Here is a 57,671-nt window from a genome sequence, read left to right as displayed (position 1 = left end):
AGATAACGCGTGTGATAAAGCTGTAAGAAACGCGCGCGGAAATCCGGCACATCAATTTTAATAGGGCACTGCGTGGAACAGGCTTTACAGGCCAGACAGCCCGACATCGCCTCTTTCACTTCGTGTGAGAAATCATATTCGCCCTTACGTGCGTGCCAGCTGTTGCGGGTACGCTCAATCAATGAACGCAGGCTGGCGCGTTTGCCCGGCAGTTCTTTCTCCAGCAATAACGGATCGACGCCACGATCGGCCAACAAACGCAGCCATTCACGCACCAGCGTGGCGCGCCCCTTCGGCGAATGAATACGATCGTTGGTTACCTTCATTGACGGGCACATCGGGCTTTTGGCATCGAAGTTAAAACATAACCCGTTGCCATTACACTCCATCGCCCCGCGCCAGGAGGATCGCACAGCAATCGGGATTTGCCTGTCAAAGGTGCCGCGTTTCACCGCATCCACTTTCATCATCGGCGCATCCACGCCTTCCGGCGGGCAGATTTTCCCAGGATTTAAACGGTTAAGCGGGTCGAACGCTGCTTTGATTTTACGCAGCTCACCGTATAGCGCATTACCAAAGAAAGCCGGGCTGTACTCCGCGCGGAAGCCTTTCCCGTGCTCGCCCCACAGCAGACCGCCGTATTTCGCCGTGAGCGCCACGACATCGTCGGAGATCTGCTTCATTAAGATCTCCTGCTGCGGATCGCACATATCCAGCGCCGGGCGCACGTGCAGCACACCCGCATCGACATGACCAAACATACCGTAGCTCAGACCGTGGCTGTCGAGTAACGCGCGAAATTCAACGATGTAATCCGCGAGATGTTCCGGCGGCACGCAGGTATCTTCGGCAAACGGAATCGGCTTCGCCGCGCCTTTCGCATTGCCCAATAGGCCAACCGCCTTTTTACGCATCGCGTAGATGCGCTCGATGCCGTCAAGCTCATTGCAGCGCTGCCAGCCAATCACCCCGCCTTCCTGATTCGCGATCAGTGCGTCCAGACGCTGGCATAACGATGTGACCTGCTCTTCAATCAGCGCGTCATCGTCACCGGCGAATTCGACAATATTCAGGCCGAGCATCTCTTTATCGGGCACATCGGTGATCAATTCGCTGACCGAATGCCAGACAATGTCTTCTCGCGCCAGATTCAGGACTTTAGAATCAACCGTTTCCACCGACAGCGCGCGGGCTTCCACCATAAACGGCGCATTGCGCAGCGCAGAGTTGAACGAGTCGTACTTAATGTTCACCAAACGACGCACCTTCGGAAGCGGGGTGATATCCAGCCGCGCTTCGGTGATAAATGCCAGCGTACCTTCTGAGCCGGTGAGAATGCGGGTTAAGTCAAACTCGGTCATCTCGTCGTTGAAGACGTGGCGCAGATCGTAGCCGGTCAGGAAACGGTTGAGTTTTGGAAACTTATCGATGATGAGCTGACGATTAGCGCGACAGCCTTCAAATACCGTGCGATAAATTCGCCCGGAGGTGGACTGCTCTTTAGCCAGCGTTTCCGCCAGCGCCACCGGCACGGGCTGGGTATCCAGAATATCGCCGCCCAGTAGAACAGCGCGTACGCCTAAGACGTGATCGGACGTTTTGCCATACACCAGCGAGCCCTGTCCGGAGGCATCGGTGTTGATCATGCCGCCAAGCGTCGCCCGGTTACTTGTGGAGAGTTCCGGCGCGAAGAAATAGCCGTACGGTTTGAGATATTGATTCAGTTGATCTTTGATAACCCCGGCTTCGACCCGCACCCAACCCTCTTCGGGGTTGATTTCAATGATGCGATTCATATAGCGGGACATATCAATGATGATGCCCTGGTTCAGCGCCTGCCCGTTGGTACCGGTGCCGCCGCCGCGCGGGGTGAAGATAAGCGACTGAAAACACTCTTCCGCCGCCAGACGAGCCAGCAGGGCCACATCTGCCGTTGAACGCGGGAATACCACCGCATCCGGTAATAGCTGATACACGCTGTTATCGGTTGCCATCGTTAGCCGGTCGGCATAACGGGTGGCAGTATCGCCAGTAAAACCTTGTTGCTCCAGTGCTTGCAAATAATTCAGCACCAGTTGAACGACGCCCGGTGCCTGAGAAATCTGTGGGATCATGACGCTTGACCCTGTCTGAATAGTTAGTGTTGTTATACACGCGCAGCGTCGCCATGGGCGGTTAGCGCATGTTTAATCGTTTGCGTAGTGCATTCAACGTTGTATCACATTTTTTTCTTATGCGCCCGGTAGATTTAAGTGCAAAATCGGCCGCCTAAGTGGATTGATATTATTATCAATAACAGGGTTTACGCCGCGCCAGCGTTCTTGCGCACAGAAGAAGGTAAATTTGATATATGAGTACGCTTCAACGTCCTCGCGATATACCGCAAATATTGCTATCGGTGCTGTTTTTGGCCCTGATGATCATCGCTTGTCTATGGATTATTCAGCCGTTTATTCTGGGCTTTGCCTGGGCGGCCACGATCGTCATTGCCACCTGGCCGGTACTGCTTCGGTTGCAACGCATACTTTTTGGCCGCCGGAGTTTAGCGGTTCTGGTGATGACACTGCTGCTATTTTTACTGTTCGTGATCCCGATTGCCCTGCTGGTTAACAGTGTTGTTGACGGCAGCGCGCCGCTCATCCATGACATTACCTCTGGCACGCTGGAACTGCCGGACTTTGCGTGGCTTAACAGCATTCCTTTTGTTGGCGCGAAGCTCTATCAGGGCTGGCACAGCCTGTTGGATATGGGCGGTAGCGCTATTATGGCAAAAGTCCGCCCCTATATCGGCACCACCACCACGTGGTTTGTCGGCCAGGCGGCGCATATTGGCCGCTTCCTGCTGCACTGCGGATTAATGTTACTGTTCAGCGCGCTGCTCTACTGGCAGGGTGAAAAAGTCGCCTTTGGTATTCGCTACTTCGCGACCCGTCTGGCGTCAAAACGTGGCGATGCCGCCGTACTTCTGGCCGGTCAGGCGATTCGCGCCGTCGCGCTGGGCGTGGTGGTGACTGCGTTAACACAGGCAATTCTCGGCGGTATCGGCCTCGCCATCACCGGCGTACCGTATGCCACGCTGCTAACAGTCGTGATGATTTTTTCCTGCCTGGTGCAACTTGGGCCGCTCATCGTACTAATACCGTCAATCATCTGGCTCTACTGGACCGGCGATACCACCTGGGGCACCGTACTGCTGGTGTGGAGCTGCGTAGTGGGCACCATGGATAACTTTATCCGTCCGGTGCTGATTCGCATGGGTGCCGATCTGCCGATGATTCTGATTCTGTCCGGCGTTATCGGTGGTCTGGTGGCATTCGGCATGATTGGGCTGTTTATTGGCCCGGTAGTGCTGGCGGTCTCCTGGCGTCTGTTTGACGCCTGGATGCATGAAGTGCCCCCTCCGACGACCGACCCGGATCAGGTGCTGGAAGAGTTGCAGCAGTTTGATATGAGTATTGAGAAAAAAGAGTAATCCCCCGCCTCGCCCCACTTAAGCATTTCTTATCAATAAAGGGTAGTAATGTTAATGGATGCCATCAAATGATGGCATCCTTACCTGCCTTAACTAAAAATCATTCACACTATTTTAACTATTGAGACGAATCCGATCGACGTGAAAATGTCGCATGCCTACTATTAGGACACGGTTATAAATCAACAGCTTGATTTATAAGCATGGAAATCCCCTGAGTGAAACAATGAATTGCTGTGTGTAGTCTTTGCCCATCTCCCACGATGGGCTTTTTTTTATCACTTCACATCGCACCAACTCATCATGCGCCAGTTTTCGGGCAGAACCCGCGTTTCGCCTGTGACATTTACCGTCACCCGCCCCTGAATATCCGCCGACGAACGACCAATCTGGAACTCAAACTCACCGGGCTCCACGATGCGTTGCCCCTGATGGCTGGTGAAATTGAGCATATCCACCGGTATCGCAAAGGTGAGCGTGGCCGACTCGCCTGGCGCCAGATCCACTCGCTGGAACGCTTTCAGTTCCTGGAGCGGTCTGACCATCGAGGCAATGTTGTCGCGTACATACACCTGCACTACATCGCTGCCGCTGCGCTCGCCGCTGTTTTTTACTGTGACGCTAAGCGTCACGTCGCCGTGAATATCCACATTTTCGCTTTGCAGCGTCGGCGTGCCATAATCGAACGTCGTCCAGCTCAGGCCATACCCAAACGGATACAGCGCGCCAAAATGAAAAGCGAACGGCGTGCCGCCGCTTTTCAGCTTATGGTTGTAGTAAAACGGCATCGCCCCGGCACTTTTCGGCACGCTCACCACCAGCCTGCCCTGCGGTTCCGCGCGGCCGGTCAGCACATCAGCAATCGCCCAACCGCCCTCCTGACCCGGTGCCCATGCCAGCATAAACGCCGCCACCTTCGACTCCAGCCCTTGCAGGTTGTAGGGGCGTCCGCCCGTCATCACCACAATCACCGGTTTCCCGGTTGCCACCAGCGCTTCCAGCAACTGTTGCTGCACGCCCGGCAGATGTAAACTATCGGTGTCTGACCCCTCGCCCACAGTTCCGCTCTGGAACAGCCCGGCAAGATCGCCCACGCAGGCAATCACCACCTCACTTTCCCGCGCCGCGTTTACCGCATCGTCAATCAGCGAGATATCGAGGGAGACCGGGGATGATTGCATTGGCTTACCTGAACTGTCCCCCGGGAATACCGGCGCACCAGCCAGGCGTTCTTTGATGATGTGACAACCTTTGGCGTAGCGAATGTTGTCCTCGCCCAGATAACTGCGCAGCGCTGCCAACGGTGTGGTGACCTGCGCCGTGTTATCCACCATATCACTGATTATCAAATGTACCGGGAAACTGTAGCCGCTCAACAACGCCAGCGGATCGTCCGCCGTCGGGCCTACGATCGCCACGCGCGGTTTTCCTGTCAGCGGCAAAATGTTTCGGTTTTCCAGCAACGTAATCGATTGAGTGGCAACGTCTCTGGCCGCCTGACGCGCGGCGGGAGACTGGAGGGAAATGGCGCTTTCGTCGGTATACGGATGTTCAAACAGCCCCAGACGGAATTTTACGGTGAGCAACCGCGCGACGATTTCATCAATTTTCGCCATGCTGATAAGCCCGCGTTCCAGCGCTTGCGCCAGATGACGAGCGCAATCATCTTTTGGCAGCTCAACATCCAGCCCGGCATTAAAGGCCAGTGCCGCCGAGTGCGCGGCATCTTCACTGACGCCATGGTGCTGATGCAGGAGGCTAACGCCGCCGTAATCCGCCACCACAATGCCATCGAACCCCCAGCGTTCTCGCAGCAGCGTGGTCAGCAGGAATGCATCGCTGTGCCCCGGTTGATTATCAATATCGTGATACGCAGGCATCACCGAACCGGCATTCGCCAGTTTCACCGCCATTTCAAAAGGCAACAGGAAAGTGTCATTGAGTTCGCGAAAACCCAAATGTACTGGTGCATGGTTACGCGCGCCTTCGCTAAATGAGTGACCAACGTAATGCTTAAGCGTCGCCAGCACGTCGCGTTTCGCCCCCTGAAGCCCGTCAACGTACGCGCAGGCCATGACGCCCACCAGCCACGGATCTTCGCCAAAGGTTTCTTCGGTACGCCCCCAGCGCACATCACGCGAGACATCCAGCACCGGCGCCAGCCCCTGTTTACAGCCCGTTGTTCGCGCTTCTTCGCCAATCTGTTGTGCGGCGCGCCTGACCAGTTCAGGATCCCATGTGGACGCGTAATTCAGCGAGGAGGGAAATAAGGTTGCGTCTTTGCACAACAGGCCCACCAGGCACTCTTCATGGAACAGCGCCGGAATGCCAAGACGCGTCTCTTCCATCAACATTTTTTGCAGGCGGTTAGCCGCCCGCACGCCGGTTCTCGCATCCACAATGTGTGTACCCAGCGGGCGCGTGATTTGACCGACGCCCAACATTAAACGCTCGCCCAGGGATGCCTGCTCGCTAACACCGGAAAATTCATCGCTCAAATCGCTTCTTTCCCGGTGCTGGCCGTCCTCAGACAACACCAGCCAGTAGGCATGCATCTGGGCAAATTTCTCTTCGGGCGTCATTCGCGCCAGCAGATCGGCAACGCGCGCGTTCACAGGATGCTGAGGGTCTTTATAAATGGGGGTCATCGCCTTCTCCTGAACAGGTTGAGTAAAACCAGTATTCAGAAGCGCTATCGCGACAACAATTGTCTAAATTCGCAGAAGATTTACGTTTTTTGGTTTTTTCGCAGGAGTGTGATCGGTCGCAAGTTAAGGAGGGTCTGATAGGGAAGAAATAAGAAAGCCCCCGGCGTTGATTTCACCGGGGGCTTATTTAAAAGATTACTTGTTTAATTCTGCCAGGCTCAACCAAGTTTGTACTACCGTATCCGGGTTCAGGGAGAGGCTATCGATACCCTCTTCCATCAGCCAGGCGGCGAAGTCTTCATGGTCAGACGGCCCCTGCCCGCAGATACCCACGTATTTACCCTGTTTCTTCGCGGCACGAATAGCCATCGACAGCAGCGCTTTGACCGCGTCATTACGCTCGTCAAACAGTTCAGAGACCACGCCGGAGTCGCGGTCAAGGCCCAGCGCCAGCTGTGTCATGTCGTTAGAGCCAATGGAGAAGCCATCGAAATGTTCGAGGAACTGTTCGGCTAACAGAGCGTTAGACGGGATCTCGCACATCATGATGATTTTCAATCCGTTTTCACCACGTTTCAGCCCCTGACGCGCCAGTTCGTCTACCACGGCTTTCGCCTGTTCAACGGTGCGCACGAACGGAATCATGATTTCAACGTTAGTGAGCCCCATATCGTTACGCACGCGTTTCACCGCGTCACATTCCAGCGCGAAGCAGTCTCGGAAGCTTTCGGAAACATAACGGCCAGCGCCACGGAAGCCCAGCATGGGGTTCTCTTCATCCGGTTCATAACGTTCACCACCGACGAGGTTAGCGTACTCGTTCGATTTAAAATCGGACAGACGCACAATCACGCGTTTCGGGTAGAATGCCGCGCCGAGCGTCGCGATCCCTTCCGTCAGGCGCCCCACATAAAACTCTTTTGGTGAGTCGAAGCCCTTCATCATCTCGCGGATTTCGTTTTGTAACGCGGGTTCCTGATCATCAAACTCCAGCAACGCACGTGGGTGAACGCCAATCATACGGTTGATGATAAATTCCAGGCGCGCCAGACCTACGCCCTCATTCGGCAGGCAGGCGAAATCAAATGCGCGATCCGGGTTGCCGACGTTCATCATAATCTTCAGCGGCATGTCCGGCATGGTGTCAACGCTGGAGCTTTTAACGCTAAAGTCGAGCAGGTCAGCGTAAACGTAACCGGTGTCCCCTTCCGCACAGGAAACGGTGACTTTCTCGTCATCTTTCATGCGTTCAGTCGCGTCGCCGCAGCCCACTACTGCCGGAATGCCCAGTTCGCGCGCGATGATCGCCGCGTGGCAGGTACGCCCGCCACGGTTAGTGACAATCGCCGCCGCTTTCTTCATGATCGGTTCCCAGTCCGGATCGGTCATGTCGGTCACCAGCACGTCGCCGGGTTCAATGCGGTTCATCTCACTGATGTCATGAATAACTTTTACCGGGCCCGCACCAATGCGATGACCGATAGCACGGCCTTCAGCAATGATTTTACCCTGTGAATGCAGCGTGTAACGCTCCATCACCTGGCCGCGAGAACGCACGGTTTCCGGACGCGCCTGAACGATAAACAGCTTACCGGTATGACCATCTTTGGCCCACTCGATATCCATCGGGCGGCCGTAGTGTTTTTCAATCTGGACAGCCTGTTTAGCCAGTTCCTGCACTTCCTCGTTGGTCAGTGAGAAGATATCGCGCTGCGCCTGCGGCACATCTTCAATTTTAACCTGTTTGCCATGCTCCTGAGTTGGCGCGTAGACCATACGGATTTTTTTGGAACCCATGGTACGGCGCACGATCGACGGGCGATTAGCCGCCAGGGTCGGTTTGTGGACATAAAATTCGTCCGGGTTCACCGCCCCCTGCACCACCATTTCACCCAGCCCCCAGGCCGAGGTGATAAACACCACCTGGTCGAAGCCAGATTCGGTGTCGATGGAGAACATCACGCCGGAAGACGCGAGATCGGAACGCACCATTCGCTGAACGCCCGCCGAGAGCGCAACGCCACGATGGTCGTAACCCTGGTGGACACGGTAGGAAATCGCGCGGTCGTTAAACAGCGAGGCGAAAACGTGTTTGACCGCAACCAGTACCGCGTCGTAGCCCTGGACGTTGAGGAAGGTTTCCTGCTGACCCGCGAAGGAAGCATCCGGCATATCTTCCGCTGTCGCCGAGGAGCGCACAGCAAAGGACGCATCGGCGTCATCCGCTGAGAGCTGGTTGTAGGCGTCACGGATAGCGGTTTCCAGTTCGCTCTGGAAAGGTGTGTCGATGATCCACTGGCGGATCTGCGCACCGGCTTTCGCCAGGGCGGTGACATCATCAATATCGGTTTGATCCAACAGTTGATAAATGCGCTGATTCACGCCGCTTTGGTCGAGAAATTGATTAAATGCATCGGCAGTGGTAGCAAATCCGTTGGGTACCGAAACACCCAGATCGGACAGGTTAGTAATCATTTCACCCAGGGAGGCATTTTTGCCCCCAACTCTGTCTACATCATTCATGCCGAGTTGGTTATACCAAAGCACCAGCGGTGACGAGCCATTGTTGGACATCGAGACAATCCTTTTTTGATTAAAAAAGCAGTGATTAAGAAACAACTGACTACTCAAATTATCCTGGCATATTTAAACAATTTAAAAAAACGGTGAATCGTTCAAGCAAATTAATTTTTTCTTTTTTAAGACAGATCCCCGTATTGCGTTAAGTCGCTGATTCTTTGGGAGAGTCGTTATAAAATGGGCTATGTTATGCATATTTTGAAAAATGAACCGGACTTTTCATAAAAAATAAAAATAGCGTTCCATTTTCAGATATCAGACAAATGCGGTGGGGTTTTCTGCGAATTTAATTTATGCTTTCAGACAATTAACCTCACTTTTCTGGATTGTTAAAATGGAAAATGCAGTCGACAGGCAGGTTTTTTATATTTCTGATGGCACGGCGATTACCGCTGAGGTGCTGGGCCACGCAGTGATGTCGCAGTTCCCGGTGGTCATCAACAGTATTACCCTGCCGTTTATTGAAAGTGAAAGCCGCGCCCGGGCGGTGAAAGATCAGATCGACGCGATTTATCAGCAAACCGGCGTACGCCCGCTGGTTTTCTACTCCATTGTTATCCCGGAAATCCGCGAGATCATTTTGCAGTGTGAAGGATTTTGTCAGGATATTGTGCAGGCGCTGGTTGCCCCGCTTCAGGAAGAACTCAAGCTCGATCCGACGCCAGTTGCCCATCGTACCCACGGGCTGAATCCGGGAAACCTGTTGAAATACGATGCGCGTATTGCGGCAATTGACTACACCCTGGCGCATGATGATGGTATTTCCCTGCGCAATCTCGATCAGGCGCAGGTTATTTTGCTCGGTGTGTCTCGTTGCGGAAAAACCCCAACCAGCCTCTATCTGGCGATGCAGTTCGGCATTCGCGCCGCCAACTATCCGTTCATCGCTGATGATATGGATAATCTGATCCTTCCTGCATCGCTCAAACCGTTGCAGCATAAGCTGTTCGGCCTGACGATTAATCCTGAACGCCTGGCGGCGATTCGCGAGGAGCGTCGGGAAAACAGCCGCTACGCCTCAATGCGCCAGTGTCGAATGGAAGTGGCGGAAGTTGAAGCATTGTATCGTAAGAATCAAATCCCCTGGATTAACAGTACCAATTACTCCGTTGAGGAAATTGCTACCAAAATCATGGACATTATGGGATTAAGTCGCAGAATGTACTAACGCACTAGTACAATGCAGAAAATTTGTTTATCATAACGCCGTGATTGAATGCACATCACGCCCCGCTCTTGAAATCAGCCGGGATTGGTTTATCGTGATGTGCATCACTTCCCGGCGTTTTGTCTGGTGAAGAAACAAATTTCTGAGAAACTCATGAATAAGACCGATGAATTGCGTACAGCTCGTATTGAGAGCCTCGTTACGCCTGCTGAACTTGCTCAGCGTTACCCCGTCTCCCCGGATGTTGCCGCCAGCGTCACCGCTTCTCGTCAGCGGATTGAAAAGATCCTTAACGGTGAAGATCGTCGCTTGCTGGTGATTGTCGGGCCCTGCTCTATACACGATCTTGATGCGGCGATGGATTACGCGCGTCGTCTGCAAACCCTGCGCGAAAAGCATCAGGGCCAACTTGAAATCGTGATGCGCACCTATTTCGAAAAACCACGTACCGTTGTCGGCTGGAAAGGATTAATTTCTGACCCTGACCTGAACGGCAGCTACCGGGTTAATCACGGCATTGAGCTCGCACGTAAGCTGCTGTTACAGGTGAATACTCTCGGCGTGCCGACTGCGACTGAATTTCTGGATATGGTGACCGGTCAGTTTATCGCCGACTTGATTAGCTGGGGCGCAATTGGCGCACGAACCACCGAGAGCCAAATCCATCGCGAGATGGCTTCGGCGCTTTCCTGCCCCGTTGGCTTCAAGAATGGCACAGACGGGAATACCCGCATTGCTGTCGATGCTATCCGTGCTGCACGTGCCAGCCATATGTTCCTGTCGCCGGATAAAAACGGCCAGATGACCATCTACCAGACCAGCGGGAACCCTTACGGGCACATCATCATGCGCGGCGGTAAAAAACCGAACTACCATGCCGATGATATCGCTGCGGCCTGCGATACGCTCCATCAGTTTGATTTACCAGAACATCTGGTGGTTGATTTCAGCCACGGCAACTGCCAGAAGCAACATCGCCGTCAGCTGGATGTCTGCGATGATATCTGCCAGCAAATCCGCAACGGGTCGACCGCTATTGCCGGTATTATGGCAGAAAGCTTCCTGCGCGAGGGCGCGCAGAAGATTGTCGCCGACCAGCCGCTTACCTACGGACAGTCGATCACCGATCCGTGCCTGAGCTGGGAAGATACCGAAGTGCTGCTGGAAAAACTGGCCGCCGCCGTCGCGACTCGCCTTTAGTCCTCTCCTCCCTGTCGTACTCACGATGGGGAGTGTCTTATCTCCTCCCAATCCCTCTTTTCACAAAAAACGGTTGCACACGCTTACTCATTATTGATAATACTTATCATTGTTGTTTTTATTACTATTTTACTTTTTATGACGCTTATGGATGATAACGCAGATCAAATTTCCGTTAAGGACAATACGCCCCGCCCGCAGAATCATGACCGCCGGGTAAACAGCGAGGTGTTGTTAGGTGAAGAGGGGCGCGTGGTGATAGAACATGAGGGTCAGGAGTATCTGCTGCGTCAGACTCAGGCCGGAAAGCTGATATTGACGAAGTAAGCGGCACAGCATTGCCTGATGCGCTTCGCTTATCAGGCCTACGTCCTGGTGCATGTGTAGGCCGGGCAAGCGCAGCGCATCCGGCATGTTGTTTAGCTGGAACAGCTCACTTCAAGCCGTTTACCCCAATCAGGCGGACGCTGAGCATAATCATCGTCACGATCGCCCCACGGATTTCTCAGAGCGTTATGCAGCCGACGGAGTTCCTGATAATCGCCCTTCTCCGCTGTTTCTATGGCCCGTTGCGCCAGCCAGTTACGTAAAACAAACGCCGGATTCGCCTGCTTCATCGCCTGCCGGCGTGTCGCATCGTCAATGCCTTCCGGTTGTATACGCGCCCGATACTGAGCAAACCAGCTATCAAAGGCGGCTCGGTCGATAAACTCGTCGCGTAACGGGGACGCGGCGCTTAACTGTTCCGTTTCGCTCAACATACGGAAGGTACGCGTATAATCACTGCCCTCTCGCGCCATGAGTGCAAACAACCCGTTAAGGAGATCGTTATCGCCCACCTCTTCAGTAAATAGCCCGAGCTTCTGACGCATACGCGTGCCATATTCGGTAAACAACGCAAGCTGATAGCCATCAAGCGCCTCATTTAGCGTGTCGACATCCATAAAAGCCGAGAGCGACTGCGCCAGACGTTGCAGGTTCCATAATCCCACTGCTGGCTGATTCTCAAAGCTATAACGCCCCTGGTAATCTGAATGATTACAAATAAAGCCAGGCTGATAGTCATCGAGGAAGCCAAATGGGCCGTAATCAATCGTCAAGCCCAGGATCGACATATTATCGGTATTCATTACGCCGTGGGCGAAACCGACGGTTTGCCAGCGGGCGATCATCTGCCCGGTGCGTTTCACCACATCACGGAACCAGAGTGCGTAGCGATCCGCCTCCTGGTGAAGTTGCGGCCAGTGATGACGAATGACAAAATCGGCCAGTTGCTTAACCTTGTCCATTTCACGACGATAGTAGAAATGCTCAAAGTGTCCGAAACGAACGTGACTTTGCGCGATACGCACGAGCATCGCGCCCTGTTCAACGGTTTCACGCTGGATAGGGGTATCGCTGGTGACAATGGAGAGCGCACGCGTGGAGGGAATGCCGAGATAATGCATCGCTTCCGAAGCCAGACTCTCGCGTATGGTTGAGCGCAACACGGCACGGCCATCGCCCATACGCGAATACGGAGTAAGGCCAGCGCCTTTCAGATGCCAGTCAACGGACGAGCCGTCAGGCAACTGCTGTTCACCCAGCAGAATGCCGCGTCCATCGCCCAGTTGCCCCGCCCAGACGCCAAACTGATGGCCGCTGTACACCTGCGCCAGCGGTTTCATGCCGGGGAGCAATTCTTCTCCGCCCCACACGCCAGCGCCACGTTCAGGCGCAAAGAGGGATGGCTCAATACCGAGTTCATCGGCAAGCGCTGTGTTATGCCATATCAGACGGGCGTTCTTTAGCGGCGTCGGATTGAGTTCGCTGTAAAAATCTGGCAGCTCATCGCGCCAGCGGGTAGTAAAAGACAGGGTCATAGATCCTCCTGCCTGTAGTGTAGGGGTTAATGCCCGTTTAAACACCCGGCAATCTTCAGGGTTATCCCTGCACCAGCGTCAGCAATGAGGATTCCGGGACGGCGGGCCATAGCTCCCCCATCATGCCGCTAAATCCAAAAGGTAATACCCGCTCACGTGCCGATTCCGTATTAATTCCCGCAATCATAATGCTTTGACAATAAGGCTGAATTTGCGTGGTAATGGCACGAATAAAGGGCTCGAAAGAAGCGGAATCCAATTGACGCTGAACAAAGTGGCGGTCGATAACAATGCGCTGAAACAATCCAGCAAATACAGCCCGCGTTGAGGCTTCACCGGAACCAAAGTTTGCTAACGCCAGAGGGAAACATTTCGCCAGAAGCGTGAGTGGATGAGTATCATCCGGTTGGTTAAGACCAGGAAAACGTTCACTCACCACCAGTTCAACAAAGGGGTAACGTGAAAGCTCAGCCGCCAGGATAGCATCCTTGAGTAAAGTATCAACAATAGCAGGTGTGACAGAAAGCCACGCGGTCACCTGATGTTGAATAAAAAAGAGTTGGCAGGTATTAAGCAGAGCGAGCTTTTCGCGAAAAAGTACTAACTCCTCATCGGGCGTTAGTTTCGGCAGGATGAGATTCGTCGGGATGCGTACAGAATTTTCTACACCAATAAAATGTGCAACGACTTTTAAACCAATCAGTTTACCTTTGGCATTTCGGGCAGGTAAAAATAACAGCTCTGAACGCCAGGCACGGTCAAGGGTTACAATCATTGCGACAGCCCTTCTCGATAAGTCATTTCAAGGGTCCTGAAGTCACAAAACAATAAACGTGGGTCGATTGATTCTAGTCGGATTGCTTTCATTTTCCGTTTTATTTTCGCATTCCTTCGCTGGAATGTAATGATTGTAATCGAAAAGCATAGATTAATACAATCTATGACCAGTTAACCCTCATGTTGTTAACAAAAACAATAATGAGTTGTAATCTTTTTTAAAATAGCTTTAGTTTAAATACACTGAAGGGGCATCGCGCCCCTTCGTCATTTCTACATTAAATTCGTCTGGCCTGCCAAAACTTCTTGCGCCAGTAGACGTTGTCCAGCGATGATCGCGTGACGCCCTGGCTGGTCGATGCGTGAATAAACTGATTATCCGTGTCATAGATTCCCACGTGCAGGCCACTGTCCCCTGAGCCGGTTTTGAAGAACACCAGATCGCCTGGAAGAAGATCGTCTTTATCAATCTCAGTGCCAATCTTAGCCTGTTGACGCGTTTCACGCGGTAACTGCATTTCGAATTTATCGCGAAACGTGGTTAAGACAAATCCGGAACAATCAATTCCACGACGATTCATCCCACCGTAGCGATAGGGTGTACCGTGCCAGTTGCGCAACTGATCGTTTAAGTTAGCAATTACGGTTATCGAATCCGATAATCTTGGATTGGGTGGCGGCGCATGATGACTACATCCCACCAAAAATAAAGCCGTTATGAAAATAATCAAGAATCGCATATCCGGCGAATCCTCACTTTTTTTAATTTCCCGATAATTTAGCCCGGTTACTTATTCCCTGGCAAGTCAGCAATGAGACTTAATGTTTCGCTGGCACCCGTATTTCGTTTTCCCGGACAGACTTAACCGGCAACCAGCATCTGGTGGCCGGCAATCTCCAGTCGCTGGAATGAAATATTATAGGCGCTAAAAAGTGAATTGGGCGTTAACACATCTTCCGTTGCCCCGCTGGCGATTAATTGCCCTTTGCATAACAGCCATACGCGATCGGCATGACGTAACGTATGGTTGAGATCGTGGCTACTCATCACTATCGCAATATCGCGAGCGCGCAACGCGTCCAGTACACTATCCAGCGCGGCCTGCTGTGCAACATCGAGGCTGTTCATGGGTTCATCCAGTAGCAGAAGCTGACCATGAGGATTGCCTGAGGGATGAATCTGCAGGATCACCGCCGCCAGCCGTACACGTTGCCACTCACCACCGGAGAGCTGATTGACGTAACGGCCCAGTTTATCCACCAGGCCTAACGCTTCCGTCACCTGTGCGCACAGTGTATGTTCGGTTTTATCATGCTGATGCAAAAGAAGGAAATGCCAGACAGGCATGGCGAATGGCGGTGCCTGATGCTGAGAGAGATACGCGCGCCTATGCGCCAGTTCCCGCGAGGCCCATTCACTTAACGGTTTTCCATTTAGCGTAACGACGCCCTTTCCGAAACTCAATCCCGCCATGCGGGTGAGTAGCGTGCTCTTCCCCGCACCATTTGGCCCCACGAGATGAATTATCTCGCCAGCGTGCACCTCCGCGCTAAACCGCGTTAAACGCGTTCCTTCGCAGACCTCTTGCAGTTGCATCAGCATTGTCATCACAGAGCCAGTGCTTTTTTAATCGCATTAATCAGAATCGGATCTTCCGGTGTCATATCCGGCGAGAAACGTGCGATGACGTGACCATCACGACCAACAAGGAATTTTTCAAAATTCCACAGTATGTCTCCAGGCTCGGCGGGCGCACGTCCTTTGTTGACCATTTTTTCGTAAAATTCGCTGCCCTCCGGCGCAATCGCTTTTGGCGCGGCACGCGTTAGGGTCTGATAGAGCGGATGACGCCCGCCGCCATTAACATCGATTTTGCTAAACATGGGGAATGTCACGCCATAGGTGGTGCGGCAGAATGTTTTAATGTCCTCTTCACTTCCCGGCTCCTGCCCCAGGAACTGGTTGCAGGGGAATCCCAGTACCGCAAAGCCTTCATCTTCAAGAGACGTTTGCAGACTTTCCAGCTGTTCATACTGCGGCGTTAACCCGCATTTCGATGCCACATTCACGATTAACAAAACGTTGCCTTTGAAACGTTCCAGTGTCGTTTTTTCACCATCAATCGTTGTAACCTCAATGTTCAGAATCGAGTTTCCCATAATATCCTCATTAGATTAGGTACTGAGCCTCAACGCCCGGTTCGCAATAATAGCCAGATAAACACGGGCGCTCCCGTGGTTGCCGTCACAACACCGATAGGAAGTTCTGCCGCCTGAAGCGCCAGACGCGCAATGATATCCGCCACCAGTAGCGTGCTTGCCCCCGCCAGTGCGCAGGCGGGCAACAGCACCCGGTGATCGGTCAGGCCACACAATCGCAGCATATGTGGCACCACAAGACCGACAAAGCCGATTGCACCCGCCAGCGCCACACTGACGCCAACCAGCCAACCGGTGGCGATCACCAACAGCTTACGCCACAGCCAGAGGGGGACACCAAGCTGCCGGGCAGACGTTTCACCCAGCGCCAGTAAATTTAACGGCTGCGATTGCAGGCAAATCCACACGATAACCGGAATCAGCCCCAGCATCAGCCAACTTTGTTGCCAGTCAACGCCACCAAAGCCACCCATCATCCAGTACATAAGCTGGCGCAAATCAAAAGACGTCGAGAAGTAAACGGCCCAGGTCATTAGCGCGCTGCAGATAATACCCAACGCCACACCGGCTAAGAGTAGCTTACTGGTGGAAAGATGCCGTCTGGCAAAACGCATCAGTATAAAGGTGATAAGCAATGCCCCGAGGATAGCCGACAGACCGAGCGCCCAGCCAGGCAGCATTCCCTGCCCTAACATGACCGCGGCAATCAGCCCGACACCGGCACCATTAGAAACCCCCAGCAGGCCAGGCTCCGCCAGCGGATTTTCAAACAGCGCCTGCATTACCGCGCCAGACAACGCCAGCGCGGCGCCGACCAGCAGAACTGCAACGGTGCGCGGCAGGCGAATTTGCCAGATAAAGAGCTTTCCGGTAGCGCTAAACCAGTTGCCTGGGGCGATCCACTGGTCTCCGGCACACAGGCTGATCGTCAGCGCTATAAGCAGCGTGAGCGCCAGTACCCTGAGCCAGCGCCAATTGCGCCGCTGCTGAAGATGTACGTAGTCCAGCATAGTATTCCATGTGCCAGCAAGAGAGGTGTTTGATTTTACGGTGGTTCCACGCGCGGGAAAAGAAAAAAGGCCGCATAGCGGCCTTTTTGGTTAGTGCAAATTACTCTTCTTTGGGCGTCGCGTTTTCGACACGGCTTTTTAACTTCTGACCGGGTCTGAAGGTCACCACGCGCCGGGCTGTAATGGGAATATCTTCGCCCGTTTTCGGGTTACGACCCGGGCGTTGATTTTTGTCTCGCAGGTCAAAATTACCAAAACCGGAAAGTTTAACCTGTTCGCCATTTTCCAGAGCACGACGGATCTCTTCAAAAAACAGCTCAACCAGCTCTTTGGCATCCCGCTTGCTAAGCCCAAGCTTATCAAACAGATATTCTGACATTTCAGCTTTTGTAAGCGCCATAGGTTCAATCCCTCAATGATGCCTGGAATCGCTCTTTTAATGCCTCTACACACTTGGCAACGGTAGTGGCAATATCCTCTTCTTCAAGTGTACGGCTGGTATCCTGAAGGATCAGGCTGATAGCGAGGCTCTTATACCCCTCCGCAACACCCTTACCACGGTACACGTCAAATAAGTTTACGCCAACTATCTGATTTACGCCAACTTTCTTACATTCGGCCAAAATATCCGCTGCCGGTACGTTTTCTGCCACCACAACCGCGATATCACGACGGTTTGCCGGGAAGCGAGAAATCTCCTGTGCCTGAGGAACCACGCGGTCTGCGAGCTTGTTCCACTCCAGTTCGAACACCAGTGTGCGACCGTTGAGATCCAGTTTACGTTCCAGTTCCGGGTGAACAACCCCAATGAAACCAATACGTTCACCTTTCAGATAAATCGCCGCGGACTGGCCCGGATGCAGTGCCGGATTAGCTTCAGCTTTAAACTGAATATCAGACAGTTTACCGGTTAAATCGAGAACAGCTTCGAGATCGCCTTTTAAATCATAGAAATCAACGGTCTCTTTTGCCAGGTTCCAGTGCTCTTCGTAGCGGTTGCCACAAATCACGCCGCCCAGCATGACGTCCTGACGAATACCCAGCGGTGCCTGGGTGTCCGGCACAAAGCGCAGACCGGTTTCAAAGATGCGCACGCGGTTCTGCTGACGGTTCTGGTTATAGACCACGGTGGTCAGCAGGCCGCTCCAGAGAGAAAGACGCATCGCAGACATTTCGCTGGAGATAGGGCTTGGCAGAATCAGCGCTTCTTCGCCCGGGTGAATCAGTTGCTGCACTTTCGGATCGACGAAGCTATAAGTAATCACTTCCTGGTAGCCTTTGTCATTCAGCATCGTTTTCACGCGCTTAAGCGACAGATTAGCTTCTTTATGGCTCCCCATCACCAGACCGGCCTGCACTGGCTCGTTCGGGATGTTGTCATAACCAAACAGACGCGCAACTTCTTCTACCAGGTCTTCTTCAATCTCCATGTCAAAACGCCAGCTCGGTGCAACAGCCTGCCATTGGTCGTTACCGACGGTCACTTCACAGCCCAGACGCTGGAGAATGTCGGTCACCACGTCATCAGCAATATGGTGACCAATCAGGCGATCCAGCTTAGTGCGACGCAGGGTGATGCTCGCACGTTTCGGCAGCGTGGATTCGTTGGTGACATCGATAACCGGGCCTGCTTCGCCGCCGCAGATATCCATCAGCAGGCGGGTGGCGCGCTCCAGGGCTTTGTACTGCAGCGCCGGATCGACACCACGCTCATAGCGGTGAGAGGCGTCCGTGTGCAGGCCATGACGACGCGCGCGACCCGTGATAGACAGCGGGTTGAAGAATGCGCACTCCAGCAGAACGTTTTGCGTTTCGCCATTCACGCCAGAGTGTTCACCACCAAAGATGCCGCCCATTGCCAGCGCTTTGTGATGGTCAGCAATGACCAGGGTATCGGATTTCAGTTTCGCTTCGCTACCGTCAAGCAGAACCAGCGTTTCGCCCTCTTTCGCCATGCGCACGACGATACCGCCTTCGATACGATCTTTATCGAATGCGTGCATCGGTTGGCCCAGTTCGAGCAGCACGTAGTTGGTGACGTCAACTACCGCGTCAATGGAGCGAATACCGCAGCGACGCAGTTTTTCTTTCATCCACAGCGGGGTTGGCGCTTTAACGTTGATGCCTTTCACTACGCGTCCCAGATAGCGCGGACAGGCATCGGCAGCTTCAACGGTGATAGGCAGCGTGTCGTTGATAGTGGCAGCAACCGGCGTGATTTCAGGCTCGACCAGCGGCAGTTTATTCAGCACGGCCACGTCACGAGCAACACCGATGATACCCAGGCAGTCGGCGCGGTTCGGCGTCACGCTGATTTCGATAGTGTTGTCATCAAGTTTCAGGTATTCACGGATATCGGTGCCGATTGGCGCATCTGCTGGCAGTTCAATAATGCCGCTATGGTCGTCGGAAATACCCAGCTCGGAGAAAGAGCACAGCATCCCTTCAGACGGTTCACCGCGCAGTTTTGCGGCTTTAATTTTGAAGTCGCCCGGCAGTACGGCACCGATGGTGGCTACCGCCACGCGCAGGCCCTGACGGCAGTTTGGCGCGCCACAGACAATATCAAGCAGGCGCTCACCGCCAACATTCACTTTTGTTACGCGCAGTTTGTCAGCGTTCGGGTGCTGACCACACTCAACCACTTCACCAACAACCACACCGTTGAAGGTGCCCGCAACAGGCTCAACACCGTCAACTTCCAGGCCAGCCATGGTAATTTGTCCGGACAGCGCTTCGCTATCGATGGCCGGGTTAACCCATTCGCGTAACCACAGTTCACTGAATTTCATTGTTTTGCCCTGCCCTTATTTAAACTGTTTGAGGAAACGCAGATCGTTTTCGAAGAATGCACGTAAATCGGTGACGCCGTAACGCAACATGGTCAGACGTTCCATCCCCATACCGAAGGCGAAACCTGAGTATACTTCCGGGTCAATACCGACATTGCGCAGCACGTTCGGGTGAACCATACCGCAGCCCAGCACTTCCAGCCATTTACCATTTTTCCCCATCACGTCAACTTCCGCAGACGGTTCGGTGAATGGGAAATAGGACGGACGGAAACGAATCTGCAGATCTTCTTCAAAGAAGTTACGCAGGAAGTCATGCAGCGTACCTTTCAGATTGGTAAAGCTGATATTTTTATCAACGATCAGACCTTCCATCTGATGGAACATCGGGGTATGCGTTTGGTCGTAGTCGTTACGATATACGCGACCCGGCGCAATGATACGGATTGGCGGCTCCTGATCCTTCATGGTACGGATCTGTACGCCGGAGGTTTGGGTGCGCAGCAAACGCGTGGCATCAAACCAGAAAGTGTCGTGGTCAGCACGTGCCGGGTGATGTCCTGGAATATTCAGTGCATCGAAGTTGTGATAATCATCTTCGATTTCCGGGCCGGTCGCCACGGTAAAGCCGAGCTCACCGAAGAAACTTTCAATACGGTCGATAGTACGGGTAACCGGATGCAGACCACCGTTTTCAATACGACGCCCCGGCAGGGAGATGTCGATGGTTTCGGCAGCCAGACGGGCGTTCAGCACCGCACTTTCCAGCTCAGCTTTGCGGGCGTTCATCGCCTGCTGAACCTGCTCCTTTGCTTCGTTAATGACCGCACCTGCTGCCGGGCGCTCTTCTGGCGGCAGATCACGCAGTGTTGTCATCTGAAGGGTCAGATGCCCTTTTTTGCCAAGGTACTCGACGCGAACGTTATCTAACGTGGCGACATCCGAGGCCTGGTTAATGGCTGCCTTCGCACTGGCAACCAGCTCTGCGAGATGTGACATGGTTTTCCTCATTGTGTCGGTGAAGACACTGGTTCGTTGGACTTAATTTTTGTGCTGTACAAACGAAAAAAGCCTCCACTGGGGAGGCTTTCAGGCGCTGTTTTTCGTTTCTTTTTTCACGCGCTAGCCTCCTGGTTTCAGGTGCTAAAGTAAAAAAAGAAGCGGAAAATAGCAGCATTCATGCTTGCGTTACCTTAAGGGTAAAATTTGTAAGACGTTTATTGAAAGGCCTGCCACAATAAAAGTCAATGTTTTGATAGCGTTGAAACGAAAAGAGGGAGACAAGCTCCCTCTTTCAACTGGCTTATGCCAGAGCTGCTTTCGCTTTTTCAACCAGAGCGGTGAACGCTACTTTGTCGAATACGGCGATATCAGCCAGGATCTTACGGTCGATTTCAACAGAGGCTTTTTTCAGGCCGTTGATGAATTTGCTGTAAGAAATACCGTTCTGACGTGCTGCAGCGTTGATACGTGCAATCCACAGTTGACGGAACTGACGCTTACGTTGACGACGGTCACGGTAAGCGTACTGACCTGCTTTGATAACAGCCTGGAAGGCAACGCGGTATACGCGAGAACGCGCACCGTAGTAGCCTTTAGCTTGTTTCAAAATTTTCTTGTGACGTGCACGTGCAATTACACCACGTTTTACGCGAGCCATATGTGCTCTCCTGTATCTATTCTAATTAAAAAGTTAAAAAAACGTTAACGGCTTATGCGTACGGCAGGCACGCGATGACCAGGCCCAGATCGCCTTTGGAAACCATGGCTTTCGGACGCAGGTGACGTTTACGCTTGGTAGCTTTTTTGGTCAGAATGTGACGCAGGTTAGCGTGCTTATGCTTAAAACCACCTTTACCGGTTTTTTTGAAGCGCTTAGCAGCACCGCGTACGGTCTTAATTTTTGGCATTTTAATAACTTCCACTTCGCATTGTTAATAAACGAAACAAAGGCGAATCACCCTGTGAGCCGAGGCCCACAGGAATGATTACTTGATGGCCTTACTGTTTCTTCTTAGGAGCGAGCACCATGATCATCTGGCGGCCTTCGATCTTCGTCGGGAAGGATTCGACCACTGCCAGTTCACTCAGATCGTCACGGACGCGCGTCAGCACTTCCATACCAATCTGTTGGTGGGCCATCTCACGACCGCGGAAACGCAGCGTGATCTTGGCCTTATCGCCATCTTCCAGAAAGCGAATCAGGCTGCGGAGTTTTACCTGATAATCGCCATCGTCGGTACCAGGACGGAATTTAATTTCCTTAACCTGGATAACTTTTTGCTTTTTCTTCTGTTCCTTAGAAGACTTACTCTTTTCATAAAGGAACTTGCCGTAGTCCATGATACGACAAACTGGCGGTTCGGCGTTAGGGCTGATTTCAACTAAATCTACTCCAGCTTCTTCAGCTTTTTCGATTGCTTCTCTCAGACTCACAATTCCCAGCGCTTCGCCTTCCAGACCTGTTAAGCGAACTTCCTGGGCGCGAATCTCGCCATTGATACGATTCGGACGTGCCGTTTGAACTCGTTTTCCGCCTTTAATACCTTATTCCTCCAGTTGTTGAAGACTGCGGCTGCGAATCTCTTGTTGCAGCTTCTCGATCACTTCATTTACGTCCAGGCTGCCCAGGTCTTTACCGCGGCGGGTGCGAACGGCGACTTTGCCTGCTTCCACCTCTTTATCACCACAGACCAACATATAAGGGACACGACGTAAAGTGTGCTCGCGGATTTTAAAGCCAATCTTCTCATTTCTCAAGTCTGCTTTTACTCGAATGCCTGCATTTTGTAGTTTACGGGTCAATTCGTTAACATATTCAGACTGAGAATCAGTAATATTCATGACCACCACCTGCACTGGCGCAAGCCAGGTTGGGAAGAAGCCAGCGAACTCTTCGGTCAGGATACCAATAAAGCGTTCCATCGACCCCAGAATTGCACGGTGAATCATTACCGGAACCTTGCGCTCGTTGTCTTCGACTACATAAGAGGCGCTCAGACGAGACGGCAAGGAGAAGTCCAGCTGGACAGTACCGCACTGCCATGCACGATCGAGGCAGTCATACAGGGTAAATTCAATTTTCGGACCGTAGAATGCGCCTTCACCCAGTTGATACTCAAACGGGATATTGTTTTCTTCCAGCGCTACCGCTAAGTCCGCCTCAGCACGATCCCACATTTCGTCGCTACCGATACGTTTTTCCGGGCGAGTGGAGAGTTTGACGACGATTTTCTCGAAGCCAAAGGTGCTGTACATATCGTAGACCATACGAATACACGCGTTCACTTCATCGCGAATTTGCTCTTCAGTACAGAAGATATGCGCATCATCTTGGGTGAATCCACGTACACGCATCAGGCCATGCAGCGCGCCTGACGGCTCGTTACGGTGGCAGCTACCGAATTCCGCCATACGCAGCGGCAGATCGCGGTAGGATTTCAGACCCTGGTTAAAGATCTGAACGTGGCCTGGGCAGTTCATTGGTTTGATGCAGTATTCACGGTTCTCTGAAGAGGTGGTGAACATTGCGTCTTTGTAGTTATCCCAGTGACCGGTTTTTTCCCACAGCACGCGGTCCATCATGAACGGACCTTTAACTTCCTGGTACTGGTACTCTTTCAGTTTCGAACGCACGAACACTTCCAGCTCACGGAAGATAGTCCAGCCGTCGTTGTGCCAGAAGACCATACCCGGCGCTTCTTCCTGCATATGATACAGGTCGAGCTGCTTACCGATTTTACGGTGATCGCGTTTTGCCGCTTCTTCCAGGCGTTGCAGATACGCATTCAGCGCTTTTTTATCTGCCCACGCGGTACCGTAGATACGCTGCAACATTTTATTGTCGCTGTCGCCACGCCAGTACGCGCCTGCGGTTTTCATCAGTTTGAAGTGATGGCAGAAACGCATGTTCGGCACGTGCGGACCGCGGCACATGTCGACATATTCTTCGTGATGATACAAGCCAGGCTTGTCATCATGCGCGATGTTTTCATCAAGGATGGAAACTTTGTAGACTTCACCTCGTTTCACGAAAGTCTCGCGGGCTTCATGCCAGCTGACTTTCTTCTTGATAACATCGTAGTTTTTCTCGGCGAGCTCGTGCATACGTTTCTCGAGCGCGTCGATGTCTTCCTGGGTCAGGGTATGGTCAAGATCAACGTCATAGTAGAAGCCGTTGTCGATAACCGGACCGATTGCCATTTTTGTGTTCGGCCAGAGCTGTTTAATCGCGTGACCGAGCAGGTGTGCGCAGGAGTGACGAATGATCTCCAGCCCTTCTTCATCTTTCGCGGTAATCAAAGAAAGGGTTGCATCGTTTTCAATCACATCAGACGCATCGACCAGTTCACCATTAACGCGACCGGCGATAGTGGCTTTTGCCAGCCCTGGACCGATATCCAGAGCCACATCCATTGGGCTTACTGCGTGGTCGTAATGGCGTTGGCTGCCATCAGGAAGAGTAATTACAGGCATGTTATGTCCTTATTTGCAGTGGTGCCCCACACGAAAGAGCACATACAAAACAATATAATGAAATTTATCAACAAGTTATGGACTGATTCCCGCTTCACTCTGCGAAATATGAGGCATCGATACGAGGTACAGAGGCCACCTACATCCGCTTGTTGATAACACCGTTAGCTAGTTTACACATCATTGTTACCCGATTAAAGCCGCAATTCCCCTTCACCGCTTCTAATGCTGCTTTTCCCTCCAACAACAAACCGGAGAGCCACGAAAAGTTTGCAGGAAGCGAAAAGATTTTGGTCAGGAGAATGACGCGTGATAGGAAGGGAAAAATAAACAAAAAGTGCTATCGATTAACATTCTAATCGTTGTAGCAATGTTGTCGGTGTGAGGATAGGAAATAGAAAAATTAACAGACCTGCCATTTTTGTAGGCAATTCTGACAATTAACGGCCAATCAGCTAAAACTCAAAAATAGAAAAACCGGTACATCTTTACCCGGCTTTTTCTGACCACCAAACAATAAGTAATTCTTATTAATAAGGCGTGATGCTATCAGGACCACTCGCCTGCGACCAGGGTATGCACATTAAAGGCATCATCCATGGAATGACCAGTGGATTGAGAGCCAGGCGCGATGTTTGAGCCCGCTTCAACGTCATGTGCGGAGGTAATTCCGACGTGCTGAGTAACAGGAGTACTGGCAGAAGGCGTTGCAGGTTCAGCGGCAAAAACACCGAATGAAAGTGCAGACAGCACAGCTGCTGCCGTTGCGATTTTAATATTTTTCATAATGGTTATTCTCTGGTTTGATTAGCACTTTTGAATCCGGGCGTCATTTTTCGCCCTTGATAATAGTGTAGATCCAGATCACACTTTTGACCAGCCCCATTATTTAGCTTTTCGTGTCAAATTAGGTAAAAATATATCAACAAGATTAATTGTGGAGATATTATGGAGAAATATTCTTTTTATTAAATTTAAAACGTTGTTGAGAATTTAATAATACAAGTTGGCGTTATTTATGGCAAACAGGCCGGGGTTATTCCGGCCTGATTAAAATTACATTTTATAACCGAGCGAAAGCGTGGTCCGTCGATCGGTATGTTCCGGCGCCGTCGCTGGCGGCTCCGAGTTCCAGGTGACGTTGTAAGCCACCTTAAGGCCGAAATGCTCATTGATTGCGACGTTCAGGGCGCTTTCAGAGTTCACAGTAGTATCGTCTGAACCAAACACCGAAACCCCCTGCGAGAATTTCGCCGTATCGGTCATCTGCCAGGCATAAGTGCCTGAAGCATAACCTAAAGCCTGGGTTTCTGTTTCGTCATTGGTGTACTTGTCATAACGAACGCCTGGACCAAATTCAAAACGGAAACTGTGCACCGGGCCATTGAGGAACTGACGACCATAACCGGCAGTGAATACGTCACGCTCGCGGTAACCGTTGTAACGATCGGTCAACCAGCTTGCCTGACCAAATAGATAGTCAGCATCCGTCACGTTATAACGGCTACGCCCGCCTACCGCATATTTTTCAGAAGATCGCTCATCATTAGAAGAGGTATTGCTGGCATTTCCCCACAGAGACCAGGCGGTTGTATTCCCATACCAGGTCATGGTGGAATCCGCAGTCAGTGAAGAACTCTTGGTGTTACCAGACTGAGCCAGGTAGCCCGCATTAACAGTGCCTTCAAAAGGCTTCTTCGCGGAGGAAGGGTCATCCATGACAGTAAAAACGGAATCATCGGCAGCTGCATACATTGACGCAAACACGCCACCCAGCAGCATCACAGCCGCGGGTACTGTCTTCAAAAGCTTCATTTATTAAGAGTCCGTACAACAAAAAAAGAGACCTTAACGGTCCCGGAATCTTTCGCGAGGATCAACGACAGGCGGTCCATTGAAAGGTAACAAATTATAAAAAGCGCCGCATAACATAGCAATGAATTCTTCTTTCATTTTTTGAATAAGAACGTTCTCAAAACGCGCTTTATTTCATATAGATACAGGTAGGTAAAGCTTTCCATTTTATTGAAAATTATAGTGTTGTAACTTTCACTCTCCCCTTTTCAGTGCCAGACTTACATACTGGCTGAGACAAGTCTGGCTTTACGGTCATAAAGGGAGGTAATAATAATGGTTAAAATTTATACGCTCACATTCGCTCCTTCACTCGACAGCGCCACGCAGACGCCGCAAATTTATCCAGAAGGGAAACTACGTTGTAGCTCACCTGTATTTGAGCCCGGCGGTGGTGGTATCAACGTCGCCCGCGCGATTACTTTTTTAGGCGGAAAAGCGACGGCCATTTTTCCCGTAGGCGGCGCGACGGGGGAACACCTCGCCGCCCTGCTAACCGAAGAACATGTCCCGGTTGAATGTGTTGAGGCGCGGGAGTGGACGCGCCAGAATCTCCATGTTCACGTGAACACCAGTGGGGAGCAATACCGCTTCGTGATGCCTGGTGCAACGCTACATGAAGATGAGATCCGTAAGCTCGAAGAGAAAGTCACCCAAATTGAAGCCGGTTCACTTCTCGTGATAAGCGGCAGTCTTCCCCCCGGCGTTAGCCTTGAACGCTTTGTCGCACTGATTAAGTCAGCACAACAACATGGCGTGCGTTGTGTCGTGGATAGCTCCGGCGATGCGCTGGCTGCCGCACTGGATATCGGCAACATTGAGTTAGTCAAACCGAATCAGAAAGAGCTTAGCGCATTAGTGCAACGCGATTTAATTCAGCCAAATGATGTCCGTAAAGCAGCCGAAGAGATCATTCACAGTGGAAAAGCCGCACGCGTGGTCGTGTCACTCGGCGCTCAGGGCGCACTTGCCGTGGATGCGAAAAATTGCGTTCAGGTCGTGCCGCCGCCGATTAAAAGCCAGAGCACCGTTGGCGCGGGTGACAGCATGGTTGGTGCGATGGTGTTGAAACTGGCCGAAAATGCCGGGCTTGAGGAGATGGTGCGTTACGGCGTCGCCGCCGGGAGCGCGGCCACCATTAATCAGGGCACGCGTCTGTGCTCACACGAGAACACGCAGCAAATCTTCGATTACTTGTCGCAGAATAAATAATGATATCCGGCCCGGAATCTCCGCCCGGGTCGCGAAATCACGCCAATCGACTATGCTAAAAAAATTCTTGTATTAACAATGAGGTGAATTATGAGCGGTGAAATCACCCGTTACGTTGTGACGATTAAATTTCAGGAAGAGACGCTGACTGAGCTTAATGAACTCAATAATCATCTGACACGCGCCGGATTTACTCTGACGCTCACGGATGATGACGGAAAAGTCCATGAACTGGGTACCAATACATTCGGCCTGGTTAGCCCGCAAAATAGTCAGGAAATTAAGACGTTAGTTGGTGGGCTTGCGGAAACCGCTATCGACAAAGCTGTCGATATTGAGGTCATCACATTCGAGCAGTGGCTGAAAGATCAATAAATGCTGTTGCGGCATTTTAACTCCTGGTTGTGCGTTAGTTCGAGTTTTTGCACCGCATTTGTGCGCTAACCTTATGATCTGGCAGAAAACATGGGGAGAGACATCATGTGGCAAGCGATCGGTAACCTGTTAAGTGAACAACTCGGCAAAGGTGAAATCGAGCAGCGCGACGAACTGCCAGGCGGTGAAATCCACGCCGCATGGCATATTCGCTACGCAGGTCGCGATCTCTTTGTGAAATGCGATGAGCGTGAGCTACTGCCCATCTTCACGGCGGAAGCTGACCAGCTCGAACTCTTGTCTCGTAGTAAAACCGTGACAGTGCCGAAGGTCTTTGCCGTCGGTTCAGACCGCGATTACAGCTTTCTGGTGATGGAGTATCTCCCTCCCCGCCCGCTGGACGCGCACAACGCATTCTTACTAGGGCAACAAATTGCGCGACTGCACCAATGGAGCGACCAGCCGCAGTTTGGCCTCGATTTTGATAACGATCTCTCCACAACGCCGCAGCCAAATGCCTGGCAGCGGCGCTGGTCTACCTTTTTTGCCGAACAGCGTATTGGCTGGCAGCTTGAACTGGCGGCGGAAAAAGGGATGGAGTTTGGCGACATTGATGCCATTGTCGATCATGTTCAGCAACGCCTGAGCTCACATCAGCCGCAGCCGGCGTTATTACACGGCGATTTGTGGTCCAACAACTGTGCTCTGGGCCCGAACGGCCCTTATATCTTCGATCCTGCCTGCTATTGGGGTGACCGCGAATGCGATCTGGCGATGCTGCCGCTGCATCCGGAACAGCCACTGCAAATCTATGACGGCTACCAGTCTGTCGCCCCGCTGCCGGCTGATTTTCTTGAACGCCAATCGGTCTATCAACTTTATACCTTATTTAACCGGGCGATTCTGTTCGGCGGGCAACATCTGGTGATTGCGCAGAAAGCGCTGGATAACGTGCTGGCAGCGTAAATCAAAGAAGAAAGCCCCCGTATTTGGGGGCTTCTCGTCTAGTTCATTTGTACGCCTTTGAGGCGGAACTCAATGTTCATGATCAAACCGTTACCCGGCTTGCCAGCTTCGTAACGCCATTTGCGCATCGCGGCTTTCACGTCACGTTCAAACATATTCGACGGCTGCGCGGAAAGAATTTGAACATTTTCCACTCGACCATCTGCTGTCACATCAAACTTCACGCGAACTTTACCCTCGATACGCAGCGCCAGTGCGCGAGACGGATAGCTTGGCTGCGAGCGATTTAACGCCTTTGGCCCGGTTGGCGCGGTGATCGTCGGCTTGCTGGTGCCAGTCTGGTTATTGGCGACGGAACGCGCAGGTGGCGCATCGTTTGTTGTCGTCGATAATGGCCGCGTTTCTACCGGTTTCACTTCTGGCTTACGCTCTTCCACCTTTTTCACTGGCTTCGGTTTCGGCTTTGGTTTCGGCTTCGGTTTCGGTTTTTCGATAACCACTGGCGCCTCTTTTGGCGGCTCAGGAACCACTTCCGGCTCTGGCTCGGGTTCAGGCTCAGCTACGGGTTGCGGTGGCTGAACCGCCTGAGGCGGCTCGAGGTCGGAAGGCGCAACCATCGTAATGGAGATAGGCTGAGCGGGTGCGGGCAGTTCAATAACCTGATGTACCGAGGTGTAAAGCAGGCCCGCCACGACGGCACCGTGAATACCAACGGACAGCAATGTTGGCCACGGAAAGCGGCGAGGTAAATCAAGGGTCATTGAAGTCATAATCGTTACTGTTGAAAAATGATGAGAGTGATTTTAAATGCAAATAGCAATCATATTCAATAAGCCTTCTTATCTTCCGTCAAGTTTCCGCCGCTTTTGCTGAAAAAAAGCACGCCCTGCCACCCTGCTTTATCATTGTTTTAACTTTGCATTGCAGTCGTAGTCGCTTTCACTTACCGTAATTTACAGCTAACTAAAAACAGGAGCTCTGCCCGTGCTTTACGTCATTTACGCTGAAGATTACGCCGACACCCTCGAGAAACGTCTGTCCGTCCGCCCGGCTCACCTGGCGCGTCTACAATTGCTGCATGATGAAGGTCGCCTTTTAACAGCAGGCCCAATGCCTGCGGTTGATAGCAACGATCCCGGCGCTGCGGGTTTTAGCGGCTCGACGGTCATTGCCGAATTTGAATCACTGGAAGCGGCGCAATCCTGGGCACAGGACGACCCGTATGTGGCGGCGGGTGTGTATGAACGCGTGACCGTGCGCCCGTACAAGAAAGTATTCTGAAGCCAGAAAAACATCGGGCACCGCAAGCGGTGCCCTTTTGCCATTAAAGATCGTAAATGGCATACAGCAAACAGTTACGCTGTCGCCCGACCAGGCACTTTCTGATGGAGTGGATACGCATATTACGACGTGACTGCGCTTCCAGCCAACGAGCTTTGCGGCGGCTCGCCTGACGCAACATCCGCCAGCGCCCCACTTCCGGTCTACTACGCTTCATTTCTACCGCTCTTATCGAAGAAGAGAGCTCATTATACCCCCGGGAAAACGGCTTACCAGCGCTTTTCCCTCGCGTTTTTATTTGCCAGATGAATCTTGATGCGTAAACTCATAACAAACGCTTTCAAAAGGACTTTCTGACTATGACAACCTTTTACACCGTCGTGAGTTGGCTGGCTATTCTGGGGTACTGGTTGTTAATTGCAGGGGTGACGCTGCGTATTCTGATGAAACGCCGCGCGGTTCCTTCAGCAATGGCATGGTTGCTGGTGATCTACATTCTGCCGCTGGTCGGGATTATCGCTTATCTATCGGTGGGCGAGCTTCATCTCGGCAAACGCCGGGCCGAGCGCGCTCGTGCGATGTGGCCTTCCACCGCGAAATGGCTCAACGATCTAAAAGCGTGCAAACATATTTTCGCAGAAGACAACAGTCCGGTAGCCTCTTCCTTATTTAAGCTTTGCGAACGCCGCCAGGGCATTGCGGGTATGAAGGGAAACCAGCTTCAGTTGCTGACCAGCTCTGATGATGTGATGCAGGCGCTGATCCGCGATATCCAACTGGCACGCCACAATATTGAGATGGTGTTTTACATCTGGCAGCCTGGTGGCATGGCCGATCAGGTTGCGGAGTCGCTGATGGCTGCGGCGCGACGTGGTGTTCACTGCCGACTGATGCTCGATTCGGCGGGCAGCGTCACCTTCTTCCGTAGCCCATGGGCGGCAATGATGCGTAACTCCGGCATCGAAGTGGTTGAGGCGCTGAAAGTTAACCTGATGCGTGTATTCCTGCGACGCATGGATCTACGTCAGCACCGTAAAATGATCATGATCGACAACTATATTGCCTACACCGGCAGCATGAACATGGTGGATCCACGCTTCTTTAAGCAGGACTCCGGTGTTGGTCAGTGGGTTGATTTAATGGCGCGTATGGAAGGCCCGGTCGCCACCGGGATGGGGATCGTGTATTCCTGCGACTGGGAAATCGAAACGGGCAAGCGAATTCTGCCGCCACCGCCAGACACCAATATTATGCCGTTTGAAGAAGCCAGCGGGCACACGATTCATACTATTGCCTCAGGCCCCGGTTTCCCGGAAGACTTGATCCACCAGGCGCTGCTCACCGCAACCTACGCGGCGCGTGAGTACCTGATTATGACCACCCCCTACTTCGTGCCGAGCGATGATCTGCTTCATGCTATCTGTACCGCCGCACAGCGCGGTGTCGACGTCAGCATTATTCTGCCGCGCAAGAATGACTCGGTTCTTGTCGGCTGGGCCAGCCGGGCATTCTTTACCGAGCTGCTGGCGGCGGGCGTCAAAATCTATCAGTTTGAAGGCGGCCTGCTGCATACCAAAAGCGTGCTGGTCGATGGCGAGTTAAGCCTGGTGGGTACCGTCAACCTGGATATGCGCAGCCTGTGGCTTAATTTCGAAATTACGCTGGTCATCGATGATGCCGGCTTCGGTGGCGATCTCGCGGCGGTGCAGGATGATTATATCTCCCGCTCCCGCCTGCTGGACGCCCGTTTATGGGTGAAACGCCCGTTCTGGCACCGTATCGCCGAGCGACTGTTTTACTTCTTTAGCCCGTTGCTGTAAAACGTGCCCATCAGATGTTAAACAGGTAATCATCATGGATATGGATTTAAACAATCGCCTGACCGAAGACGAAACGCTCGAACAGGCTTACGATATTTTTCTCGAACTGGCGGTTGATAACCTCGATCCCGCAGATGTCATTCTGTTTAACTTACAGTTTGAAGAACGCGGCGGCGCAGAGTTATTCGATCCGTCTGAAGACTGGCAGGAACACGTTGATTTCGATTTGAACCCTGACTTTTTCGCCGAAGTGGTCATTGGCCTTGCCGATACAGACGGTGGCGACATTAACGATATCTTTGCGCGCGTACTGTTATGCCGCGAAAAAGACCATAAATTGTGCCATATTCTCTGGCGCGAATAAGATGTGTGAAGGGGCAGCCAGCGCTGCCCTTTTTTATTCTTCCGGTAGTTTCCCACCACAGGCTTTACAATATTTCGCGGCGGTTTCATGCCCACTTTGCTTACAGTCCGGGCAAATTCTTGCCAGCTGACGTTTAGCGATTTCACCGCTCATTTGCGAGGTAATAATGCCGGTCGGAATGGCGATGACGGAATAACCAATCAAAATCAGTAACGATGCTACCGCCCGTCCCGGCGCCGTATGCGGCGTGATATCACCGTAGCCTACGGTCGTGACGGTAACAATCGCCCAGTAGACCGAGGTGCTTAAGGTGGTGAAACCATTCGCCGGCCCTTCAATGCCGTACATTAATGCGCCCGCGACCACCATCACGATTGAGATAAAGGCGTAAAACAGAATTAGCTGATGACGCGATTTTACAATCGCTCCCCAAATACCATTTAATGCGGGCATCAGGCGTAACAATTTCAGAATCCGCAGCACGCGAATGACACGCATTGCTCGCCAGGCAAAAAGATAATCGATGCCAATTTGAGGCCACAGCATAATCACGTAAAACGGTAAAATGGTGGCAAGGTCGATTATCCCCCAGAGACTAAAAACATAACGCGCAGGCTGCGGCCAACTGAAGACACGCAAAATATATTCGAGGGTAAAGACCAGCGTGAAGAAGACTTCCACCCATACAAAAAGGTGCCATTCATCGTAAGTCAGGTGATAAGTGGTTCCGATGCCCGATTCAATAAAAATCACCACCACGCTTAACAGGGCAAATACCCCACAAAGTGCTTCAAAGCGCCGTGCCGAACGCCGGTTATGGTCGAACAGCGCGTGGTAAATCCGCCGACGAAAAGTTTGCATGACCAACACGTTTTAACCTCATAAGAAAAAGGGCTGACAGTTGTCAGCCCTTGCGATTATAACGGGTCTACCTTCAGGCAGGAAACCGCGTGCCGGAAGCTCCCCTCCAGCACCGGTCGGGTTTTCGCACACTCCGGCCCGGCAATTGGACAACGGGTACGGAAGACGCAGCCCGACGGAGGGTTAATTGGCGATGGCAATTCTCCCTCCAGCAACTGAATGGTTTTTTGCTTTTCCAGATCCGGGTCGGGAACCGGCACCGCCGACATCAACGCTTTGGTATAAGGATGCAGCGGATTGTGATACACCTCGTCGTAGGTGCCCAGCTCCACGGCATGCCCCAGATACATCACCAGCACGCGATCGGAAATGTGTTTCACCACCGCCAGATCGTGGGCAATAAAGATCAACGACAGACCCATTTCACGTTGCAACTGCTGTAACAGGTTCACAACCTGCGCCTGAATGGACACATCCAGCGCAGAAACGGGTTCATCACAGATAATCAGTTTCGGTTCAAGTATCAGCGCACGCGCAATGCCAATTCGCTGACACTGACCGCCGGAAAACTCATGTGGATAGCGGTTGACCAGGTTCGGCAGTAGCCCCACTTTCATCATCATCGCTTTCACCCGATCGCGCACTTCCTGGCGCGGCATTTTCGGATGATAAGTACGCAGCGGCTCGGCGATGATTTCACCGATAGTCATGCGCGGGTTGAGCGAGGCCAGCGGATCCTGGAAAATCATCTGAATATCGCTACGCACGTCGCGCCATTCATCCGCTTTCATGCCGAGCAAATCTTTACCCAGCCAGGCCACACGCCCGTCGGTGGCTTTCACCAGGCCGATAATCGCACGTGCAAAAGTGGATTTCCCGCAGCCAGATTCACCGACCACACCCAGCGTTTCCCCTTCATACAAACGCAGCGTTACGCCATCCACAGCCTTCAGGGTTTTAGCCGGTTGCCAGAACCACTGTTTGCCATCCTTAATATCAAAGTGGACTTTTAAGTCCGCGATTTCGAGCAGAATTTTTCTCTCTTCGGTGACGGCGTTCATACCAGTTCCCCCACAGGCTTATAGCAGGCGCGTAAACGACCCGGCGCAAATGTCTCCAGAGGCGGCGCGCTGCTGCAAATTTCCATTGCGTGCGGACAGCGCGGCTGGAATGGACACCCCTTCGGCAGACGAAGCAGGTTGGGTGGATTACCCGGGATGGTCAGCAACGATTCGCCTTCGGCATCAAGTCGCGGTACCGCATTGAGCAGGCCAATAGAGTAAGGATGGGCCGGATGATAGAACACATCGCGCGCGTTGCCATATTCCATGGTGCGCCCGGCGTACATCACCAATACTTTGTCACAAATACCGGCAACGACGCCGAGATCGTGGGTAATCATGATAATCGCGGTATTAAACTCACGCTTCAGCTCATTAAGCAGCGTCATGATTTGCGCCTGTACCGTGACATCCAGCGCCGTAGTAGGTTCATCGGCAATCAGCAACTTAGGCCGACACAGCAGCGCCATCGCAATCATCACGCGCTGGCGCATCCCACCAGAGAACTCATGCGGATACATCTTCATGCGTTTACGCGCTTCCGGCATTTTTACCGCATCAAGCATTTTGACCGATTCTTCAAACGCTTCAGCCTTACTCATGTTTTTATGCAGCATCAGAACTTCCATCAACTGCTCACCGACGCGCACATACGGGTTCAGCGAGGTCATCGGATCCTGGAAGATCATTGAGATTTGCTCGGCGCGCAGCTTGTTCAGAGCGTGTTCTGGCAGATTAAGGATCTCTTTCCCATTAAAGGTGGCCGAGCCGCCAATCCGCCCATTACCCGCCAGTAGCCCCATCAGCGCGAAAGCAGTTTGTGATTTACCGGAACCGGACTCACCGACGATGCCCAGTGTTTCCCCGGCGCGCAGAGTAAAGTTGAGGTCATTTACTGCCGTCACATCTCCATCAGGCGTTTTAAAGGTGACGCGCAAGTCTTTTACATCCAGCAGCAGGCCTGTTTGCGCCTGCGTTTGCGGCGCTTTAGCCGTATCAACTACGCTCATCACGGCTCTCCTTAACGGTCTTTCGGGTCGAGGGCATCACGCAGGCCATCGCCGATAAAGTTGAAACAGAACAGGGTAACCACCAGGAAACCCGCCGGGAACAGCAGCAGCCATGGAGAAACTTCCATCGAGTTGGCACCATCACTGAGCAACGCGCCCCAACTACTCAGCGGCTCCTGGGTACCCAGCCCAAGGAAACTCAGGAAAGATTCAAACAGAATCATGCTCGGCACCAGAAGCGACGCATAAACCACCACCACGCCAAGTACGTTCGGCACAATATGGCGCACCACGATGCTGGCAGTAGAAACACCGCCGACCTGCGCGGCTTCGATAAACTCTTTGCGTTTCAGGCTGAGCGTTTGCCCACGAACGATACGCGCCATATCCAGCCAGGAAACCATGCCGATAGCCACGAAAATCAACAGGATGTTCTGACCAAAGAAGGTCACCAGCAGGATAACGAAAAACATGAACGGGAAGGAGTTAAGGATTTCCAGCAGACGCATCATTACCGAGTCGACTTTGCCGCCGAGGTAACCGGACAGCGATCCGTAAAGCGTGCCGACAATCACCGCCACCAGCGCTGCGGCAATCCCGACCATCAGCGAGATGCGCCCGCCGATTGCCACACGCACCAGCAAGTCACGCCCGGAGGAGTCAGTCCCAAAATAGTGACCGGATTCCCTATCTGGCGCGCTCGACATCATTCCCCAGTCCGTATCAAAATAGGAGAACTGCGACAGCATCGGCGCCAGGGTCACGAACAGGGCTATCAGCACTAATACCACCAGGCTGGCAACCGCCGCGCGGTTATGCATAAAGCGACGGCGCGCATCCTGCCACAGGCTGCGACCTTCAACATCCAGTTGTTCACTGAAGTTCTCCAGCGCCTCGCTATTTTTCTTACTCAATATCATGGCGAACTCCAGACTCAGTAACGGATTTTAGGGTCAATCACGGCGTAGAGGACATCCACTACCGCGTTAAACAGAATAGTCAACGCCCCGACCAGAATGGTCAGGCTCAGTACCAGCGAGTAATCGCGGTTCAGTGCGCCGTTGACAAACAGTTGCCCAATACCCGGCAGGCCATAGATGGTTTCGATAACCATTGAACCGGTGATGATGCCGACAAACGCGGGCCCCATATAGGAGAGTACCGGCAGCAACGCAGGCTTTAAGGCGTGACGGAAAATAATCCGCCGCATCGGCAGGCCTTTCGCGCGCGCGGTGCGGATAAAGTTGGAGTGCAGCACCTCAATCATCGAGCCGCGGGTGATACGCGCAATACTGGCAATATAGGCCAGCGACAGCGCCACCATCGGCAGGATCATAAATTTCAGCGCCCCGCCGTTCCAGCCTCCGCCGGGAAGCCATTTCAGCGTAATGGCGAAGATCATCACCAGCAGCGGCGCGACGACAAAGCTGGGGATCACCACCCCGGTCATCGCGATACCCATTACCGAATAGTCCCATTTGGTATTTTGTTTAAGCGCCGCAATTACGCCCGCAGTCACACCCAATACCACCGCCAGAATAAAGGCGGCCGCCCCCAGTTTCGCCGATACCGGGAAGCTGCTCGCCACCAGATCGTTAACCGAATAATCTTTATATTTAAAAGAAGGCCCGAAATCGCCGTGCGCCAGTTGCTTCAGGTAACTGAAGTATTGCGTGGTGATGGGATCGTTTAAGTGGTATTTCGCTTCAATGTTCGCCATGACTTCTGGCGGTAAGGTGCGCTCACCGGTGAAAGGACTTCCCGGTGCAAGGCGCATCATAAAGAATGAAATGGTAATAAGAATAAATAGCGTCGGAATCGCTTCCAGACAGCGACGAAGTATAAATTTCAACATTGCCCGTACCTTTTGGCCAGTGCCTTCAATAATGCGATAAGCGAGACACCGTGAGACAGGCCGGGCCTGCCTCACGTATTGCCATTAGTGCTTCACAATGTACATATTTTTAGTATACGTATTATCCATTGGGTCTTTGCCGGTATATCCGCCAACCCACGGTTTCACCAGACGGGCGTTCACGTAGTAATAAACCGGAACAATCGCGCTGTCTTTATCCAGCTGCTGTTCTGCTTTATCGTACAGCGCCGTACGCTGCGCCTCGTCGGTCACTTTCAGCGTTTCCGCCATAATGCTGTCGAATGCCGGGCTCTTATAGTGCGGGGTATTCATCGAGCTATTAGAAAGCATCATATTCAGGAAGGATGTCGGTTCGTTATAATCGGCACACCAGCCAGCACGCGCAACATCAAAGGTTCCCTGATGACGTGTATCGAGGAAGGTTTTCCACTCCTGGTTGACCAGTTTAACATTCACGCCGATATTTTTCTTCCAGATTGAAGAGGCGGCAATCGCCAGTTTTTTATGCAGATCGGACGTGTTGTACAGCAAATTAATGGTTAATGGTTTATCGGCGGTATAACCCGCTTCCGCCAGCAGTTTTTTCGCTTCTTCGTTACGTTTATCCTGGCTCCAGCTAAACCACTCTGGCTGCGTTAATTTCGCGCCATCGGTATAAGGCGGTGTGAAGCCAAATGCCGGTTTATCCCCCTGGGCTTTCACTTTATTGACGATAATGTCACGATCCATACCCAGTTTCAGCGCGGTACGCACGCGAACATCGGTAAATGGTGCACGTTGGTTATTAATTTCGTAGTAGTAGGTGCACAGATATGGGTCAACGTGAACTTCGTCAGGGATCTCTTTTTTCAGTTTCTGGAACAGTTCAATCGGCATGTTGTTATACGTCATGTCGATTTCACCGCTGCGGTAGCGGTTAACGTCGGTCACTTCAGAAGAAATCGGCAGGTAGGTTACCTGGTTAATAACGGTTTTGCCGTTATCCCAGTAAGTAGGGCTACGTTCAAGAACAATACGCTCGTTGACCACCCAGTCTTTTAATTTATACGCGCCGTTGGTCACGATGTTCGCAGGCTGGGTCCATTTTTCACCAAATTTCTCGATAGCGGCTTTAGGCACTGGAGAGGTTGACGGGTGAACCAGCAGTTTATAGAAGTAGGGAACGGGTTCACTTAAGGTGACTTCTAAAGTGTGATCATCAACGGCTTTCACGCCGAGGTCGGTAATCGGCTTTTTCCCTTCAAGGATGCCATCAATATTGGCGATATGGCCATATTGCAGGTAGCTGGCGTACGGTGATGCCGTTTTCGGGTCAACCGAGCGCTGCCAGCTATAGACGAAATCTTGTGCGGTAACCGGAGAGCCGTCAGACCATTTCGCATCTTTACGCAGATGGAAAGTCCAGACTTTAAAGTCTTTGTTATCCCAGGACTCAGCCACACCCGGAGAGGGATGACCGTCGAGGTCGCTGACCAACAGGCCTTCAAAGAGATCGCGGCTGATATTGGATTCCGGAACACCCTCAATTTTGTGCGGATCGAGAGACTGCACTTCAGAGCCGTTATTACGCACCAGCGTCTGTTTTTCTGCCAACTGAACGCCCGCGGGTACATCAGCAGCCATTGCTGCATTCCCTGCCAATAGCGCCGTGAAAATTCCTGCAGCGATTACGCTTTTCTTCGTGATGATGGACATTGTGTTGATACTCCGCTCATTATAATTACTGGAACTTGCCAGCCTGTTATCCCCTTTGGGGTCTCTGTACAGCGCAGGAGCTTTTGCGGCTGCCAGTTTTTTTACTGCTTGCTATCACCGACTTTTTTATTACGGCCGCTCTTTGGCAGCCTGACGTCGATTCATTCCAGGTGTCTCCCCTGTCGAGCCACCTGATTTATTTCTTCATTACCCGCGACGACATAAGGCCGGAAAGTACCAAATGCCCTTCTTCGCCGCCAATATAATTTGCAAATTTGTTAAGCAATTCTCTTTTCATCGACAGTCGAACGTTTCCCTTGATATCCAGGAGCATTCGCACGCAAAGAAAAATTGTTATTTTTCATAAAGATGAAATAAAACCCACAACCATTGACGAATCGATCGCCTCTTTGCTTGTTTTATATACAAATAATTAACATTTGTTCACTATTTAGTACATTAATCTGCCAGAGGGTCAAAATTACTAATATCATTTCGATTATCAGACAGCAAGCGTAACAGTATAGTGTGAGAGAAATAACATAAGGGATGGCAGTGCACGACGGAAGGGATAGCGCTAACGCAATGATATTATTTAATTTTATCTGTCATCACTAAGACTTATCATTCATAGCATTAGCACGTTATTCGATAGGATTTGCGAATAATGAAGCAACCGACAGAGGCTACCGCTCTGTCGGCTGGGAAAGATTGTCAGCTTACCAGCCCTGGGAAAATGGCTTTTATTCCGGTCACAATAAATTCTATCCCCAGCGCCATCAGCAGCAGCCCCATGATACGGGTGATGACGTTGATGCCGGTCTGCCCTAGCAAACGCACAAGCCAGGGCGCGATGCGAAAGAGCCCCCAACAGCAGAAGGCAAACAGCGCAATGGCGAGCGTAAATCCGACAAGATAAGGAAGCGTATGAAAGCGCGTCCCCCACACAATGGTGGAGCTGATTGCCCCAGGCCCCGCCATCAGCGGCAGTGCTAATGGCACCACACCCACGCTCTCACGAATCGCCGTCTCTGATTTTTCCTGTTTGTTCTGCTTATCTTCGCCAAGTTTCCCGCTGATCATCGACATCGCGATAGTGACCACCAGGATCCCGCCCGCGATGCGGAAAGAGTCGATGGAAATCCCGAACAGTTGCAGAATGCCGTCGCCCAGAAACAGCGAGGTCCACAGAATAATAGCGACGGAGAGGTTCGCCGTCATATTGGTCTTATTACGCGCCGCTGCCGTCTGGTAGCTCGTCATACTAATGAACACGGGGATGATCCCCACCGGGTTTACCAGCGCGAATAAGCCAATAAAAAACTTCACAAAAATCGGAAAATCAAACAGAGCCTGAGTCACGTGAACTCCGAAACACCATAAAAAGTGGTAGTTGACGAAAAATGAATACAAAAACTCTGCAGAAGATACGCTGTTTGGCGGCATACTTCACCAGAATTCTGCAAAAATCGCGGAAATACAGAATGTTATATATTGATTTAAATTATGCTAATGTTCACCTCAATCATCACAACTCATGATTAACAATTTACAATCTTTACTAAAATGGGGCTGCTGAAAGGTGTCAGCTTGGCGTATTTTTGACGCCGATCACATATTTCATACTCAGAAGTGAGTAATCTTGATTACGCCGACAGATTTCAGGGAGATTCTCTGAAAGCCATCGGGCAACGCTCTTTGAGTTCGAAGCTCTTTTAGTAAATCAGTGAGTCGGGAACGGGTTGTGGATTGTTCCTTTATGGCCTAAGCAAGCTGGTAGCGCTCTGTCTATACTGACTTGTCGAGCAGATGATTTACTAAAAAAGTTTAACATTATCAGGAGAGCATTATGGCTGTTACTAATGTCGCTGAACTTAACGCACTCGTCGAGCGCGTAAAAAAAGCCCAGCGTGAATATGCCAGTTTCACTCAAGAACAAGTCGACAAAATCTTCCGCGCTGCCGCTCTGGCTGCCGCAGATGCTCGAATTCCTCTCGCAAAAATGGCTGTTGCCGAATCCGGCATGGGTATTGTTGAAGATAAAGTGATCAAAAACCACTTTGCTTCTGAATACATCTATAACGCCTATAAAGATGAAAAAACCTGTGGCGTCCTCTCTGAAGACGACACCTTCGGTACCATCACCATCGCTGAACCTATCGGCATTATCTGTGGTATCGTCCCGACTACCAACCCGACTTCAACCGCTATCTTTAAATCACTGATCAGCCTGAAGACGCGTAACGCTATCATCTTCTCTCCGCATCCGCGTGCTAAAGATGCTACCAACAAAGCAGCAGACATCGTCCTGCAGGCAGCCATCGCTGCTGGCGCGCCGAAAGATCTGATCGGCTGGATTGACCAACCGTCTGTTGAACTGTCTAACGCCCTGATGCATCACCCGGACATCAACCTGATCCTCGCGACCGGTGGTCCTGGCATGGTTAAAGCTGCATACAGCTCCGGTAAACCAGCCATCGGCGTTGGCGCAGGTAACACCCCGGTTGTTATCGACGAAACCGCTGATATCAAACGTGCTGTTGCATCCGTACTGATGTCTAAAACCTTCGACAACGGCGTTATCTGTGCGTCTGAACAGTCTGTGGTTGTGGTTGACTCCGTATACGACGCCGTTCGTGAACGTTTCGCCAGCCACGGCGGCTACATGCTGCAGGGCAAAGAGCTGAAAGCTGTTCAGGACATCATCCTGAAAAATGGCGCGCTGAACGCGGCTATCGTCGGTCAGCCTGCGGCTAAAATTGCAGAACTGGCAGGCTTCACCGTGCCGGCAACGACCAAGATTCTGATTGGTGAAGTGACCGTCGTCGACGAAAGCGAACCGTTTGCACACGAAAAACTGTCTCCGACACTGGCTATGTATCGCGCCAAAGATTTTGAAGACGCGGTACAGAAAGCAGAAAAACTGGTTGCAATGGGCGGTATCGGTCACACCTCTTGCCTGTACACCGACCAGGACAACCAGCCAGAACGCGTCGCTTACTTCGGTCAGATGATGAAAACCGCGCGTATCCTGATCAACACCCCGGCTTCTCAGGGTGGTATCGGTGACCTGTATAACTTCAAACTCGCGCCTTCCCTGACTCTGGGTTGTGGTTCATGGGGTGGTAACTCCATCTCTGAAAACGTTGGTCCTAAACACCTGATCAACAAGAAAACCGTTGCTAAGCGAGCTGAAAACATGTTGTGGCACAAACTTCCGAAATCTATCTACTTCCGCCGTGGCTCACTGCCAATCGCGCTGGATGAAGTGATTACTGATGGCCACAAACGTGCGCTCATCGTGACTGACCGCTTCCTGTTCAATAACGGCTATGCAGACCAGATCACTTCTGTTCTGAAAGCGGCTGGCGTTGAAGTTGAAGTGTTCTTTGAAGTTGAAGCAGACCCAACCCTGACCGTTGTTCGTAAAGGTGCAGAGCTGGCGAACTCATTCAAACCAGACGTGATTATCGCCCTGGGCGGCGGCTCCCCGATGGATGCTGCGAAAATCATGTGGGTTATGTACGAGCACCCGGAAACTCACTTCGAAGAGCTGGCGCTGCGCTTTATGGACATCCGTAAACGTATCTACAAGTTCCCGAAAATGGGCGTGAAAGCGAAAATGATCGCCGTCACCACCACTTCCGGTACCGGTTCTGAAGTTACGCCGTTTGCAGTTGTAACCGACGACGCAACCGGCCAGAAATATCCGCTGGCAGACTACGCGCTGACTCCGGATATGGCGATTGTCGATGCCAACCTGGTTATGGACATGCCGAAATCCCTGTGTGCTTTCGGTGGTCTGGATGCGGTCACTCACGCGCTGGAAGCTTATGTTTCCGTTCTGGCGTCTGAGTTCTCCGATGGTCAGGCTCTGCAGGCGCTGAAACTGTTGAAAGAAAACCTGCCAGCGTCCTACCACGAAGGGTCTAAAAACCCGGTAGCACGTGAGCGCGTTCACAGTGCAGCAACCATCGCCGGTATCGCGTTTGCGAACGCCTTCCTGGGTGTATGTCACTCCATGGCGCACAAACTGGGCTCTCAGTTCCACATTCCTCACGGTCTGGCGAACGCCCTGTTGATCAGCAACGTTATTCGCTACAACGCGAACGACAACCCGACCAAACAGACTGCATTCAGCCAGTACGACCGTCCGCAGGCACGTCGTCGTTACGCTGAAATCGCTGACCACCTGGGTCTGACTGCACCGGGCGATCGTACTGCGGCGAAGATTGAGAAACTGCTGGCCTGGCTGGAAAGCCTGAAAGCGGAACTGGGTATTCCTAAATCCATCCGTGAGGCTGGCGTTCAGGAAGCGGACTTCCTGGCACACGTTGACAAACTCTCTGAAGATGCGTTTGACGACCAGTGCACCGGCGCTAACCCGCGTTATCCGCTGATTTCTGAACTGAAACAAATCCTGCTGGATACCTTCTACGGACGTGAGTACCACGAAGGCGAAGTTGAAGTGAAGAAAGAAGCAGTAGCAGCAAAAGCTGAGAAAAAAGCGAAAAAATCCGCTTAATCAGCCCCTGAGCTAACGCTCTGATAAAAAGCTCCATCTCAGGATGGAGCTTTTTTTTGTCTCGTTTTCACTCATGCGACTACGTCAAGTCAGGTTTATGTCGTACCAGGGAAGGAGCCCCCACTCACGCCGGATGAAGCTTAGACGTGAGCAGAGAACGCGCGTGCGCGCAATCAGGCGGGGTGACGGCTGTGACGATGCTTATCCTGAATGACGGCCAAAGAGCCCTCCTCCAGCGCCTCTTTATAATGCTTACGGCAGACAGAGACGTAACGTTCATTTCCGCCAATCACCACCTGCTCGCCTTCATTATAAGGACGCCCTTCTTGATCAAGACGCAACACCATGCTGGCTTTACGGCCGCAGAAACATATCGTTTTTAATTCCACCAGCTTATCGGAGAGCGCCAATAAATACTGGCTCCCCCCAAACAATTCACCGCGGAAGTCAGTACGTAAGCCATAGCATAATACCGGGATATCAAGCTGATCGACGACGTCAGAAAGCGCGTAGACCTGTTCACGGGTCAGGAACTGACATTCATCCACCAGCACACAGTTTACGGCCTCACGTGCGTTCTCAGCGCTGATTTCATCAAAGAGCTGACTACTCTGGTTAAACAGCTTTGCCGGCGAAGAGAGCCCGATACGCGAGCTGACCTTGCCTGCACCGAAACGGTCATCAATTTCGGCGGTATAAACCACGGTACGCATTCCACGTTCCTGGTAATTGTATGATGACTGCAATAGCGCTGTAGACTTACCCGCGTTCATTGCAGAATAGTAGAAATAAAGTTGTGCCATTGGCCGCGAAACCCTAATCAATACGTTTTCAGACCCCGGCAGTGTACCATATTTTATCCTGCCCTACGCTCAGGCACACAAAACCTGCGGTTTTTGTCTTACCGTCGCTGTCATAAACATTAAGAATGATGAACTATTCATTAAATCACGACACCTCAGGTTACAAATTACCGATATTGTCTTCCAGGGCCCGACAGATGCGGCCTGGCACATTATACGCTCACCAAACTTCACCTGGCGTTGTAAGGCAAAAATAAGAGCGACATCAATAAATAAGAAATATCGTTAAAATCCGCGTAGTACACTGCCGCAACCAGAAAGGCTGAAAACGGGTTAGGTGACAATTTGAATAGCAGGAAAATAACATCGTCATAACTATGGATTTAATAGAAAAAATGGGGGAATAACGGCTACGTTTCTTCTGTATCACTGGAGCGGTATAAGGCAACCTGCGTTTGTTATTATCCCGGAGCAGTCGACAGATTAGCAATGTTACTATCACGCAAGGGCAACGGTTCCGCCTGTATCCTCTTACGGGTGATTTAGCATAGTAACCATTCATCACCTATAAAGAAGCGCACAAAATTGATACGGACCAACTAATACATAAGGTTGATATTTATCCATACGGGGTATAAACCGCCGGCGTTTCAGTACAGACGACCTGCATTCGCTGGCGTGTTATAGTTCAGGCTTTCCCGACAATAGAGCGGGTAAAGTTGTGAAGCAGCACTAAAAATTTAACTTTTAGATATTAATAAAAGCACCAAATAACACGTTATTTTGAATTCCTTACATTCCTCCCTATTGCACAACTGAATTTAACGCTCTATTATTACTTCAACAAACCACCCCCAATATAAGTTTGAGAATACTACAATGAGCGAAGCACTTAAAATTTTGAACAACATCCGTACTCTTCGTGCGCAGGCAAGAGAATGCACCCTTGAAACGCTTGAAGAAATGCTGGAAAAATTAGAAGTTGTTGTAAACGAGCGTCGCGAAGAAGAAAACGCGGCAGCGGCTGAAGTAGAAGAGCGCACTCGTAAACTGCAGCAATACCGTGAAATGCTGATTGCTGACGGTATTGACCCGAACGAATTACTGAACAGCATTGCTGCTGCTAAAACCGGTACCAAAGCAAAACGCGCTGCACGTCCGGCTAAATACAGCTACGTAGATGAAAACGGCGAAACCAAAACCTGGACCGGCCAGGGTCGTACTCCTGCTGTAATCAAAAAAGCAATGGACGAGCAAGGTAAATCTCTGGAAGATTTCCTGATCAAGGATTAATCCAGAAATTGCTCTAAGAATCCCGCTCTGGCGGGATTTTTTTTATCTGAACGTTACGGTACTGCTGTTTTTTTACGCGACAGTTAATGACGGCAAAAAAAAACCGGGTTACCGACCAGTCGGTAACCCGGCTCAGGGCAATGTAATAAATTACTTCGCTACGCCCAGCGTCTCTTTAAGCCACGCGGTGAATTCTTCACCCAGGGTCTTATGACGAATGCCATATTCAACGAAAGCCTGCATATAACCCAGTTTATTACCGCAGTCATGGCTTTTGCCTTTCATATGATAGGCTTCAACGGTTTCTTTCTCGATCAGCATATCAATAGCATCGGTCAGCTGAATTTCATCACCGGCTCCCGGAGGGGTTTTCGCCAGCAGCGGCCAAATATCAGCGCTCAGAACATAACGGCCAACGATAGCCAGGTTAGACGGCGCAACGTCGGCTTTTGGTTTCTCAACCACACCAACCATTGGTACGCTATCGCCCGGTGCCAGTGGGGCACCTTTACAGTCAACCACACCGTAAGCGGTAACATCCTCAACCGGCTCAACCATAATCTGGCTTGAACCTGTTTCATCAAAGCGTTTAATCATTTCTGCCAGGTTGTCCTGGGAGAGATCGGATTCAAATTCATCCAAAATAACGTCTGGCAGAATAACCGCGACCGGCTCATCGCCAACGACAGGATGCGCGCACAATACCGCGTGTCCCAAACCTTTAGCCAGGCCCTGACGCACCTGCATAATGGTCACGTGCGGTGGACAAATAGATTGCACTTCTTCCAGCAACTGACGCTTAACGCGTTTTTCCAGCATAGCTTCAAGTTCGAAGCTGGTGTCAAAATGGTTTTCAATCGAATTCTTGGAAGAGTGAGTGACCAGCACAATTTCAGTGATACCTGCGGCGATACATTCATTTACCACATACTGAATTAATGGTTTATCTACCAGCGGCAGCATTTCCTTAGGAATCGCCTTCGTAGCAGGTAACATCCTGGTACCTAATCCCGCTACCGGGATAACGGCCTTAGTCACTTTCGAATTTAGGGCAGCCATTCAAATCTCCTGAACTGTTCAAACTTTGAACTTGCTCGTTAATTAATAACGCGTTGAGTATATCATCACAGCCAGGTGGGGCTGCTCCGAAAAGGACGCGCTGACCTCGAATTAAGATTTATACGTATCAAACCTGCTGATAGTACCACCATGAAAGATAAGCCGTTAAAGCTATCCTGCGAGGAAAATGCGTTTGCTCATTCCGCAGACAACATTAAACGCAAACGGCCACCATTTCCCCAAATCTGACACTGCCAGGAACTGCAACGTTGGCTAATTTGATTAAGGTAAGCATTGCCCAGCGTACCTAAAGGTACGCCATTACTAATTTGTATGTGATGTTCACCGGTATTTAATGTGCCATTGAGCCCGGCTGAAACCAGAATCAAATTTTTCAGCTCGCTGTGATAATACCCCACCAGCAGAGGAAACTGCCCGGGCAGGTTGGCCTGACGTAAAAGTTGATTCACCTGTTTGAGCAGACTGCGCAATTCTGGCAGTCGTTGCCCCTGGTGAGAAAGTTGCTCCTGCAACAAGCCATTGAACAGCGAGCGTAATAACAGTGCTGCTAATACGCCATTATCTCCCGCACGCGTAACATCAAGACAGTAAAACGCCAGATCGTTTTCCGAGAGCGGCGCAATATCCAGCACCAGGCCCGGTTTATCAGCAAGAACTAATTGACGATAATTAATCCGGCAATGCGAGATAATCTGCTGAACAGGTGGCTGCAGTTCCTGAAGGAGTTTTGCTGCGGCAGAGGGGTTGTTAACCAGAGCATCCCAGTCCTCGAATAACCGCTCCTCCTCTTCTACCCGAGAATTAAACATATTGGGATAGAGACAGGCAAACACGGTTTCCCGCAACCGGTTCAAATCCTTTACCGGTTTTAGCAACACATCCTGCACCCCTAGCCTTAATGCCCGGGCGATGTCGGCCATATTTTCTGTGGCCGAGATAACCAGAATGGGTAATTTCGCCCCGCTGTTACGCACCTGCTCCACCAGCGTAAGGCCATTCATACGCGGCATGGCAAGATCGCAAATCATCAAATCAGGCTGAAGCGTCGCCATGATCTCGAGTGCCGCTACGCCGTCCTGCGCAAGAGAGGTTTCTGCGCCCAGCGAAGAGAGCCACGAATCCAAAAGGGAGCGGAAAACGGGTTCGTCCTCGACAATCAAGATCTGTTTTCCCGCCAATGGCTGCGTCATGATATCTCCCCTGGCCGACGATAAATAAATAGTGGCATGCTATTCACACAATCGCCTGTCAGATTTTGCTTAAGTAGTCTTAAAAGTGTCTCAAATTGAGGCACGAACTAAAGGTAAGAGCTCATCTGTCTTTTTTTCGACCGCTAACTGACCTGCGGCAATTGCAGAAGAGGCTCGGTGAAAATCCAGTGTCGAGATCTGCGGACAAAATGGTTGAATCAGAATATCCGGAGGATCGCCTGCCATCCGGTTTCGTTTCAGACGGTTTTCCAGCACCTGAATCGAAGTGGACATGATTTCCATCGCCGTTGGCGTCACGGACGTGCGGCGCGATGCTACACGGCCTAAACGCACGCGTAAGCGCTCACGCCAGGAGAGCGTATCAGGATTATCGCTCTCCTCCGGGTCGGGCTGTATATTGACCGACATTAAATCTTGTTGCATCAGATGCGCATCATGCTGCAAATCGACGGCTATCACGATATCTGCACCGAGTGCGCGCGTCAGCGAAACGGGAATGGGGTTGACTACCGCACCGTCAACCAGCCAGTAGCCATTATGCAACACCGGCGACATCAGGCCAGGAATACTACAGGATGCGCGCACGGCCATATGCAGATCGCCTTTGGTAAACCACAGCTCTCTTCCGGTACTGAGATTCGTCGCAACGGCGGCAAAGCGTTTTTCACAACGCTCAATGGTATCGTTGGGCATCACCTGTCGATAGTGACTGAACACGCGCTCGCCGCGCAGCAATCCGCCGCGACGCCAGGAGAGATCCATCAGGCGCAGCACATCCCAGTAGCTAAAGGAGCAGACCCACTTTTCAAGTGCGGGGAGACGATTACTGGCGTACGCCGCGCCCACCAGCGAACCGATGGAACAACCCGCGACGATATCTATCTCTATTCCCATTTGCTGTAGTGCTTTTATGACACCAATGTGAGACCAGCCACGCGCAGCGCCCGACCCCAAAGCCAAACCAATTTTAATTTTTCGCATTCGTACCGGTGGACATCCTCTCGCTTCATCGTGGCAACATTGCCACCGCTCGGTTAACATAGTGCCACCCGGCGTCAATCGCGCCATTCATTATTGTACAGGGAGACGATTTTGTCTGAACTTTGCCCCTGTGGCAGCGCAGTCGAGTATAGCGCATGTTGCCAACGTTATCTGTCTGGTGCACAGGTTGCACCGACGCCGTCACAACTTATGCGCTCACGTTATAGCGCTTTTGTGATGAAAAACGCAGATTATTTAATCAAAACCTGGCATCCATCCTGCCAGGCGTGTGACTATCGCAAAGACATTGAAAACGGCTTTGCGACAACGCAATGGCTTGGGCTTACCGTCTTCGCGACAGAAGACGGGGCGCACGACGGCGAAGGTTTTGTGAGCTTCGTGGCGCGTTTTCACGACCATAACAAGAACGGCGCTATCATTGAGCGTTCAAGATTCTTAAAAGAAAACGGTCAGTGGTATTATATTGATGGCACTCGCCCCGTATTTGGCCGCAATGACCCCTGCCCTTGCGGTTCAGGTAAAAAATTTAAAAAATGTTGCGGGCAGTAATCTGCCCCACTCAGTTTCGCAAACATCATCAACAGGATTTACCCGGCAATGCACTCATTACAACGAAAAGTTCTCCGCACAATCTGCCCCGATCAAAAAGGCCTGATCGCACGAATTACCAACATTTGTTACAAGCATGAACTGAATATCGTGCAGAACAATGAATTTGTTGATCACCGCACCGGGCGCTTTTTTATGCGCACCGAGCTTGAAGGCATATTTAACGATGCCACGCTGCTGGCGGATTTAGACAGCGCATTACCGGAAGGTTCTATTCGCGAACTGAACCCGGCGGGTCGTCGCCGTATCGTTATTCTTGTCACCAAAGAGGCGCACTGCCTGGGTGATTTGCTGATGAAAGCAAATTACGGCGGCCTGGATGTAGAAATTGCCGCGGTGATTGGCAACCATGAAACGCTGCGCACGCTGGTTGAGCGTTTTGATATTCCGTTCCAGCTGGTAAGCCACGAAGGGCTGACCCGCGATGAACACGATCAGCAAATGGCCGATGCCATTGAAGCATACGAACCGGATTATGTCGTGCTGGCAAAATACATGCGCGTGCTGACGCCAAACTTTGTGTCACGCTTCCCGAATAAAATTATCAATATTCACCACTCGTTCCTGCCAGCCTTTATCGGTGCGCGTCCTTATCACCAGGCCTACGAGCGCGGCGTGAAGATCATCGGTGCGACTGCGCATTATGTGAATGATAATCTGGACGAAGGCCCAATCATCATGCAGGACGTGATTCACGTAGATCACACCTATACCGCAGAAGATATGATGCGCGCCGGTCGCGACGTCGAGAAGAATGTATTAAGCCGTGCGTTATACCAGGTGCTGGCACAACGCGTGTTCGTCTACGGCAACCGGACGATTATTCTTTAATCACTAACAAAATGAACTGGTTACCTTTAACGCGTTACGGATGAAAAGTACGCAAACGGTTCATTTTATTCAAACGAAAGCTTTACAGCGGCGCGTCATTTGATATGATGCGCCCCGCTTCCCCACAAGGAAGCAGGCCAGTACCAAGCAATACCCCGTGGTGGGGTTCCCGAGCGGCCAAAGGGAGCAGACTGTAAATCTGCCGTCATCGACTTCGAAGGTTCGAATCCTTCCCCCACCACCATTATTCACCACTGCGATGTGGTACTACCGATGAGAAATTTGATGTTTGCACTTATCGGGGAAGGGTGAGGAGCGAAGCGACGAATAATCCTTCCCCCACCACCATTTCAAAGCATCATCTCAACATTAGAATTACCCCTGGTGGGGTTCCCGAGCGGCCAAAGGGAGCAGACTGTAAATCTGCCGTCATCGACTTCGAAGGTTCGAATCCTTCCCCCACCACCATCACTTCCTGATAAAAGCCGAATTCAAACTTATCGATAACGTTTCATATCCTGCCCATGCGGGAAGGATGAGAAGCTTCGACCAAGGTTCGATTCGAGCGCAGCGGAAAGCGTTGCCACAGGCAACGACCCGAAGGGCGAAGCGCGTAGCGCTGAGTAATCCTTCCCCCACCACCATCACTTCCTGATAAAAGCCGAATTCAAACTTATCGATAACGTTTCATATCCTGCCCATGCGGGAAGGATGAGAAGCTTCGACCAAGGTTCGATTCGAGCGCAGCGGAAAGCGTTGCCACAGGCAACGACCCGAAGGGCGAAGCGCGTAGCGCTGAGTAATCCTTCCCCCACCACCATCACTTCCTGATAAAAGCCGAATTCAAACTTATCGCTATCGTTTCATATCCTGCCCATGCGGGAAGGATGAGAAGCTTCGACCGAGGTTCGATTCGAGCGTCGCGAGAAAGCGTTGCCGCAGGCAACGACCCGAAGGGCGAAGCGCGTAGCGCTGAGTAATCCTTCCCCCACCACCATCACTTCCTGATAAAAGCCGAATTCAAACTTATCGATAACGTTTCATATCCTGCCCATGCGGGAAGGATGAGAAGCTTCGACCAAGGTTCGATTCGAGCGCAGCGGAAAGCGTTGCCACAGGCAACGACCCGAAGGGCGAAGCGCGTAGCGCTGAGTAATCCTTCCCCCACCACCATCATTTCCTGAAGCAACACATTCAATAAAAATTCAGATTGTTCGCTTTAGCCTCATTCTCTAATCTCAACAACCCTCACCCCGGCCCTCTCCCTGAGGGAGAGGGAGAAGACCAGGGCAGAACTTAACCACGACTGCGAGCGGTTCCCTCTCCCTCAGGGAGAGGGCTAGGGTGAGGGGAAAACGCCGCACGATCCCCATAAAAAAACCCCGCCGAAGCAGGGTTTGTCGTCAACGCTAAACGCGCTTAGTGGCGTGCACGCACAATCTGATACTTACGTGTCAGATATTCCACCGGCACGCTCCAGATGTGTACCAGACGTGAGAACGGGAACAGCAGGAACAGCGTCATGCCAAGCACCAGGTGAACGCGGTAGATTAGCGCCACGCCGTCCAGATGCGCGGATGCACCACCGTGGAAGGTCACCACGGATTGCGCCCACCCCACCAGTTTCATCATCTCGCTACCGTCCATATGCTGCGCGGAGAACGGAATGGTCAGCAGACCCAGCGCACACTGTACCACCAGCAGCGTCAGGATCAGAATATCCGCGCCGGTAGATGTCGCACGTACGCGCGGGCTGAACAGACGGCGTTTCAGCAGCAGCACCCCGCCAATCAGGCACAGCACGCCGCTTGCGCCACCGGCAAACATCGCCATCTTCTGTTTCACTTCAATCGGCAGCCACGCTTCATACATCCAGTGCGGCGTCAGCATTCCCAGGAAGTGACCGGCGAAAATCCCCAGAATCCCCAGGTGGAACAGGTTTGACGCCACGTTCATCCCTTTGCGATCCAGCATCTGGCTGGAGGCCGCGCGCCACGTGTACTGACCATAGTCATAACGCAGCCAGCTACCAATCAGAAACACTGAGCCCGCAATGTACGGGTAGATATCGAAGAGAAACATATTCAGGAAGTGCATTATCGCTCTCCTCCGTTAGAGATATTCAGATATTGCGGCGCAACAGCCCCCGCAAAGCGACGTTGGTGAGCGGCAATTTCAGACTCGCCGCAGCCCTGGTCTGCGAAGAATTTCACCTGCTCTTCTTCCCAGACGGCGTCCAGCGCCTGTGGCGTATCATCACGCGCTTCGTCAGCGATTTTTTCTGCCACTTTGTCGCTGTCTACCTGGCTGTTGGCCATTTTCAGCAACGCATCAAACAGCACCGCATAATGACTTTCACGCTGCGTCAAACGCGCGCTTAACAGGGCCAGAATCGGCGCAATATCCTGCAATCCACCAATGGCTTCGTTTTCCGGTAGTTGAGCAAGATATTCCAGATACAGCGGCAGATGATCCGGCAGTTCGCGGCTATCCAGCTGCAAACCGTGCTGCTCATACTGGTTCATCAGGTCAACCATCGCCTGACCACGGTCGCGGGATTCACCGTGAACGTGTTCGAACAGCAGCAGCGACGTGGCGCGGCCACGGTCAAACAGCTCGCTGTAATTCGCCTGAACATCGAGAAGATCCTGCGCGGTCAAATCGCGCAGGAAAACGCCCAGCTTCTGGGCATCCTCTTTGTCGAGTTTTTCTGAAGACGCGAGAGCCTCGAAAACCTCGTCCTGATGCTGCCACAGGGCAGCATCCGGGTATTCGAGCAGACGCGAAATGACGAGTAACTCAATCATGCGTGCGGCTCCGTTTTGCTGCTCACATCGATAGCATCAATGCGGCGGCTGTTGAACAGGTTGAATTTGCTGTCTGAACCGTGGCAGCCATCGCCAAAGCTGAAACCGCATCCGCTTTTTTCCGGGAAGGCTTCACGCGCCTGCTCACGGTGGCTGCTCGGTACCACGAAACGATCTTCGTAGTTGGCGATAGCCAGGTAGCGATACATCTCCTGCGCCTGAGCTTCGGTCAGGCCGACTTCTTCCAGCGCACGAGTATCCACCACACCGTCAACGTTTTCCGCACGTTTGAAGTGACGCATCGCCAGCATACGTTTCAGTGCCAGCAGTACCGGCTGGGTGTCACCAGCGGTCAGCAGATTCGCCAGATACTGAACCGGAATACGCAGGCTTTCGACGTCCGGCAGAATGCCGTTGCTGCCCAGTTCACCCGCATCCGCCGCCGACTGAATCGGTGACAGCGGCGGCACGTACCATACCATTGGCAGCGTACGGTATTCCGGGTGCAGCGGCAGCGCCAGCTTCCAGTCAACGGCCATTTTGTATACCGGAGACTGCTGGGCCGCTTCGATCACGCCCTGCGGAATGCCATCTTTCAGTGCCTGCTCAATCACTTTCGGATCGTTCGGATCGAGGAACACGTCCAGTTGGCGCTGATAGAGATCTTTCTCGTTCTCAGTGCTGGCGGCATGTTCAATCGCGTCCGCATCATAGAGCAGCACGCCCAGATAACGGATACGGCCCACGCAGGTTTCGGAGCACACGGTCGGCTGACCGGCTTCGATACGCGGATAACAGAAAATGCACTTCTCAGACTTGCCGCTCTTCCAGTTGAAGTAGATTTTTTTGTACGGGCAGCCGGTGATACACATACGCCAGCCGCGGCACTTATCCTGGTCGATCAGCACGATGCCGTCTTCTTCACGCTTGTAGATAGCCCCGCTCGGGCAGGTCGCCGCACAGGCCGGGTTCAGGCAGTGCTCGCACAGACGTGGCAGGTACATCATGAAGGTGTTCTCGAACTGGCCGTACATCGCCTTCTGCATGTTCTCGAAGTTTTTGTCTTTCGACAGCTTCTCAAACTCGCCGCCCAGGTCATCTTCCCAGTTCGGGCCTTTCTCGATTTTCGCCATACGCTGACCGGTGATCAGCGAGCGCGGGCGAGCAATCGGCTGCACTTTGCTGCCTTCCGGTGCGGTGTGCAGGTTCTGGTAATCAAAATCAAACGGCTCGTAGTAATCATCGAGGCCCGGCAGATGCGGGTTAGCGAAGATTTTACCCAGCAGCAGCGCACGGTTACCCATGCGCGGCTGGATTTTGCCGTTGATTTTGCGGATCCAACCGCCTTTGTATTTTTCCTGGTTTTCCCAGTCGGTCGGGAAGCCCTGACCCGGCTTGGTTTCCACGTTGTTAAACCACGCGTACTCCACGCCTTCCCGGCTGGTCCAGACGTTTTTACAGGTGACTGAACAGGTGTGGCAACCGATGCACTTATCCAGATTCAGCACCATGCCGACTTGTGAACGAATTTTCATTTTACGCTCTCCTGTACCTGGTCATTGCCTTCGCCATCCAACCAGTCAATGTTCTTCATCTTACGTACCACAACAAACTCATCGCGGTTCGAACCGACGGTGCCGTAGTAGTTAAAGCCATAGGCCAACTGCGCATAGCCGCCGATCATGTGCGTCGGTTTCGGCGTGATACGCGTCACCGAGTTATGAATCCCGCCACGCTGGCTGGTGATTTCTGAGCCCGGCAGGTTCACGATACGTTCCTGCGCGTGGTACATCATGGTCATCCCTTCCGGTACACGCTGGCTGACCACCGCACGGGCAGTTAACGCACCGTTGCTGTTGAAGACTTCAATCCAGTCGTTATCCGCAATACCCAGCGATTTGGCGTCCACTTCACTCATCCACACAACCGGGCCGCCGCGACCTAAGGTCAGCATCAGCAGGTTGTCACTGTAGGTGGAGTGGATCCCCCACTTCTGGTGCGGCGTCAGGAAGTTCAGGGCTTTTTCCGGGTTACCGTTAGATTTCTGACCCATCACTTCTTTCACCGAACGGGTGTCGATCGGCGGACGGTAAACCAGCAGGCTTTCCCCGAAATCACGCATCCACTGGTGATCCTGATACAACTGCTGACGACCAGAGAGCGTACGCCATGGGATCAGCTCGTGAACGTTGGTATAACCGGCGTTATAAGAAACGTGCTCATCTTCAAGGCCAGACCAGGTCGGGCTGGAGATGATTTTGCGCGGCTGCGCCTGAATGTCGCGGAAGCGAATCTTCTCGTCTTCTTTGTTCAGCGCCAGATGTTTATGGTCACGACCGGTAAACTCACCGAGTGCGGCCCACGCCTTCACGGCAACCTGACCGTTAGTTTCCGGTGCCAGCGTCAGGATCATCTCTGCCGCATCAATCGCCGTATTCAGCATCGGCTGGCCTTTCGCCGGGCCGTCCGCTTTGGTGTAGTTGAGCTTACGCAGCAGATCCATCTCGCTCTGGGTGTTCCAGGCAATGCCTTTACCGCCGTTACCGATTTTCTCCATCAGCGGGCCGATAGAGGTGAAGCGCTCGTACGTTGCCGGATAGTCACGCTCAACGGTCAGAATGTGCGGCGCGGTTTTCCCCGGGATCAGATCACACTCGCCTTTTTTCCAGTCTTTCACATCCAGCGGCTGCGCCAGTTCGGCGGCGGAATCGTGCTGAATTGGCAGCGTCACCACGTCGGTTTCTTTGCCTAAATGACCAACGCACACTTCGGAGAATTTCTTCGCAATACCTTTGTAGATTTCCCAGTCGCTTTTCGATTCCCAGGCCGGGTCAACCGCGGCAGACAGCGGATGAATAAACGGATGCATATCCGAGGTATTCATGTCGTCTTTTTCATACCAGGTCGCCGTTGGCAGCACGATGTCAGAGTAGAGACAGGTGCTCGACAGACGGAAGTCCAGCGTAACCACCAGATCCAGTTTGCCGTCGAGACCGTTGTCCTGCCATTCCACTTCTTCCGGTTTCACGCCGCCCTGTTTGCCGAGATCTTTCCCCTGAATACCGTGCTCAGTACCCAGCAGATATTTCAGCATGAATTCATGGCCTTTACCGGAGGAGCCCAGCAGGTTTGAACGCCAGATGAACAGGTTACGCGGGTGGTTTTTCCCGTTCTCAGGCTGTTCCGCCGCAAAGCGAATGGTGCCCTCTTTCAGGGACTTCACGGTGTAATCCACCGGATTCATACCCGCTTTTTCCGCTTCTTCGGCAATGCGCAGTGGGTTTGTACCTAACTGCGGCGCAGACGGCAGCCAGCCCATACGTTCGGCGCGCACGTTGAAGTCAATCATGTGGCCGGTATAGCGGGATTTGTCTGCCAGCGGCGACAGCAGCTCTTCCGCCGTGACGGTTTCGTAACGCCACTGGCTGGAGTGGTTATAGAAGTACGAGGTGCTGTTCATGTGACGCGCCGGACGTTGCCAGTCAAGGGCAAACGCCAGCGGCTGCCAGCCGGTCTGCGGGCGCAGTTTTTCCTGGCCCACATAGTGTGCCCAGCCGCCGCCGCTCTGACCGACGCAACCGCAGAAGATCAGCATGTTGATCAGGCCACGGTAGTTCATGTCCAGGTGATACCAGTGGTTCAGACCGGCACCGACGATGATCATCGAACGGCCATGCGTCTTATCGGCGTTATCCGCAAACTCACGTGCGACACGGATGATGTGTGCGCGGGAAACGCCCGTCACTTTCTCCGCCCAGGCCGGGGTGTAGGCCTTCATGTCGTCGTAGCTGGTGGCGCAGTTTTCGTCATTCAGACCACGTTCCAGGCCATAGTTCGCCAGCGTAAGGTCATAAACGGTGGTCACCAATGCGGTGCTACCATCGGCCAGTTGAACGCGTTTTACCGGCAGTTTGTGCAGCAGGATATTTTCCAGCTCCACGCTCTGGAAGTGCTCGGTGCCGTCGCCGCCAAAGTACGGGAAACCGACCTGTGCAATGTCATCGTGGCTGCCCAGCAGGCTCAGACGTAGTTGAACGTCTTCACCGGTTTTACCGTCACGCTGTTCGAGGTTCCATTTACCTTTATCGCCCCAGCGGAAACCGATAGAGCCGTTCGGCGCGGTCATGTCACCCTGTTCGTCATAGGCGACAGTTTTCCATTCCGGGTTATTTTCCTGACCCAGCGCATCGACCAGATCGGCAGCACGCAGCATACGGCCCGCCGCGTAGTAACCGTCACGCTCTTCCAGCATCACCAGCATGGGCATGTCGGTGTAGCGACGAACGTAGTCAGTAAAGTACTGGCTCGGTTTATCGAGGTGGAATTCACGCAGCATCACGTGACCCATCGCCAGCGCCATCGCGGCATCGGTACCCTGCTTCGGTGCCAGCCACAGATCGCACAGTTTGGCGATTTCAGCGTAGTCCGGGGTAATAGCAACAGTTTTGGTCCCTTTGTAACGCACTTCAGTGAAGAAGTGTGCATCCGGGGTACGCGTCTGCGGCACGTTAGAGCCCCAGGCGATGATGTAGTTAGAGTTATACCAGTCGGCAGATTCCGGGACGTCCGTCTGCTCGCCCCAGGTCTGCGGCGACGCTGGCGGCAAGTCACAGTACCAGTCATAGAAGCTCAGGCAGGTACCGCCAATCAGCGACAGATAACGCGCGCCGGAGGCGTAAGAGACCATCGACATCGCCGGGATCGGCGAGAAGCCTGCCACGCGGTCAGGGCCGTAGGTTTTAACGGTATAGACGTTTGACGCCGCAATCAGCTCATTCACTTCCTGCCAGGAGGAGCGCACGAAACCGCCGCGACCACGCGCCTGCTTGAAACTTTTCGCTTTATCGGCATCTTCAATGATGGATGCCCAGGCTGCAACCGGATCGCTGTGCTGCACTTTCGCTTCACGCCACATTTTCATCAGGCGTTTACGCATCAGCGGATATTTCAGACGGTTGGCGCTGTAGAGGTACCAGGAGTAGCTGGCGCC

Annotated in this window: 50 protein-coding genes, 2 tRNA genes, 5 other RNA genes and 1 other annotated feature (2 of these 58 cut by a window edge); of the genes, 21 read left to right on the top strand and 36 right to left on the bottom strand. The window is 52.2% G+C overall.

Features of this window, described 5'->3' with window-relative positions; genetic code table 11:
- Nucleotides 1-2,114 carry the 5' portion of a D-2-hydroxyglutarate dehydrogenase YdiJ gene (ydiJ, locus tag ACOXYR_RS09250; protein WP_421356193.1) on the bottom strand. It extends 943 nt beyond the left edge of the window, so only the first 2,114 of its 3,057 coding nucleotides appear in the window; its start codon is at nt 2,112-2,114; its stop codon lies beyond the left edge, outside the window.
- 236 nt (nt 2,115-2,350) lie between these two features.
- On the opposite strand from ydiJ, the gene ydiK reads away from it, so the two are divergent.
- Complete coding sequence (gene ydiK, locus ACOXYR_RS09245) at nt 2,351-3,472, top strand: AI-2E family transporter YdiK (protein WP_189623032.1); 1,122 nt, start codon at nt 2,351-2,353, stop codon at nt 3,470-3,472.
- A 171-nt stretch (nt 3,473-3,643) separates the two neighbouring features.
- Nucleotides 3,644-3,751: antisense sRNA RprA (gene rprA / locus ACOXYR_RS09240), an RNA gene on the top strand.
- Here rprA and ACOXYR_RS09235 read toward each other — a convergent pair.
- Both ACOXYR_RS09235 and ppsA read right to left on the bottom strand, forming a co-directional pair.
- Complete coding sequence (locus ACOXYR_RS09235; RefSeq protein ID WP_421356194.1) at nt 3,751-6,120, bottom strand: glycoside hydrolase family 3 N-terminal domain-containing protein; 2,370 nt, start codon at nt 6,118-6,120, stop codon at nt 3,751-3,753. The two genes, rprA and ACOXYR_RS09235, sit on opposite strands and share 1 nt — an antisense overlap.
- A 195-nt stretch (nt 6,121-6,315) precedes the next feature.
- Entirely contained in the window at nt 6,316-8,694 is a 2,379-nt protein-coding gene (gene ppsA / locus ACOXYR_RS09230) for a phosphoenolpyruvate synthase (protein ID WP_113857004.1), read from the bottom strand.
- 340 nt (nt 8,695-9,034) lie between these two features.
- Between ppsA and ppsR the strand changes: the two genes are divergently transcribed.
- The 3 genes from ppsR to hemP all read left to right on the top strand — a co-directional run bounded on the left by ppsR (nt 9,035) and on the right by hemP (nt 11,395).
- On the top strand, nt 9,035-9,868 hold the full coding sequence (gene ppsR / locus ACOXYR_RS09225; protein WP_108476842.1) for a posphoenolpyruvate synthetase regulatory kinase/phosphorylase PpsR: 834 nt from the start codon (nt 9,035-9,037) through the stop codon (nt 9,866-9,868).
- A gap of 153 nt (nt 9,869-10,021) precedes the next feature.
- The gene (gene aroH, locus ACOXYR_RS09220) at nt 10,022-11,068 is read left to right on the top strand and encodes a 3-deoxy-7-phosphoheptulonate synthase AroH (protein ID WP_015964189.1); all 1,047 of its coding nucleotides are present in this window, start codon (nt 10,022-10,024) and stop codon (nt 11,066-11,068) included.
- Between the two features lie 99 nt (nt 11,069-11,167).
- A complete protein-coding gene (gene hemP, locus ACOXYR_RS09215; protein ID WP_421356204.1) occupies nt 11,168-11,395 on the top strand; it encodes a hemin uptake protein HemP in 228 nt (75 codons plus the stop codon).
- A 92-nt stretch (nt 11,396-11,487) separates the two neighbouring features.
- On the opposite strand, the gene selO is transcribed toward hemP, so the two are convergent.
- From selO to ACOXYR_RS09135, 16 genes are all read right to left on the bottom strand, one after another.
- Nucleotides 11,488-12,930, bottom strand: coding sequence for a protein adenylyltransferase SelO (selO, locus tag ACOXYR_RS09210; protein WP_421356195.1), 1,443 nt, complete (start codon nt 12,928-12,930; stop codon nt 11,488-11,490).
- 61 nt (nt 12,931-12,991) lie between these two features.
- Nucleotides 12,992-13,705: an EAL domain-containing protein gene (locus tag ACOXYR_RS09205; protein WP_189623028.1), complete on the bottom strand. Its 714-nt coding sequence runs from the start codon at nt 13,703-13,705 to the stop codon at nt 12,992-12,994.
- Nucleotides 13,706-13,985: 280 nt separating this feature from the next.
- Nucleotides 13,986-14,447 carry a C40 family peptidase gene (locus ACOXYR_RS09200; RefSeq protein ID WP_421356196.1) on the bottom strand — a complete coding sequence of 154 codons (462 nt, stop codon included), beginning with the start codon at nt 14,445-14,447 and terminating at the stop codon, nt 13,986-13,988.
- A gap of 122 nt (nt 14,448-14,569) precedes the next feature.
- Nucleotides 14,570-15,316, bottom strand: coding sequence for a vitamin B12 ABC transporter ATP-binding protein BtuD (gene btuD / locus ACOXYR_RS09195; RefSeq protein ID WP_415728590.1), 747 nt, complete (start codon nt 15,314-15,316; stop codon nt 14,570-14,572).
- Nucleotides 15,316-15,867, bottom strand: a complete 552-nt coding sequence (locus ACOXYR_RS09190; protein WP_421356197.1) for a glutathione peroxidase — start codon at nt 15,865-15,867, stop codon at nt 15,316-15,318. Before ACOXYR_RS09190 ends, btuD begins: the two co-directional genes overlap by 1 nt.
- 29 nt (nt 15,868-15,896) lie before the next feature.
- Complete coding sequence (gene btuC / locus ACOXYR_RS09185; RefSeq protein ID WP_421356198.1) at nt 15,897-16,877, bottom strand: vitamin B12 ABC transporter permease BtuC; 981 nt, start codon at nt 16,875-16,877, stop codon at nt 15,897-15,899.
- Nucleotides 16,878-16,977: 100 nt separating this feature from the next.
- Nucleotides 16,978-17,277 (bottom strand): integration host factor subunit alpha, encoded by a 300-nt coding sequence (gene ihfA / locus ACOXYR_RS09180; RefSeq protein ID WP_003030571.1) that lies wholly within the window; start codon nt 17,275-17,277, stop codon nt 16,978-16,980.
- Between the two features lie 4 nt (nt 17,278-17,281).
- A complete protein-coding gene (pheT, locus tag ACOXYR_RS09175) occupies nt 17,282-19,669 on the bottom strand; it encodes a phenylalanine--tRNA ligase subunit beta (protein ID WP_113857010.1) in 2,388 nt (795 codons plus the stop codon).
- A gap of 15 nt (nt 19,670-19,684) precedes the next feature.
- Nucleotides 19,685-20,668, bottom strand: coding sequence for a phenylalanine--tRNA ligase subunit alpha (gene pheS / locus ACOXYR_RS09170; protein ID WP_108476850.1), 984 nt, complete (start codon nt 20,666-20,668; stop codon nt 19,685-19,687).
- Nucleotides 20,669-20,730: 62 nt separating this feature from the next.
- Nucleotides 20,731-20,855 (bottom strand) — a sequence feature (Phe leader region).
- The gene (gene pheM, locus ACOXYR_RS09165; RefSeq protein ID WP_001386830.1) at nt 20,806-20,850 is read right to left on the bottom strand and encodes a pheST operon leader peptide PheM; all 45 of its coding nucleotides are present in this window, start codon (nt 20,848-20,850) and stop codon (nt 20,806-20,808) included. Its footprint overlaps the feature before it by 45 nt.
- Nucleotides 20,856-20,972: 117 nt before the next feature.
- Nucleotides 20,973-21,329 carry a 50S ribosomal protein L20 gene (gene rplT, locus ACOXYR_RS09160; RefSeq protein WP_000124850.1) on the bottom strand — a complete coding sequence of 119 codons (357 nt, stop codon included), beginning with the start codon at nt 21,327-21,329 and terminating at the stop codon, nt 20,973-20,975.
- A 52-nt stretch (nt 21,330-21,381) separates the two neighbouring features.
- The gene (gene rpmI / locus ACOXYR_RS09155) at nt 21,382-21,579 is read right to left on the bottom strand and encodes a 50S ribosomal protein L35 (RefSeq protein ID WP_001124225.1); all 198 of its coding nucleotides are present in this window, start codon (nt 21,577-21,579) and stop codon (nt 21,382-21,384) included.
- A 91-nt stretch (nt 21,580-21,670) separates the two neighbouring features.
- Entirely contained in the window at nt 21,671-22,213 is a 543-nt protein-coding gene (infC, locus tag ACOXYR_RS09150; protein ID WP_071843507.1) for a translation initiation factor IF-3, read from the bottom strand.
- A gap of 3 nt (nt 22,214-22,216) precedes the next feature.
- The gene (thrS, locus tag ACOXYR_RS09145; RefSeq protein WP_421356199.1) at nt 22,217-24,145 is read right to left on the bottom strand and encodes a threonine--tRNA ligase; all 1,929 of its coding nucleotides are present in this window, start codon (nt 24,143-24,145) and stop codon (nt 22,217-22,219) included.
- Between the two features lie 549 nt (nt 24,146-24,694).
- The gene (locus tag ACOXYR_RS09140) at nt 24,695-24,931 is read right to left on the bottom strand and encodes a YdgH/BhsA/McbA family protein (RefSeq protein ID WP_108476852.1); all 237 of its coding nucleotides are present in this window, start codon (nt 24,929-24,931) and stop codon (nt 24,695-24,697) included.
- Between the two features lie 270 nt (nt 24,932-25,201).
- Entirely contained in the window at nt 25,202-25,960 is a 759-nt protein-coding gene (locus ACOXYR_RS09135) for a DUF481 domain-containing protein (RefSeq protein ID WP_108476853.1), read from the bottom strand.
- Between the two features lie 315 nt (nt 25,961-26,275).
- Here ACOXYR_RS09135 and pfkB point away from each other — a divergent pair, with 315 nt between their 5' ends.
- The 3 genes from pfkB to ACOXYR_RS09120 all read left to right on the top strand — a co-directional run bounded on the left by pfkB (nt 26,276) and on the right by ACOXYR_RS09120 (nt 28,552).
- The gene (gene pfkB / locus ACOXYR_RS09130) at nt 26,276-27,211 is read left to right on the top strand and encodes a 6-phosphofructokinase II (RefSeq protein WP_113857012.1); all 936 of its coding nucleotides are present in this window, start codon (nt 26,276-26,278) and stop codon (nt 27,209-27,211) included.
- Nucleotides 27,212-27,301: 90 nt separating this feature from the next.
- Nucleotides 27,302-27,586, top strand: a complete 285-nt coding sequence (gene ghoS, locus ACOXYR_RS09125; protein WP_113857013.1) for a type V toxin-antitoxin system endoribonuclease antitoxin GhoS — start codon at nt 27,302-27,304, stop codon at nt 27,584-27,586.
- A 105-nt stretch (nt 27,587-27,691) separates the two neighbouring features.
- The gene (locus ACOXYR_RS09120; protein WP_421356200.1) at nt 27,692-28,552 is read left to right on the top strand and encodes a fructosamine kinase family protein; all 861 of its coding nucleotides are present in this window, start codon (nt 27,692-27,694) and stop codon (nt 28,550-28,552) included.
- 38 nt (nt 28,553-28,590) lie between these two features.
- Here ACOXYR_RS09120 and tonB read toward each other — a convergent pair whose 3' ends face one another.
- Nucleotides 28,591-29,313 carry a TonB system transport protein TonB gene (gene tonB / locus ACOXYR_RS09115; protein ID WP_108476857.1) on the bottom strand — a complete coding sequence of 241 codons (723 nt, stop codon included), beginning with the start codon at nt 29,311-29,313 and terminating at the stop codon, nt 28,591-28,593.
- Nucleotides 29,314-29,536: 223 nt separating this feature from the next.
- On the opposite strand from tonB, the gene ACOXYR_RS09110 reads away from it, so the two are divergent.
- The gene (locus ACOXYR_RS09110; RefSeq protein ID WP_015964170.1) at nt 29,537-29,833 is read left to right on the top strand and encodes a YciI family protein; all 297 of its coding nucleotides are present in this window, start codon (nt 29,537-29,539) and stop codon (nt 29,831-29,833) included.
- 43 nt (nt 29,834-29,876) lie between these two features.
- On the opposite strand, the gene ACOXYR_RS09105 is transcribed toward ACOXYR_RS09110, so the two are convergent.
- Entirely contained in the window at nt 29,877-30,050 is a 174-nt protein-coding gene (locus ACOXYR_RS09105; RefSeq protein WP_146745496.1) for a YciY family protein, read from the bottom strand.
- Nucleotides 30,051-30,192: 142 nt separating this feature from the next.
- On the opposite strand from ACOXYR_RS09105, the gene cls reads away from it, so the two are divergent.
- Together cls and ACOXYR_RS09095 are read left to right on the top strand one after the other, a co-directional pair.
- The gene (cls, locus tag ACOXYR_RS09100; RefSeq protein WP_108476858.1) at nt 30,193-31,653 is read left to right on the top strand and encodes a cardiolipin synthase; all 1,461 of its coding nucleotides are present in this window, start codon (nt 30,193-30,195) and stop codon (nt 31,651-31,653) included.
- 34 nt (nt 31,654-31,687) lie between these two features.
- Nucleotides 31,688-32,017: an HI1450 family dsDNA-mimic protein gene (locus tag ACOXYR_RS09095; RefSeq protein ID WP_108476859.1), complete on the top strand. Its 330-nt coding sequence runs from the start codon at nt 31,688-31,690 to the stop codon at nt 32,015-32,017.
- 33 nt (nt 32,018-32,050) lie between these two features.
- Here the strand turns inward: ACOXYR_RS09095 and ACOXYR_RS09090 are convergent, their stop codons facing one another.
- The 7 genes from ACOXYR_RS09090 to ACOXYR_RS09060 all read right to left on the bottom strand — a co-directional run bounded on the left by ACOXYR_RS09090 (nt 32,051) and on the right by ACOXYR_RS09060 (nt 39,882).
- Complete coding sequence (locus tag ACOXYR_RS09090; protein ID WP_108476860.1) at nt 32,051-32,878, bottom strand: ion transporter; 828 nt, start codon at nt 32,876-32,878, stop codon at nt 32,051-32,053.
- A 56-nt stretch (nt 32,879-32,934) separates the two neighbouring features.
- The gene (gene oppF / locus ACOXYR_RS09085; RefSeq protein WP_108476861.1) at nt 32,935-33,939 is read right to left on the bottom strand and encodes a murein tripeptide/oligopeptide ABC transporter ATP-binding protein OppF; all 1,005 of its coding nucleotides are present in this window, start codon (nt 33,937-33,939) and stop codon (nt 32,935-32,937) included.
- The gene (gene oppD / locus ACOXYR_RS09080) at nt 33,936-34,949 is read right to left on the bottom strand and encodes an ABC transporter ATP-binding protein (RefSeq protein ID WP_421356201.1); all 1,014 of its coding nucleotides are present in this window, start codon (nt 34,947-34,949) and stop codon (nt 33,936-33,938) included. The genes oppF and oppD overlap by 4 nt, the downstream gene beginning before the upstream one ends.
- 11 nt (nt 34,950-34,960) lie before the next feature.
- Nucleotides 34,961-35,869 carry an oligopeptide ABC transporter permease OppC gene (oppC, locus tag ACOXYR_RS09075; RefSeq protein WP_108476863.1) on the bottom strand — a complete coding sequence of 303 codons (909 nt, stop codon included), beginning with the start codon at nt 35,867-35,869 and terminating at the stop codon, nt 34,961-34,963.
- Nucleotides 35,870-35,883: 14 nt separating this feature from the next.
- Entirely contained in the window at nt 35,884-36,804 is a 921-nt protein-coding gene (gene oppB / locus ACOXYR_RS09070; RefSeq protein ID WP_108476864.1) for an oligopeptide ABC transporter permease OppB, read from the bottom strand.
- Between the two features lie 84 nt (nt 36,805-36,888).
- Nucleotides 36,889-38,520, bottom strand: a complete 1,632-nt coding sequence (oppA, locus tag ACOXYR_RS09065) for an oligopeptide ABC transporter substrate-binding protein OppA (RefSeq protein WP_108476865.1) — start codon at nt 38,518-38,520, stop codon at nt 36,889-36,891.
- Between the two features lie 714 nt (nt 38,521-39,234).
- Complete coding sequence (locus ACOXYR_RS09060; protein ID WP_108476877.1) at nt 39,235-39,882, bottom strand: YchE family NAAT transporter; 648 nt, start codon at nt 39,880-39,882, stop codon at nt 39,235-39,237.
- Between the two features lie 487 nt (nt 39,883-40,369).
- Between ACOXYR_RS09060 and adhE the strand changes: the two genes are divergently transcribed.
- Nucleotides 40,370-43,045 (top strand): bifunctional acetaldehyde-CoA/alcohol dehydrogenase, encoded by a 2,676-nt coding sequence (adhE, locus tag ACOXYR_RS09055; protein WP_113857018.1) that lies wholly within the window; start codon nt 40,370-40,372, stop codon nt 43,043-43,045.
- A gap of 173 nt (nt 43,046-43,218) precedes the next feature.
- Here the strand turns inward: adhE and tdk are convergent, their stop codons facing one another.
- Nucleotides 43,219-43,848 carry a thymidine kinase gene (gene tdk, locus ACOXYR_RS09050; protein ID WP_108476867.1) on the bottom strand — a complete coding sequence of 210 codons (630 nt, stop codon included), beginning with the start codon at nt 43,846-43,848 and terminating at the stop codon, nt 43,219-43,221.
- Nucleotides 43,849-44,727: 879 nt separating this feature from the next.
- Between tdk and hns the strand changes: the two genes are divergently transcribed.
- Nucleotides 44,728-45,141 (top strand): histone-like nucleoid-structuring protein H-NS, encoded by a 414-nt coding sequence (hns, locus tag ACOXYR_RS09045; RefSeq protein WP_108476868.1) that lies wholly within the window; start codon nt 44,728-44,730, stop codon nt 45,139-45,141.
- 150 nt (nt 45,142-45,291) lie between these two features.
- On the opposite strand, the gene galU is transcribed toward hns, so the two are convergent.
- From galU to rssA, 3 genes are all read right to left on the bottom strand, one after another.
- On the bottom strand, nt 45,292-46,200 hold the full coding sequence (gene galU, locus ACOXYR_RS09040; protein WP_113857019.1) for a UTP--glucose-1-phosphate uridylyltransferase GalU: 909 nt from the start codon (nt 46,198-46,200) through the stop codon (nt 45,292-45,294).
- Nucleotides 46,201-46,397: 197 nt separating this feature from the next.
- Nucleotides 46,398-47,411 (bottom strand): two-component system response regulator RssB, encoded by a 1,014-nt coding sequence (gene rssB, locus ACOXYR_RS09035; protein ID WP_108476870.1) that lies wholly within the window; start codon nt 47,409-47,411, stop codon nt 46,398-46,400.
- A 90-nt stretch (nt 47,412-47,501) separates the two neighbouring features.
- The gene (rssA, locus tag ACOXYR_RS09030; protein WP_108476871.1) at nt 47,502-48,413 is read right to left on the bottom strand and encodes a patatin-like phospholipase RssA; all 912 of its coding nucleotides are present in this window, start codon (nt 48,411-48,413) and stop codon (nt 47,502-47,504) included.
- 111 nt (nt 48,414-48,524) lie between these two features.
- Between rssA and ACOXYR_RS09025 the strand changes: the two genes are divergently transcribed.
- The 8 genes from ACOXYR_RS09025 (at nt 48,525) to ACOXYR_RS08990 (ending at nt 51,047) form a co-directional block, all read left to right on the top strand.
- A complete protein-coding gene (locus ACOXYR_RS09025) occupies nt 48,525-48,983 on the top strand; it encodes a YchJ family protein (RefSeq protein ID WP_421356202.1) in 459 nt (152 codons plus the stop codon).
- A gap of 48 nt (nt 48,984-49,031) precedes the next feature.
- Complete coding sequence (purU, locus tag ACOXYR_RS09020; RefSeq protein WP_108476873.1) at nt 49,032-49,874, top strand: formyltetrahydrofolate deformylase; 843 nt, start codon at nt 49,032-49,034, stop codon at nt 49,872-49,874.
- A 159-nt stretch (nt 49,875-50,033) separates the two neighbouring features.
- A tRNA-Tyr gene (locus ACOXYR_RS09015) sits at nt 50,034-50,118 on the top strand.
- Between the two features lie 139 nt (nt 50,119-50,257).
- Nucleotides 50,258-50,342, top strand: a tRNA-Tyr gene (locus ACOXYR_RS09010).
- Nucleotides 50,343-50,388: 46 nt separating this feature from the next.
- A non-coding RNA gene (locus tag ACOXYR_RS09005) (RtT sRNA) lies at nt 50,389-50,518 on the top strand.
- Nucleotides 50,519-50,564: 46 nt separating this feature from the next.
- A non-coding RNA gene (locus ACOXYR_RS09000) (RtT sRNA) lies at nt 50,565-50,694 on the top strand.
- 46 nt (nt 50,695-50,740) lie between these two features.
- Nucleotides 50,741-50,871, top strand: a non-coding RNA gene (locus ACOXYR_RS08995) — RtT sRNA.
- Between the two features lie 46 nt (nt 50,872-50,917).
- A non-coding RNA gene (locus ACOXYR_RS08990) (RtT sRNA) lies at nt 50,918-51,047 on the top strand.
- Between the two features lie 246 nt (nt 51,048-51,293).
- Here ACOXYR_RS08990 and narI read toward each other — a convergent pair.
- The 4 genes in view from narI to ACOXYR_RS08970 are tightly spaced (each overlapping or abutting the next) and all read right to left on the bottom strand, a layout consistent with a single transcriptional unit that may run on beyond the window.
- Entirely contained in the window at nt 51,294-51,971 is a 678-nt protein-coding gene (narI, locus tag ACOXYR_RS08985) for a respiratory nitrate reductase subunit gamma (RefSeq protein WP_108477093.1), read from the bottom strand.
- Nucleotides 51,971-52,681: a nitrate reductase molybdenum cofactor assembly chaperone gene (gene narJ, locus ACOXYR_RS08980; protein WP_113857023.1), complete on the bottom strand. Its 711-nt coding sequence runs from the start codon at nt 52,679-52,681 to the stop codon at nt 51,971-51,973. Before narJ ends, narI begins: the two co-directional genes overlap by 1 nt.
- Nucleotides 52,678-54,216, bottom strand: a complete 1,539-nt coding sequence (gene narH / locus ACOXYR_RS08975) for a nitrate reductase subunit beta (protein WP_113857024.1) — start codon at nt 54,214-54,216, stop codon at nt 52,678-52,680. The genes narJ and narH overlap by 4 nt, the downstream gene beginning before the upstream one ends.
- Nucleotides 54,213-57,671, bottom strand: partial view of a nitrate reductase subunit alpha gene (locus ACOXYR_RS08970; RefSeq protein WP_407731162.1) — the 3' portion only. The gene runs 285 nt beyond the window's last position; the window shows 3,459 of its 3,744 coding nt (coding positions 286-3,744); the start codon falls outside the window, past its right edge; it ends in the stop codon at nt 54,213-54,215. Before ACOXYR_RS08970 ends, narH begins: the two co-directional genes overlap by 4 nt.

It is taken from the genome of Pseudocitrobacter faecalis (assembly GCF_965231525.1).
In the GTDB taxonomy this organism is placed as follows: Bacteria; Pseudomonadota; Gammaproteobacteria; order Enterobacterales; family Enterobacteriaceae; genus Pseudocitrobacter; species Pseudocitrobacter faecalis.
This window is presented reverse-complemented; position numbering and strand designations above follow the sequence as displayed.

What these genes read in the sequence shown, in the direction of transcription:
- narJ (WP_113857023.1), bottom strand. Translation starts at nt 52,681, where the DNA reads ATGATTGAGTTACTCGTCATTTCGCGTCTGCTCGAATACCCGGATGCT.
- aroH (WP_015964189.1), top strand. Translation starts at nt 10,022, where the DNA reads ATGAATAAGACCGATGAATTGCGTACAGCTCGTATTGAGAGCCTCGTT.
- rssA (WP_108476871.1), bottom strand. Translation starts at nt 48,413, where the DNA reads ATGCGAAAAATTAAAATTGGTTTGGCTTTGGGGTCGGGCGCTGCGCGT.
- ACOXYR_RS09235 (WP_421356194.1), bottom strand. Translation starts at nt 6,120, where the DNA reads ATGACCCCCATTTATAAAGACCCTCAGCATCCTGTGAACGCGCGCGTT.
- narI (WP_108477093.1), bottom strand. Translation starts at nt 51,971, where the DNA reads ATGCACTTCCTGAATATGTTTCTCTTCGATATCTACCCGTACATTGCG.
- oppF (WP_108476861.1), bottom strand. Translation starts at nt 33,939, where the DNA reads ATGAACGCCGTCACCGAAGAGAGAAAAATTCTGCTCGAAATCGCGGAC.
- btuD (WP_415728590.1), bottom strand. Translation starts at nt 15,316, where the DNA reads ATGACAATGCTGATGCAACTGCAAGAGGTCTGCGAAGGAACGCGTTTA.
- cls (WP_108476858.1), top strand. Translation starts at nt 30,193, where the DNA reads ATGACAACCTTTTACACCGTCGTGAGTTGGCTGGCTATTCTGGGGTAC.
- ACOXYR_RS09135 (WP_108476853.1), bottom strand. Translation starts at nt 25,960, where the DNA reads ATGAAGCTTTTGAAGACAGTACCCGCGGCTGTGATGCTGCTGGGTGGC.
- oppB (WP_108476864.1), bottom strand. Translation starts at nt 36,804, where the DNA reads ATGTTGAAATTTATACTTCGTCGCTGTCTGGAAGCGATTCCGACGCTA.
- oppD (WP_421356201.1), bottom strand. Translation starts at nt 34,949, where the DNA reads ATGAGCGTAGTTGATACGGCTAAAGCGCCGCAAACGCAGGCGCAAACA.
- ACOXYR_RS09090 (WP_108476860.1), bottom strand. Translation starts at nt 32,878, where the DNA reads ATGCAAACTTTTCGTCGGCGGATTTACCACGCGCTGTTCGACCATAAC.
- selO (WP_421356195.1), bottom strand. Translation starts at nt 12,930, where the DNA reads ATGACCCTGTCTTTTACTACCCGCTGGCGCGATGAGCTGCCAGATTTT.
- ACOXYR_RS09140 (WP_108476852.1), bottom strand. Translation starts at nt 24,931, where the DNA reads ATGAAAAATATTAAAATCGCAACGGCAGCAGCTGTGCTGTCTGCACTT.
- tdk (WP_108476867.1), bottom strand. Translation starts at nt 43,848, where the DNA reads ATGGCACAACTTTATTTCTACTATTCTGCAATGAACGCGGGTAAGTCT.
- oppA (WP_108476865.1), bottom strand. Translation starts at nt 38,520, where the DNA reads ATGTCCATCATCACGAAGAAAAGCGTAATCGCTGCAGGAATTTTCACG.
- ydiK (WP_189623032.1), top strand. Translation starts at nt 2,351, where the DNA reads ATGAGTACGCTTCAACGTCCTCGCGATATACCGCAAATATTGCTATCG.
- ACOXYR_RS09095 (WP_108476859.1), top strand. Translation starts at nt 31,688, where the DNA reads ATGGATATGGATTTAAACAATCGCCTGACCGAAGACGAAACGCTCGAA.
- adhE (WP_113857018.1), top strand. Translation starts at nt 40,370, where the DNA reads ATGGCTGTTACTAATGTCGCTGAACTTAACGCACTCGTCGAGCGCGTA.
- ACOXYR_RS09200 (WP_421356196.1), bottom strand. Translation starts at nt 14,447, where the DNA reads ATGCGATTCTTGATTATTTTCATAACGGCTTTATTTTTGGTGGGATGT.
- btuC (WP_421356198.1), bottom strand. Translation starts at nt 16,877, where the DNA reads ATGCTGGACTACGTACATCTTCAGCAGCGGCGCAATTGGCGCTGGCTC.
- ppsR (WP_108476842.1), top strand. Translation starts at nt 9,035, where the DNA reads ATGGAAAATGCAGTCGACAGGCAGGTTTTTTATATTTCTGATGGCACG.
- ACOXYR_RS09190 (WP_421356197.1), bottom strand. Translation starts at nt 15,867, where the DNA reads ATGGGAAACTCGATTCTGAACATTGAGGTTACAACGATTGATGGTGAA.
- ppsA (WP_113857004.1), bottom strand. Translation starts at nt 8,694, where the DNA reads ATGTCCAACAATGGCTCGTCACCGCTGGTGCTTTGGTATAACCAACTC.
- thrS (WP_421356199.1), bottom strand. Translation starts at nt 24,145, where the DNA reads ATGCCTGTAATTACTCTTCCTGATGGCAGCCAACGCCATTACGACCAC.
- galU (WP_113857019.1), bottom strand. Translation starts at nt 46,200, where the DNA reads ATGGCTGCCCTAAATTCGAAAGTGACTAAGGCCGTTATCCCGGTAGCG.
- ACOXYR_RS09205 (WP_189623028.1), bottom strand. Translation starts at nt 13,705, where the DNA reads ATGATTGTAACCCTTGACCGTGCCTGGCGTTCAGAGCTGTTATTTTTA.
- ACOXYR_RS09120 (WP_421356200.1), top strand. Translation starts at nt 27,692, where the DNA reads ATGTGGCAAGCGATCGGTAACCTGTTAAGTGAACAACTCGGCAAAGGT.
- ihfA (WP_003030571.1), bottom strand. Translation starts at nt 17,277, where the DNA reads ATGGCGCTTACAAAAGCTGAAATGTCAGAATATCTGTTTGATAAGCTT.
- rpmI (WP_001124225.1), bottom strand. Translation starts at nt 21,579, where the DNA reads ATGCCAAAAATTAAGACCGTACGCGGTGCTGCTAAGCGCTTCAAAAAA.
- ACOXYR_RS09105 (WP_146745496.1), bottom strand. Translation starts at nt 30,050, where the DNA reads ATGAAGCGTAGTAGACCGGAAGTGGGGCGCTGGCGGATGTTGCGTCAG.
- purU (WP_108476873.1), top strand. Translation starts at nt 49,032, where the DNA reads ATGCACTCATTACAACGAAAAGTTCTCCGCACAATCTGCCCCGATCAA.
- ghoS (WP_113857013.1), top strand. Translation starts at nt 27,302, where the DNA reads ATGAGCGGTGAAATCACCCGTTACGTTGTGACGATTAAATTTCAGGAA.
- rplT (WP_000124850.1), bottom strand. Translation starts at nt 21,329, where the DNA reads ATGGCTCGCGTAAAACGTGGTGTAATTGCACGTGCACGTCACAAGAAA.
- pheS (WP_108476850.1), bottom strand. Translation starts at nt 20,668, where the DNA reads ATGTCACATCTCGCAGAGCTGGTTGCCAGTGCGAAGGCAGCCATTAAC.
- hns (WP_108476868.1), top strand. Translation starts at nt 44,728, where the DNA reads ATGAGCGAAGCACTTAAAATTTTGAACAACATCCGTACTCTTCGTGCG.
- pfkB (WP_113857012.1), top strand. Translation starts at nt 26,276, where the DNA reads ATGGTTAAAATTTATACGCTCACATTCGCTCCTTCACTCGACAGCGCC.
- pheT (WP_113857010.1), bottom strand. Translation starts at nt 19,669, where the DNA reads ATGAAATTCAGTGAACTGTGGTTACGCGAATGGGTTAACCCGGCCATC.
- tonB (WP_108476857.1), bottom strand. Translation starts at nt 29,313, where the DNA reads ATGACCCTTGATTTACCTCGCCGCTTTCCGTGGCCAACATTGCTGTCC.
- oppC (WP_108476863.1), bottom strand. Translation starts at nt 35,869, where the DNA reads ATGATATTGAGTAAGAAAAATAGCGAGGCGCTGGAGAACTTCAGTGAA.
- rssB (WP_108476870.1), bottom strand. Translation starts at nt 47,411, where the DNA reads ATGACGCAGCCATTGGCGGGAAAACAGATCTTGATTGTCGAGGACGAA.
- narH (WP_113857024.1), bottom strand. Translation starts at nt 54,216, where the DNA reads ATGAAAATTCGTTCACAAGTCGGCATGGTGCTGAATCTGGATAAGTGC.